At 44.3% G+C, this 57,671-nt stretch carries 54 protein-coding genes and 3 pseudogenes (2 of these 57 only partly in view); 44 read left to right on the forward strand and 13 right to left on the reverse strand.

The window, feature by feature from the left end; all coding sequences use genetic code 11:
* The 3 genes from gltB to hemE form a co-directional block, all read left to right on the forward strand.
* Positions 1-3,208, forward strand: the 3' portion of a protein-coding gene (gltB, locus tag QUE24_RS07715; protein WP_286306014.1) for a glutamate synthase large subunit. It extends 1,277 nt beyond the left edge of the window; 3,208 of the gene's 4,485 nt are visible here — the last part of the coding sequence; its start codon lies off the left edge, out of view; the stop codon is at positions 3,206-3,208.
* A 23-nt stretch (positions 3,209-3,231) separates the two neighbouring features.
* Entirely contained in the window at positions 3,232-4,635 is a 1,404-nt protein-coding gene (locus tag QUE24_RS07720) for an FAD-dependent oxidoreductase (protein ID WP_286306015.1), read from the forward strand.
* A gap of 120 nt (positions 4,636-4,755) precedes the next feature.
* Positions 4,756-5,820 (forward strand): uroporphyrinogen decarboxylase, encoded by a 1,065-nt coding sequence (gene hemE, locus QUE24_RS07725; protein ID WP_286306087.1) that lies wholly within the window; start codon positions 4,756-4,758, stop codon positions 5,818-5,820.
* A 79-nt stretch (positions 5,821-5,899) separates the two neighbouring features.
* Here the strand turns inward: hemE and QUE24_RS07730 are convergent, their stop codons facing one another.
* From QUE24_RS07730 to QUE24_RS07740, 3 genes are all read right to left on the reverse strand, one after another.
* The gene (locus tag QUE24_RS07730; protein ID WP_286306016.1) at positions 5,900-7,138 is read right to left on the reverse strand and encodes an ammonium transporter; all 1,239 of its coding nucleotides are present in this window, start codon (positions 7,136-7,138) and stop codon (positions 5,900-5,902) included.
* A gap of 18 nt (positions 7,139-7,156) precedes the next feature.
* Positions 7,157-7,495, reverse strand: coding sequence for a P-II family nitrogen regulator (locus QUE24_RS07735; RefSeq protein ID WP_007144177.1), 339 nt, complete (start codon positions 7,493-7,495; stop codon positions 7,157-7,159).
* Between the two features lie 62 nt (positions 7,496-7,557).
* Positions 7,558-8,289, reverse strand: coding sequence for a TorF family putative porin (locus QUE24_RS07740; protein WP_286306017.1), 732 nt, complete (start codon positions 8,287-8,289; stop codon positions 7,558-7,560).
* A 294-nt stretch (positions 8,290-8,583) separates the two neighbouring features.
* Here QUE24_RS07740 and lgt point away from each other — a divergent pair, with 294 nt between their 5' ends.
* Entirely contained in the window at positions 8,584-9,369 is a 786-nt protein-coding gene (gene lgt / locus QUE24_RS07745; protein ID WP_286306018.1) for a prolipoprotein diacylglyceryl transferase, read from the forward strand.
* Here the strand turns inward: lgt and QUE24_RS07750 are convergent.
* Complete coding sequence (locus tag QUE24_RS07750) at positions 9,353-9,706, reverse strand: diacylglycerol kinase (protein WP_286306019.1); 354 nt, start codon at positions 9,704-9,706, stop codon at positions 9,353-9,355. The genes lgt and QUE24_RS07750 overlap by 17 nt on opposite strands.
* A 102-nt stretch (positions 9,707-9,808) precedes the next feature.
* Here QUE24_RS07750 and mnmG point away from each other — a divergent pair, with 102 nt between their 5' ends.
* The 16 genes and pseudogenes from mnmG to QUE24_RS07830 all read left to right on the forward strand — a co-directional run bounded on the left by mnmG (position 9,809) and on the right by QUE24_RS07830 (position 25,488).
* Entirely contained in the window at positions 9,809-11,692 is a 1,884-nt protein-coding gene (gene mnmG, locus QUE24_RS07755; RefSeq protein WP_286306020.1) for a tRNA uridine-5-carboxymethylaminomethyl(34) synthesis enzyme MnmG, read from the forward strand.
* Complete coding sequence (rsmG, locus tag QUE24_RS07760) at positions 11,692-12,321, forward strand: 16S rRNA (guanine(527)-N(7))-methyltransferase RsmG (protein WP_286306021.1); 630 nt, start codon at positions 11,692-11,694, stop codon at positions 12,319-12,321. Before mnmG ends, rsmG begins: the two co-directional genes overlap by 1 nt.
* A gap of 8 nt (positions 12,322-12,329) precedes the next feature.
* Positions 12,330-13,105 (forward strand): annotated as a pseudogene (locus tag QUE24_RS07765) (ParA family protein).
* Positions 13,106-13,121: 16 nt separating this feature from the next.
* Positions 13,122-13,982 carry a ParB/RepB/Spo0J family partition protein gene (locus tag QUE24_RS07770; protein WP_286306022.1) on the forward strand — a complete coding sequence of 287 codons (861 nt, stop codon included), beginning with the start codon at positions 13,122-13,124 and terminating at the stop codon, positions 13,980-13,982.
* A 309-nt stretch (positions 13,983-14,291) separates the two neighbouring features.
* Positions 14,292-16,046: a methyl-accepting chemotaxis protein gene (locus QUE24_RS07775; protein ID WP_286306023.1), complete on the forward strand. Its 1,755-nt coding sequence runs from the start codon at positions 14,292-14,294 to the stop codon at positions 16,044-16,046.
* Positions 16,047-16,364: 318 nt separating this feature from the next.
* Positions 16,365-16,739, forward strand: a complete 375-nt coding sequence (locus QUE24_RS07780; protein ID WP_286306024.1) for an ATP synthase subunit I — start codon at positions 16,365-16,367, stop codon at positions 16,737-16,739.
* Between the two features lie 7 nt (positions 16,740-16,746).
* The gene (gene atpB / locus QUE24_RS07785) at positions 16,747-17,649 is read left to right on the forward strand and encodes a F0F1 ATP synthase subunit A (RefSeq protein WP_286306025.1); all 903 of its coding nucleotides are present in this window, start codon (positions 16,747-16,749) and stop codon (positions 17,647-17,649) included.
* A 58-nt stretch (positions 17,650-17,707) separates the two neighbouring features.
* Positions 17,708-17,941, forward strand: coding sequence for a F0F1 ATP synthase subunit C (gene atpE / locus QUE24_RS07790; protein WP_007144166.1), 234 nt, complete (start codon positions 17,708-17,710; stop codon positions 17,939-17,941).
* Between the two features lie 41 nt (positions 17,942-17,982).
* Complete coding sequence (locus QUE24_RS07795) at positions 17,983-18,453, forward strand: F0F1 ATP synthase subunit B (RefSeq protein WP_286306026.1); 471 nt, start codon at positions 17,983-17,985, stop codon at positions 18,451-18,453.
* Between the two features lie 12 nt (positions 18,454-18,465).
* Positions 18,466-18,999, forward strand: coding sequence for a F0F1 ATP synthase subunit delta (locus QUE24_RS07800; RefSeq protein ID WP_286306027.1), 534 nt, complete (start codon positions 18,466-18,468; stop codon positions 18,997-18,999).
* A gap of 26 nt (positions 19,000-19,025) precedes the next feature.
* Positions 19,026-20,567 (forward strand): F0F1 ATP synthase subunit alpha, encoded by a 1,542-nt coding sequence (gene atpA / locus QUE24_RS07805; protein ID WP_286306028.1) that lies wholly within the window; start codon positions 19,026-19,028, stop codon positions 20,565-20,567.
* A gap of 14 nt (positions 20,568-20,581) precedes the next feature.
* The gene (gene atpG, locus QUE24_RS07810) at positions 20,582-21,448 is read left to right on the forward strand and encodes a F0F1 ATP synthase subunit gamma (protein WP_286306029.1); all 867 of its coding nucleotides are present in this window, start codon (positions 20,582-20,584) and stop codon (positions 21,446-21,448) included.
* A 30-nt stretch (positions 21,449-21,478) separates the two neighbouring features.
* Positions 21,479-22,855: a F0F1 ATP synthase subunit beta gene (atpD, locus tag QUE24_RS07815; RefSeq protein WP_286306030.1), complete on the forward strand. Its 1,377-nt coding sequence runs from the start codon at positions 21,479-21,481 to the stop codon at positions 22,853-22,855.
* Positions 22,856-22,872: 17 nt separating this feature from the next.
* On the forward strand, positions 22,873-23,301 hold the full coding sequence (locus QUE24_RS07820; RefSeq protein WP_286306031.1) for a F0F1 ATP synthase subunit epsilon: 429 nt from the start codon (positions 22,873-22,875) through the stop codon (positions 23,299-23,301).
* 99 nt (positions 23,302-23,400) lie between these two features.
* Positions 23,401-24,765: a bifunctional UDP-N-acetylglucosamine diphosphorylase/glucosamine-1-phosphate N-acetyltransferase GlmU gene (glmU, locus tag QUE24_RS07825; RefSeq protein ID WP_286306032.1), complete on the forward strand. Its 1,365-nt coding sequence runs from the start codon at positions 23,401-23,403 to the stop codon at positions 24,763-24,765.
* 18 nt (positions 24,766-24,783) lie between these two features.
* On the forward strand, positions 24,784-25,488 hold the full coding sequence (locus QUE24_RS07830; RefSeq protein ID WP_286306033.1) for an HNH endonuclease: 705 nt from the start codon (positions 24,784-24,786) through the stop codon (positions 25,486-25,488).
* Positions 25,489-26,020: 532 nt separating this feature from the next.
* On the opposite strand, the gene QUE24_RS07835 is transcribed toward QUE24_RS07830, so the two are convergent.
* The gene (locus tag QUE24_RS07835; RefSeq protein WP_286306034.1) at positions 26,021-26,347 is read right to left on the reverse strand and encodes a DUF1820 family protein; all 327 of its coding nucleotides are present in this window, start codon (positions 26,345-26,347) and stop codon (positions 26,021-26,023) included.
* 604 nt (positions 26,348-26,951) lie between these two features.
* Entirely contained in the window at positions 26,952-27,434 is a 483-nt protein-coding gene (bfr, locus tag QUE24_RS07840; protein ID WP_286306035.1) for a bacterioferritin, read from the reverse strand.
* 169 nt (positions 27,435-27,603) lie between these two features.
* On the opposite strand from bfr, the gene QUE24_RS07845 reads away from it, so the two are divergent.
* The 4 genes from QUE24_RS07845 (at position 27,604) to QUE24_RS07860 (ending at position 31,093) form a co-directional block, all read left to right on the forward strand.
* Positions 27,604-28,941 (forward strand): ferredoxin reductase family protein, encoded by a 1,338-nt coding sequence (locus QUE24_RS07845; RefSeq protein ID WP_286306036.1) that lies wholly within the window; start codon positions 27,604-27,606, stop codon positions 28,939-28,941.
* 78 nt (positions 28,942-29,019) lie between these two features.
* A complete protein-coding gene (gene corA / locus QUE24_RS07850) occupies positions 29,020-29,973 on the forward strand; it encodes a magnesium/cobalt transporter CorA (protein ID WP_286306037.1) in 954 nt (317 codons plus the stop codon).
* Between the two features lie 186 nt (positions 29,974-30,159).
* Entirely contained in the window at positions 30,160-30,537 is a 378-nt protein-coding gene (locus tag QUE24_RS07855) for a PAS domain-containing protein (RefSeq protein ID WP_286306038.1), read from the forward strand.
* A gap of 7 nt (positions 30,538-30,544) precedes the next feature.
* Positions 30,545-31,093 carry a GGDEF domain-containing protein gene (locus QUE24_RS07860; RefSeq protein WP_286306039.1) on the forward strand — a complete coding sequence of 183 codons (549 nt, stop codon included), beginning with the start codon at positions 30,545-30,547 and terminating at the stop codon, positions 31,091-31,093.
* Positions 31,094-31,192: 99 nt separating this feature from the next.
* On the opposite strand, the gene katG is transcribed toward QUE24_RS07860, so the two are convergent.
* Positions 31,193-33,409, reverse strand: a complete 2,217-nt coding sequence (gene katG, locus QUE24_RS07865) for a catalase/peroxidase HPI (RefSeq protein ID WP_286306040.1) — start codon at positions 33,407-33,409, stop codon at positions 31,193-31,195.
* A 94-nt stretch (positions 33,410-33,503) separates the two neighbouring features.
* Positions 33,504-34,409: a hydrogen peroxide-inducible genes activator gene (locus tag QUE24_RS07870; RefSeq protein ID WP_286306041.1), complete on the reverse strand. Its 906-nt coding sequence runs from the start codon at positions 34,407-34,409 to the stop codon at positions 33,504-33,506.
* Positions 34,410-34,488: 79 nt separating this feature from the next.
* Between QUE24_RS07870 and QUE24_RS07875 the strand changes: the two genes are divergently transcribed.
* The 9 genes from QUE24_RS07875 to QUE24_RS07915 all read left to right on the forward strand — a co-directional run bounded on the left by QUE24_RS07875 (position 34,489) and on the right by QUE24_RS07915 (position 40,658).
* On the forward strand, positions 34,489-35,523 hold the full coding sequence (locus QUE24_RS07875; RefSeq protein WP_286306042.1) for a hypothetical protein: 1,035 nt from the start codon (positions 34,489-34,491) through the stop codon (positions 35,521-35,523).
* Positions 35,524-35,539: 16 nt separating this feature from the next.
* Complete coding sequence (locus QUE24_RS07880) at positions 35,540-35,902, forward strand: glutaredoxin family protein (RefSeq protein WP_286306043.1); 363 nt, start codon at positions 35,540-35,542, stop codon at positions 35,900-35,902.
* 55 nt (positions 35,903-35,957) lie between these two features.
* The gene (locus QUE24_RS07885; RefSeq protein ID WP_286306044.1) at positions 35,958-36,602 is read left to right on the forward strand and encodes a hypothetical protein; all 645 of its coding nucleotides are present in this window, start codon (positions 35,958-35,960) and stop codon (positions 36,600-36,602) included.
* Positions 36,603-36,744: 142 nt separating this feature from the next.
* A complete protein-coding gene (locus QUE24_RS07890) occupies positions 36,745-37,077 on the forward strand; it encodes a Plug domain-containing protein (protein WP_286306045.1) in 333 nt (110 codons plus the stop codon).
* Positions 37,001-38,488 carry a TonB-dependent siderophore receptor gene (locus QUE24_RS07895; protein WP_350226606.1) on the forward strand — a complete coding sequence of 496 codons (1,488 nt, stop codon included), beginning with the start codon at positions 37,001-37,003 and terminating at the stop codon, positions 38,486-38,488. Before QUE24_RS07890 ends, QUE24_RS07895 begins: the two co-directional genes overlap by 77 nt.
* A 191-nt stretch (positions 38,489-38,679) precedes the next feature.
* Positions 38,680-38,832, forward strand: a complete 153-nt coding sequence (locus tag QUE24_RS15800; protein WP_350226607.1) for a hypothetical protein — start codon at positions 38,680-38,682, stop codon at positions 38,830-38,832.
* Between the two features lie 112 nt (positions 38,833-38,944).
* Entirely contained in the window at positions 38,945-39,283 is a 339-nt protein-coding gene (locus QUE24_RS07905; protein ID WP_286306046.1) for a zinc ribbon domain-containing protein YjdM, read from the forward strand.
* Between the two features lie 146 nt (positions 39,284-39,429).
* Entirely contained in the window at positions 39,430-39,855 is a 426-nt protein-coding gene (locus QUE24_RS07910; protein ID WP_286306047.1) for a hypothetical protein, read from the forward strand.
* The gene (locus QUE24_RS07915) at positions 39,852-40,658 is read left to right on the forward strand and encodes a DODA-type extradiol aromatic ring-opening family dioxygenase (protein WP_286306048.1); all 807 of its coding nucleotides are present in this window, start codon (positions 39,852-39,854) and stop codon (positions 40,656-40,658) included. Before QUE24_RS07910 ends, QUE24_RS07915 begins: the two co-directional genes overlap by 4 nt.
* Before the next feature lie 29 nt (positions 40,659-40,687).
* Here the strand turns inward: QUE24_RS07915 and QUE24_RS07920 are convergent, their stop codons facing one another.
* Positions 40,688-41,857: an MFS transporter gene (locus QUE24_RS07920; RefSeq protein ID WP_286306049.1), complete on the reverse strand. Its 1,170-nt coding sequence runs from the start codon at positions 41,855-41,857 to the stop codon at positions 40,688-40,690.
* A 100-nt stretch (positions 41,858-41,957) separates the two neighbouring features.
* Between QUE24_RS07920 and QUE24_RS07925 the strand changes: the two genes are divergently transcribed.
* The gene (locus QUE24_RS07925) at positions 41,958-42,821 is read left to right on the forward strand and encodes a LysR family transcriptional regulator (protein ID WP_286306050.1); all 864 of its coding nucleotides are present in this window, start codon (positions 41,958-41,960) and stop codon (positions 42,819-42,821) included.
* A 344-nt stretch (positions 42,822-43,165) separates the two neighbouring features.
* Positions 43,166-44,026: a DUF808 domain-containing protein gene (locus tag QUE24_RS07930; RefSeq protein ID WP_286306089.1), complete on the forward strand. Its 861-nt coding sequence runs from the start codon at positions 43,166-43,168 to the stop codon at positions 44,024-44,026.
* Between the two features lie 38 nt (positions 44,027-44,064).
* On the opposite strand, the pseudogene gdhA reads toward QUE24_RS07930, so the two are convergent.
* Positions 44,065-45,389, reverse strand: a pseudogene (gene gdhA / locus QUE24_RS07935) (NADP-specific glutamate dehydrogenase).
* A gap of 198 nt (positions 45,390-45,587) precedes the next feature.
* On the opposite strand from gdhA, the gene QUE24_RS07940 reads away from it, so the two are divergent.
* Positions 45,588-46,175, forward strand: a complete 588-nt coding sequence (locus QUE24_RS07940) for a hypothetical protein (protein WP_286306051.1) — start codon at positions 45,588-45,590, stop codon at positions 46,173-46,175.
* 34 nt (positions 46,176-46,209) lie between these two features.
* On the opposite strand, the gene QUE24_RS07945 is transcribed toward QUE24_RS07940, so the two are convergent.
* Together QUE24_RS07945 and QUE24_RS07950 are read right to left on the reverse strand one after the other, a co-directional pair.
* A complete protein-coding gene (locus tag QUE24_RS07945) occupies positions 46,210-47,589 on the reverse strand; it encodes a DegQ family serine endoprotease (RefSeq protein ID WP_286306052.1) in 1,380 nt (459 codons plus the stop codon).
* 16 nt (positions 47,590-47,605) lie between these two features.
* Positions 47,606-48,495, reverse strand: a pseudogene (locus QUE24_RS07950) (DnaJ C-terminal domain-containing protein).
* Between the two features lie 161 nt (positions 48,496-48,656).
* On the opposite strand from QUE24_RS07950, the gene QUE24_RS07955 reads away from it, so the two are divergent.
* A complete protein-coding gene (locus tag QUE24_RS07955; protein WP_286306053.1) occupies positions 48,657-50,705 on the forward strand; it encodes a TonB-dependent receptor in 2,049 nt (682 codons plus the stop codon).
* A 69-nt stretch (positions 50,706-50,774) separates the two neighbouring features.
* On the opposite strand, the gene QUE24_RS07960 is transcribed toward QUE24_RS07955, so the two are convergent.
* On the reverse strand, positions 50,775-52,250 hold the full coding sequence (locus QUE24_RS07960; protein ID WP_286306054.1) for a RimK family ATP-grasp domain-containing protein: 1,476 nt from the start codon (positions 52,248-52,250) through the stop codon (positions 50,775-50,777).
* A 165-nt stretch (positions 52,251-52,415) separates the two neighbouring features.
* On the opposite strand from QUE24_RS07960, the gene QUE24_RS07965 reads away from it, so the two are divergent.
* From QUE24_RS07965 to QUE24_RS07995, 7 genes are all read left to right on the forward strand, one after another.
* Positions 52,416-53,489 (forward strand): DUF2817 domain-containing protein, encoded by a 1,074-nt coding sequence (locus QUE24_RS07965; RefSeq protein WP_286306055.1) that lies wholly within the window; start codon positions 52,416-52,418, stop codon positions 53,487-53,489.
* Complete coding sequence (locus QUE24_RS07970; protein ID WP_286306056.1) at positions 53,467-54,594, forward strand: GNAT family N-acetyltransferase/peptidase C39 family protein; 1,128 nt, start codon at positions 53,467-53,469, stop codon at positions 54,592-54,594. The genes QUE24_RS07965 and QUE24_RS07970 overlap by 23 nt, the downstream gene beginning before the upstream one ends.
* A 46-nt stretch (positions 54,595-54,640) precedes the next feature.
* Positions 54,641-55,102: a tellurite resistance TerB family protein gene (locus QUE24_RS07975; RefSeq protein WP_286306057.1), complete on the forward strand. Its 462-nt coding sequence runs from the start codon at positions 54,641-54,643 to the stop codon at positions 55,100-55,102.
* A gap of 140 nt (positions 55,103-55,242) precedes the next feature.
* Positions 55,243-55,467, forward strand: a complete 225-nt coding sequence (locus QUE24_RS07980; RefSeq protein WP_286306058.1) for a sigma factor — start codon at positions 55,243-55,245, stop codon at positions 55,465-55,467.
* Between the two features lie 47 nt (positions 55,468-55,514).
* The gene (locus QUE24_RS07985; protein WP_286306059.1) at positions 55,515-55,739 is read left to right on the forward strand and encodes a sigma factor-like helix-turn-helix DNA-binding protein; all 225 of its coding nucleotides are present in this window, start codon (positions 55,515-55,517) and stop codon (positions 55,737-55,739) included.
* On the forward strand, positions 55,736-56,674 hold the full coding sequence (locus tag QUE24_RS07990; RefSeq protein WP_286306060.1) for a FecR domain-containing protein: 939 nt from the start codon (positions 55,736-55,738) through the stop codon (positions 56,672-56,674). The genes QUE24_RS07985 and QUE24_RS07990 overlap by 4 nt, the downstream gene beginning before the upstream one ends.
* Positions 56,675-56,777: 103 nt before the next feature.
* Positions 56,778-57,671, forward strand: partial view of a TonB-dependent receptor gene (locus QUE24_RS07995; RefSeq protein WP_286306061.1) — the 5' portion only. Its footprint extends 825 nt past the window's final position; only the first 894 of its 1,719 coding nucleotides appear in the window; it begins with the start codon at positions 56,778-56,780; its stop codon lies beyond the right edge, outside the window.

Below are 57,671 nucleotides of genomic sequence, written 5' to 3' on the forward strand. Positions count from 1 at the left end.
CATCGATAACATGCTGAAAAAAGCACAACCTTATCGTCAGTGGTTAGAAAATAATCTGCAAAGATTGTCTGATGCGGCTGATGATGAAACTGGCCCTACACTTGAAGGTGAGGAATACCAGGTTTATGAGAAACTGTTCAACATCACCTTTGAAGAGCGCGATCAGGTCATCCGTGTTTTAGGTGAGGCTGGACAGGAAGCGATTGGTTCAATGGGTGACGATACGCCGTTTCCTGTTTTATCTAAACATGTCCGTTCTGTTTACGATTATTTCCGTCAACAATTTGCACAGGTCACCAACCCGCCAATTGACCCACTTCGCGAAAATATAGTGATGTCTTTGGAAACATGTTTCGGTGAAGAGCGCAACATGTTCGAAGAAGGTGAAGATCATGCTCAACGTGTTGTCGTTGATTCCCCTGTACTGTCAGAAAGTCAGTTCCGCCAATTATTGGCAATGGGTAAAGACAATGCTGAATATGAGTCAGTGACTATATCACTGAACTACGATCCAGCAGTCGGTCTTGAAGCTGCCATTGATGCGCTTTGCGATAAAGCTATCAAAGCAGTCGCTGATGGTACCGTTGTGGTTGTGTTGAGTGACCGTGATATAGCTAAAGATAAACTGCCTATTCATGCTTTATTGGCGACAGGTGCAGTGCATCAACGTCTTATTCAGGCTGGCCTGCGTTGTGATGCGAACGTTATCGTAGAAACTGCCACAGCGCGTGATCCACATCACTTTGGCACGTTACTAGGCTATGGCGCTACAGCTATTTATCCATACTTAGCTTATGCCTGTTTGAACGATATGATTCATACCAATGAAATTAAAGGGTTGGATCGTGCAGAGTTATGCCGTCGCTATCGTAAAGGTATCAACAAAGGGTTGTTCAAAATCACTTCAAAAATGGGTATTTCCACGATTGCGAGTTATCGCGGTGCCCAGCTATTTGAAGTTGTCGGCCTAAACGACAGCATCGTTGATAAATGCTTTACGGCAACCACAAGCCGTGTCAGTGGTTCAACATTTGAAGATCTTCAGTCTGATGATGAGACATTAGCAAAACTGGCTTGGAATCAACGTAAAAAACGTGCACAAGGTGGTTTGTTGAAGTTTATCCATGGTGGTGAGTATCACGCCTATAACCCTGACATTATCGCTACCTTGCAAAAAGCAGTTCAAGGTGGCAGCTACGATGATTACAAAGCCTATGCTGAGCTGGTGAATGAACGTTCACCTATGGTGTTACGTGACCTGATGAAGGTCAAATTATCGGATCAACCTCTTGAACTGAACCAAGTTGAAGATGTGAGCAACATCCTTAAACGCTTTGACAGTGCAGGTATGTCATTAGGCGCTTTATCGCCTGAGGCACATGAAGCACTCGCGGTGGCTATGAACAGATTAGGCGGCCGTTCTAACTCAGGTGAAGGTGGCGAAGATCCTGATCGCTTTGGTAATGAACGTGTTTCAAAAATCAAGCAGATCGCCTCTGGCCGTTTTGGTGTCACACCACATTATCTTGTTAATGCAGAAGTGTTGCAGATCAAAGTTGCTCAAGGTGCGAAACCAGGTGAAGGTGGTCAGTTGCCAGGTGGTAAAGTCAATCAGATGATTGCAACTTTGCGCCACTCTGTGCCAGGTGTGACATTGATTTCACCACCGCCACATCATGATATTTATTCAATCGAAGATCTTGCCCAGCTGATTTTTGACTTGAAACAGGTGAATCCTGATGCGCTGGTATCTGTGAAGCTAGTATCACAAGCTGGCGTGGGTACGGTCGCTGCTGGTGTGGCGAAAGCTTACGCCGATCTGATTACCATTTCTGGTTATGATGGTGGTACCGGTGCAAGTCCGCTTACCTCTGTGAAATACGCAGGTGGTCCATGGGAGCTAGGTCTGAGTGAGGCTCATCAAACGCTTCGTGCCAATGACTTACGCGATAAAGTACGCCTACAAACAGATGGTGGCTTAAAAACTGGTCTGGATGTTATCAAGGCAGCGATTCTTGGTGCAGAAAGTTTTGGCTTTGGTACTGGCCCAATGGTCGCGCTGGGTTGTAAATACTTACGTATTTGTCACCTCAATAACTGTGCAACCGGTGTTGCAACTCAAAATGAGAAGCTGCGTACGCAACATTTCATTGGTTTGCCACAGATGGTGATGAACTACTTCCAGTTTGTTGCTCGTGAAACACAAGAGTGGTTAGCTAAGTTAGGTGTGGTCAGTCTGCAGGATTTGATCGGTCGCACTGACTTATTGGAGTTATTACCGGGTGAAACGACAAAACAACAAAGTTTGAATTTGGCGCCGTTATTGTCTTCCGCTGGTGTGTCTGCTGATAAACCACAATTCTGTTTAGAGCCAAAAAATGAACCTTATGATAAAGGTGAATTGGCTGAGCAAATGGTGGTTGATATCAAAGAAACCATTGTTAACAAAACCGGCGGTGAATTCAGCTACGAAGTACGGAATATCAACCGGTCTATTGGTGCACGATTATCCGGTGAAATTGCCAAGCTGTACGGTAACTATGGCATGGCTGATAAACCGATTCGTCTCAAACTAAAAGGTTCTGCTGGTCAAAGCTTTGGCGTGTTCAATGCTGGTGGCCTTGAAATGTACCTTGAAGGTGATGCCAACGACTACGTTGGTAAAGGTATGGCTGACGGTAAGTTTGTTATCTATCCTTCACCTGAGAGTGAGTTTGAAACGCAAGAAGCCAGTATCATGGGTAATACGTGCCTATATGGTGCAACAGGCGGATCGCTTTATGCATCAGGTCGTGCTGGTGAACGCTTTGCCGTTCGTAACTCCGGAGCTACAGCTATCGTAGAAGGCGTAGGTGACCATGGTTGTGAATATATGACGGGCGGGGTTGTCGCTGTACTTGGTGAAACAGGGTTGAACTTCGGTGCCGGTATGACTGGCGGTCTGGCATTTGTATTAGATAGTGATAATACGTTTGCTGAGCGTTATAACAAAGAACTCGTCGAACTCGTCAGAATTGATAGCCCTGAAATGTCAGAATTATCACTCTATCTCAAAGGTATGATTGAAGATCATGTTCGTGAAACCGGTAGTGTGTGGGGACATCAGTTGCTCGATGCGTTTGAACAACGCATTAAAGAGTTCTGGTTAGTAAAACCAAAAGCAGCAGCAATTGATGGCTTGTTAAAACTTGCTACTAAAGCGGCATAAGTCCAGAGACTAAGATAATAATTATGGCAAAAAATACATTTCAGTTTTTAGATGTGGGGCGTTTCGACCCAAAGAAGCTTGATGCTGACGTTCGGATCAAACAGTTTGGTGAAATTTATGGTGATTTTGATGCCGATTCTTCAGCAGAGCAAGCAGACCGCTGTTTAGAGTGTGGTAACCCATACTGTGAATGGAAATGTCCCGTTCACAACTATATTCCGAATTGGCTGAAACTAGTCAGTGAGGGCAATTTAGAAGAAGCTGCCGAGCTATCCCATGCCACTAATACTCTGCCAGAAATTTGTGGCAGGGTTTGTCCGCAAGACCGGTTATGTGAAGGTGCGTGTACGTTAAATGATGGTTTTGGTGCAGTGACTATCGGTTCTGTTGAGAAATACATCACAGACACAGCGCTTGAGCAAGGCTGGCGCCCAGATTTGTCCAATGTCGTCGAGACTGGCAAACGTGTCGCTATCATTGGGGCGGGTCCAGCAGGTTTAGGTGCTGCCGATGTCCTTGTGCGTAACGGTGTAAAGCCTGTTGTATTTGACCGTTATCCAGAAATAGGTGGTTTGCTGACATTTGGCATACCTGAATTTAAACTGGAAAAACAGGTTGTTAAGCGTCGTCGTGAAGTACTTGAAGGCATGGGTGTTGAATTCCGCTTGAATACCGAAGTGGGTAAAGACGTTGATTTCCAGACATTAATTGATGACTATGATGCCGTATTCCTTGGTATGGGTACATATACCTATATGAAGGGTGGTTTCCCTGGTGAAGACTTACCCGGTGTATATGAAGCCTTACCTTTCTTAGTAGCCAATAATAAACACTTACTCGATATTCCTACCGATGACTATGTCTCAATGGAAGGCAAACGCGTTGTGGTCTTGGGTGGTGGTGATACCGCAATGGATTGTAACCGTACTTCTATCCGTCAAAACGCAGAGAGTGTCACTTGTGCATATCGTCGAGATGAAGAGAACATGCCTGGTTCACGACGCGAAGTAAATAATGCGCGTGAAGAGGGTGTTCAGTTTTTATGGAACCGTCAGCCAGTAGAAATCGTGGGTAATGGTAAAGTCGAAGGCGTTAAAGTGGTGACTACCGCTTTAGGTGAAGCGGATGAACGTGGCCGTCGCCGTCCAGAGCCGGTGCCAGGAAGTGAAGAAATCATTCCTGCTGATGCGGTTGTCATTGCGTTTGGTTTCCGTCCAAGTCCAGCGCCATGGTTTGAGAAATTCAATATCTCAATCGATGATGGTGGTCGCGTATTAGCTCCTTCAGAAGCAGCGATTAAGTACCAAACAACTAACCCTAAGATTTTTGCCGGTGGTGATATGGTTCGTGGCTCTGACCTGGTTGTGACTGCAGTATGGGAAGGACGTCAGGCGGCAGAAGGTATTCTGGATTTCTTAGACGTTTAATTACTGATCTACATCATTAAACAATAAGGCTTTTTCATACAGAGATATCGCATCCTGTATGATGAAGCCTTTTTTATATCTATTACTTTCAAAGTAGGTCCAGTTATTCAGGAGTCAATGGTGAGTAGTCTACAAAATGATCGTTATCTCAGAGCATTACTAAAACAGCCCGTCGATAAAACGCCGGTATGGGTAATGCGGCAGGCAGGTCGATATTTACCTGAATATCGTAAAGTCAGAGAAAAAGCCGGTAATTTTATGACGCTTTGCTCAACCCCTGAATTGGCTTGTGAAGTGACACTGCAACCGCTTAGACGCTATAATCTTGATGCCGCGATCATCTTTTCAGATATTTTGACAATTCCTGACGCAATGGGGCTTGGACTACATTTTGTGACAGGTGAAGGTCCTAAGTTTTCTAAAACAATTCAGACTGCTCAGGATATAGCTAATCTTTCAGTTCCTGATATGGAAGATTCCCTGGGGTATGTGATGGATGCAATTCGTCTCACCAGAAAAGAAATCGATGGCAAAGTACCACTCATCGGTTTTAGTGGCAGCCCGTGGACATTGGCTTGTTATATGGTAGAAGGTGGTAGTAGTAAAGATTTCGCCAAGATTAAGGGAATGATGTTTGATGCACCTAATCAAATGCATGCTCTGTTAAACGTGTTAGCTGATTCTGTGATTGCCTATCTTAATGCCCAAATTAATGCCGGTGCACAGGCGATTATGTTGTTTGATACCTGGGGTGGGGCTCTCAGTCCTGAAAATTATAAAACCTTCTCTCTCGCCTATATGGAAAAAATTTTGAATGGTTTAACTAAAGAGTCTGAAGGCCGAGAAGTGCCGGTTACACTATTTACCAAAGGTGGCGGACAGTGGCTCGAGTGGATGGCTGAAACTGGTGTCAATGGCCTTGGTCTAGATTGGACAACAGATATTCGTTCAGCAAGACAACGCGTTGGTGAGAAAGTCACACTGCAAGGCAATATGGATCCATGTGTTTTATATGCATCACCTGATCGAGTTGAACAGGAGGTTAGCACGATCCTTGAGGCTTATGGAAAAGGGACAGGCCATGTATTTAACCTCGGCCATGGTATTCATCCATCAGTTGACCCAGAGAATATGGCAAGACTTGTTGAGTCAGTTCACCGGTTAAGCGAAAAATATCATCAGTAAACTTTGCTGATTGTTAAGCATAAAAAAGGGCAAGTAATCAATACTTGCCCTTTTTTTGTGAGATTATCTAACGACTGATTTATTTACCAGTGTTAGTAAACTCTGGGTATGCTTCCATACCACATTCAACGTAGTCAACACCTTCGTACTCTTCTTCTTCAGAGACACGAATACCCATGACTGCTTTGAGGATACCCCAGACAATTAAGCTGACAACGAATACCCAAACAAAGATAGTTGCTGCACCGATTAACTGACCAGAGAAAGAAGCATCGCTGTTTGTTAAAGGCACTGCTAACAGACCCCACAGACCAGCTGTACCGTGAACAGAGATTGCACCAACTGGGTCATCGATTTTCACTTTGTCTAAGAAGATGATTGAGAAGACAACGATGATACCGCCGATTGCACCGATGATAGTAGCCATCAGTGGTGATGGTGTATCAGGGCCAGCTGTAATAGCAACCAAACCTGCTAATGCACCGTTCAAAATCATTGTCAGGTCAGCTTTGCCAAACATCAGTTTAGCTACAATAAGTGCTGCGATAACACCACCTGCAGCAGCAGCATTAGTGTTGAGGTAAACATTTGCAACGGCGTTTGCACTTTCAACTGAAGCAGTTGCTAGAACAGAACCACCATTGAAACCAAACCACCCCATCCACAGGATGAATGTACCCAGAGTAGCTAATGGTAAGTTAGCACCAGGAATTGGGTTAATTTGACCATTTGGACCGTACTTACCTTTACGAGCACCAAGTAACAGAACACCTGCTAAAGCAGCGGCAGCACCAGCCATGTGTACGATACCTGAACCAGCGAAGTCTAAGAAACCAAGATCGCCAAGGTTGTACATGCCGAATACATCATTACCGCCCCAAGTCCAGCTACCTTCCATTGGGTAAATGAAAGCAGTCATGACTACAGCGAAAGCAGCAAAAGTCCATAACTTCATACGCTCCGCTACTGCACCAGACACGATTGACATAGTGGCTGCAACGAAGACTGCTTGGAAGAAGAAGTCAGATGATGGTGAGTATGTTGCTGGATCCTCTGCGCCAGTGACACCGTCAGCAGCAAGACCATCCAAGAAAATACCGCCGCCATACATGAGATCATAACCTACAATCAGATACATGGTGCATGCGATAGCATAAGTTAAAATATTTTTAGTCAGTATTTCTGTGGTGTTTTTCGACCGAACCAGACCTGATTCAAGCATGGCAAAGCCGGCCGCCATCCACATAACCAAGGCGCCACTTACTAAAAAGTAAAAGGTATCCAGGGCATACTGGAGTTCGAAGATACTATTTTCCATATTCTCTACTCCTCAAGCTTATAATGCATCTGGGCCGGTTTCGCCTGTGCGAATACGGACCACTTGCTCTAATGGATAAACAAAGATTTTACCGTCACCGATTTTGCCAGTATTGGCACCTTTGATAATGGCTTCAATCACTTGTTCGACGATATCGTCATCAACGGCGATTTCCAGTTTCAATTTAGGTAAGAAATCAACGACATATTCAGCACCACGATATAACTCTGTGTGGCCTTTTTGACGTCCAAATCCTTTTACCTCTGAAACCGTCAATCCTTGTACGCCGATTTCTGAGAGAGATTCTCTGACATCATCAAGCTTGAAGGGCTTAATAATTGCTACAACTTGTTTCATAAGCGTATTTCCTTCTGTAGAAAATCTACCCCCTCAACATCGAGGGGGTAGCTGTGAGAAGTTTAGAATGATGAGCTAACACCAAATACGAGACGATCATCTGATGTACCGTTTTGTAGTTCAAAGTCTTCACCATCGCCATTAGTGCCAACATAAGCTACTGACCAATCAAGGCCGATAAATGACTTAGATAACCCAAGAGTGTAGTCTACATAGCTGTCTGACAGGCTTGTGCCATCATTACGATCAGAGTCTGTGTAACCAACAGCTGCATTGAATCCAATACCATATGGAAGTTCATAGTCAAATGACAAGTTATAATATGTTTCATCAATATCACTATCACCGCTCAGTTCACTTGTGTAACCGACCATTGCTGTGAAATAGCTGTAAGACAGAGCACCAAGGTATTCGGTGTAATCTAATTCATCATTGCTGTTTTGACCTGGGTACATGTAGCGTAAAACGGTAAAGTCATAGCCAATACCTGTATCACCAAACTCATTAGCAAAGCCAACATAAAGGTCAATCTCGATATTGCTGTCAGAGCTATCACTTAAGTTTGACGCCCATGTTCCAGCATATAGGCCAGATGCGTGTGCATAATCAAAGCTGCCTTGGATTGCTGGGTCTTCATCAGTGAATGAAATACCACGGAAGATATAATCACTGTAAAGGCCAACAGATGCACTTGTTGAGTGCTGACCGTCTTCACTTTCCCAAGCCATTGCTGATGAAGCAGCAAACATGGTTGATGCTGCTAATGTAAGAGCCGAAATTGTACGTAATTTCATTATGGTGTTACTCCTCGGTTTAAAATGTTTTTAGTCTTTCTTGAATACCTGCGTTGGTCTTTTGCAACACTTTGTATTCAGACTACAACAACAAGAGCAGAATGTGTGCCAACTTTACAAATGTTATAAAAAACAGAGGGATGAGGAGGTAGTGGAAACAGTCTAGGCTTAACATGTGATCAATTTGGTGCGACAAATTTGACGCTTTGTCCAAAATGGTGCAGTTATGTTTTATTCATCGCCATGGAGGCATTGAGTTGGTATGATTGCCATACCTTATATAAAGTGACATATATGAATTATCCTCAAATTGATCCCATTGCCCTAAGTATCGGTCCCCTCCACATACATTGGTACGGGCTGATGTATTTATTCGGTTTTTTGTTTGTCTGGTTGCTGGGACTTTATCGCGTCAATAAAACGGAGTGGACTCGGCAACAATTGGAAGATTTATTGTTTTACGGCGCGGTAGGCGTGATCATTGGTGGGCGCGTAGGGTATGCCATTTTTTATGATTTTCAGGCGAATCTGGAGAACCCATTAAACATATTCAAAATATGGCAAGGTGGAATGTCTTTCCACGGTGGTTTGTTGGGTGTACTAGCTGCCTTTGCGTGGTTTGGTAAGAAAACAGGTAAATCCTTTTTTGATATCAGTGATTTTATTGCGCCGATGGTACCTATCGGCTTGATGTTTGGTCGGATCGGTAACTTCATTAATGGTGAGCTATGGGGGAAAGTCACAGATGTGCCTTGGGCCATGGTGTTTCCTGGTGCGGGCCCACTACCAAGACATCCATCGCAACTTTATGAAGCTGCCTTAGAAGGTGTTTTGCTATTTATCATCTTATGGTGGTTCTCATCCAAACCAAGACCGAAAGCGGCGGTTTCTGGCTTGTTCTTATTGGGTTATGGTTTTTTCCGCTTCTTGGTAGAATTCGTGCGTATTCCTGATGCTCAATATGGTTATTTAGCTTTTGATTGGTTAACCATGGGACAAATTCTATGCTTACCTATGATCATTTTTGGCATCATCCTGATGATTGTGTCTTATAAGGTTGAAGCTAGAGTAAAACCGTAAGCCAAGTTGCAGTGGCGATGAGAATAGTCATTAACACAGCAAACGAACCATAATCTTTAGCGCGCCCAGATAACTTATGTTTGTCTGTACTTACCCGGTCAACAACGGTTTCAATCGCTGAGTTGAGTACTTCCACTATCATGACTAACACGATGCTGGAAATCATCAAAAGTCGTTCTACCGCTGTGACATCCAGGTAAAAACTGAACGCTGCTAATAAAACAAAGGCAAAAAATTCCTGACGGAAAGCTTCTTCATGTTTTAAAGCTGATCGAAGACCCTGCCATGAGTAGACCAGAGCGAAGAGTAAACGCTTAATGCCACGATTTTTTTCCATAAAGTTCTCAGCAGTTATTAATATAAATGTTTGAATTATAGGCAAACATTATTAACAGCATGTTAAAATTACCTCCTTTAATTTCTAGATTGTTGGTGTGATATGAGTTTCCAGGATCATTATGAGGTCATCGTTGTCGGTGGTGGCCATGCCGGAACCGAAGCGGCGTTAGCTTCTGCTCGTCAGGGTGTGAAAACACTATTACTGACGCAAAATATCGAGACACTAGGACAGATGAGCTGTAATCCAGCAATCGGTGGCATCGGAAAGGGGCACCTGGTAAAAGAAATTGATGCTCTAGGTGGCATTATGGCGAAAGCCGCTGATAGAGCCGGTATTCAGTTTCGCACATTAAACTCTAGTAAAGGGCCTGCGGTCAGAGCAACACGAGCTCAGGCAGATCGTATTCGATACAAAGCGGCGGTCCGTGCTTACCTGGAAAACCAACCCAACCTCTATATATTCCAGCAGCCAGTCGATGATCTGGTGGTAGAAAATGATCGCGTTACTGGTGTTATGACTCAGGCAGGACTGCGTTTCTCAGCTAAAGCGGTTGTGTTAACGGTGGGTACCTTCCTTGGCGGGTTAATACATATTGGTTTACAAAACCATCAGGGCGGTCGTGCTGGCGACCCAGCTTCCATCGCTCTATCCCAACGTTTGCGTGCCTTACCTTTTAGAGTTGACCGCCTTAAAACAGGCACACCACCACGCATAGATATCAATAGTATTAATTTCTCAGAGCTGACCGAGCAGCCTGGTGATACCCCCACGCCAGTATTTTCATTCTTGGGTAAAGCTGAGCATCATCCTCGTCAAATCTCGTGTTACATCACACACACTAATGAACGAACACATGATGTCATTAGAAATAATCTGGATCGTTCACCGATGTATAGCGGTGAAATCGAAGGTATTGGTCCACGTTACTGTCCCTCTATCGAAGATAAAGTGGTTCGTTTTGCCGATCGTCAATCACACCAGATTTTCCTAGAGCCAGAGGGATTGGAGTGCGGTGAAGTTTATCCAAATGGCATCTCGACAAGTCTTCCATTTGATGTGCAGTATGAAATAGTGCGCTCGATGAAAGGTTTGGAGAATGCTCATATCACAAGACCGGGCTATGCGATTGAGTATGACTTCTTTGATCCACGTGATTTGCACCCCTGGCTGGAAACAAAATACATGGCAGGTCTGTTCTTTGCCGGTCAGATTAATGGCACTACTGGTTATGAAGAAGCGGGTGCCCAAGGATTAATAGCTGGTCTGAATGCTGGGTTGCAGGCCCGAGGTGAAGAGCAGTGGTATCCTCGTCGTGATGAAGCCTATATGGGCGTATTGATTGACGACTTGATTACATCAGGCACACGTGAACCTTACCGAATGTTTACTAGTCGTGCTGAATATCGTCTCATGCTACGTGAGGATAATGCGGATATCCGCCTGACACCAATTGGTCGTCAATTAGGTCTGGTTGATGATGAACGCTGGGCCGTATTTAACGAAAAACAGGATGCTGTGGCCAGGGAAAATGCGCGTCTTGATAGCTATAAGTTTGTACCGGAAAAAGTGGATCAAGAAAAAGCTGAGCAGGTGTTGGGAGAAAAACTCAATAAAGTGGCGTCGGCCAAAGAATTACTTAGACGCCCGAAAGTGGATTATGCAGGCCTGTTAGATTTAATGGGAGAGTCAATGGATATTGCTGATGATGTCGCCGAGCAAGTGGTGATTCAGGCGAAATATTCGGGTTATATTGATCGTCAACAAAATGAGATTGATCGATTACAGCGTCATGAGAATACAGAATTACCTTTAGACATGGACTATAAAAATGTGCGTGGTCTATCTAATGAAGTGAGAGAGAAGTTAGAACACGCCAGACCTGGTAATTTGGGTCAGGCTGCACGAATCTCAGGTGTGACACCTGCAGCCGTTTCTTTATTATTGGTTCATTTAAAACGAAGCGGTTTGAGTGAAGCCAGTTAATGCTTGAAGCGAGCTTGTTACATCAATTAAAGCGTGGTTGTAAATTACTTAATCTGACTTTGTTAGATGAGCAATATGACAGGCTAGTGGCATATGTCATGCTGCTACATAAGTGGAATAAGGTCTACAACCTCACTTCTGTGCGCGACCCTGAACAAATGATGGCGAGACATATTATCGATAGTCTTTCTGTCTTACCCTATATTTCATCAACGTCATTACTTGATGTCGGAACCGGTGGGGGCTTGCCTGGGGTGCCTGTTGCTATATGCCAGCCGCAAACGCGAGTGACATTGCTCGACAGTAATTCAAAGAAAACGCGTTTCTTACAGCAAGTCAAAGCAGAACTGGCGTTAGATAATGTGACGGTTGTGCATGGACGCGTTGAACAGGTATCTTTACCTAAATTTGCTATCATCACGGCACGGGCATTTGCCAGTATTGATGACATCATTCAGTTAGCAGGTCAACATTGTGAGGACAAGGGCTACTTGGTGCTCATGAAAGGGACTTATCCTGAAGATGAATTAGCATTTGAATCGACAGACTTTCATTTGCACGATGTACTCTCGTTGACGGTTCCAGAGTGTGATGGTGAAAGACATTTAGTAAGACTTATCAAGGATTAAGACTGAGTATGGGCGATATCTTTGCAGTGACCAATCAGAAAGGTGGCGTTGGAAAAACGACCACCACCGTCAATCTGGCCGCGTCACTGGCAGATTATGGAAAAAAGTCCTACTCATCGATCTCGATCCGCAAGGTAATGCCACCACTGGTTGTGGGCTCGATAAAAATGAGATAGAAAACAGCAGCTATGAAGTCATCATGGCTGAAGCTCGTGCAGCAGACGCTATAATACGCCCTGAAGAAATTGGTTTTGATGTCATGCCAACCAATGCTGATTTGACGGCTGCTGAAGTAGAGTTGCTTGAGAGTAAGTTACGTGAACATCGTTTACGCATTGCTCTTGAGTCGACACGCGAGAAGTACGATTACATTCTCATTGACTGTCCACCTTCGCTGAGTATGCTAACCGTTAATGCACTGGTGGCATCGCAAGGGGTGTTGATCCCCATTCAGTGTGAATATTATGCACTGGAAGGTCTGTCGTCGTTATTACGAACAATTGAGAGAGTTAAGCAAAGGGCTAACCCAACTCTGGATGTGACGGGATTATTAAGAACGATGTTTGACGCCCGAAACAATCTGGCAAACGAAGTATCTCGACAATTGATTAGCCATTTTGAAGGCAAGGTTTTCCATTCAATTATTCCGAGAAATGTACGTTTGGCTGAAGCTCCGAGTCACGGGTTACCCGTACTGAATTATGATCGTGCTTCAAGAGGTTCGATAGCTTATATGGCGTTGGCAAGTGAGTTTATGCGACGACAGAAGCAAAGTGCTAAATGATAAAGGTTAATCAACAATGAGTAAAAAAAGAGGTTTAGGCCGCGGACTAGATGCCTTACTTGCAGATGTGCATCAGGAAGACACTACAAATCTAGATGACAGTTTGCAGCACTTTCCTCTTGATATGATTCAGCCTGGCAAATATCAACCGCGTGTGGATATGTCACAAGAGTCTCTGGAAGAGCTGGCTGATTCTATTCGGGCACAAGGCTTGGTTCAGCCTATTATTGTTCGGCCTGTAGCTGAAGGTAAGTATGAAATCGTGGCAGGTGAACGCCGTTGGCGTGCTTCCAGAATGGCTGGTCTGGTAGAAGTCCCTGTGCTGGTTCGTGATGTATCTGATCGTAGTGCCATTGCTATGGCATTGATAGAGAATATTCAGCGTGAAAATCTCAATCCGATGGAAGAAGCAAATGCATTATTCCGTCTACGTGAAGAATTTGAAATGACGCATCAGCAAACTGCAGAGGCTGTCGGTAAATCACGTGCCACCGTGACGAACTTATTACGTTTACGAAACCTTAATGAAGATGTAAAACGCATGCTCGAGAATGGTGACATTGAAATGGGTCATGCAAGAGCCTTATTAGGGTTAGAAGGTGATGTTCAATCTGATGCGGCTAGACAAATTGTAGAAAAAGTACTTTCTGTCAGAGAAACAGAGCAACTCATAAGACGGATACTCAAACCCAGTAACGACAAGAAAGCTGAGCCAGCAGTCAATCCAGCAGATATTCAGGAAATAGAACAACGCATCAGCAGCAAACTAGGTAAAGGTATCAGCATTAAGCATCGTGCCAATGGCAAGGGCAAGTTGGTATACGATTATGCCAATATTGATGAGCTTAAAAACCTGATCGAACAACTGGGTGCTTAAATCCTTCTTTAGCTGTTTTTGTTGCACAGAAAAAGTGAAAATGCGGACACAAATGGTGCGAAATTTCTGAATATCCCTGGTAAATGATCATCACCAACCATCGCCTGAAAAACACGTATATAATCAGAGTGGCACAACGGTAAATTGATAGGGATTGCCTAGTTTGATTATAAGTGTAAGTATGTACTCACTATAACTTTCTCGGGCTTAATGAAACTTGACTCGATAGTATCTTGTTGATCCAGCCTTATTTGTTGGACTGCCTATTGCATATCATCCAATTCTTGATAAGAATTTGGAATCCATGCGATGCGTATATTGAAGAAAGTGTTTGCAAGCTCTTCTCCAGTGCAGCCGTTGCCAGACGAGACTGACGCGATAGAAGAAGAAATTGATGCAGCAAGTTTTTCTGATGAAGAAAAACGCTTTTATCGTGCTCTTCAATTAGTCAGCTCTCAAACTTCTCAGTTATCACGCCAAATTTTCCGTGCACTTGAAGTGCAGGAGAATTTTCTCTCTGAGATAAACCAACGCACAACTAAGCTGGATGCTGAGTTGAATATGGCCAATGACTATTTGAACAGTTCAAACTCAACAGTCGGAGCCTTGCAATCTCAAATCAATATAGAAGTTGACCAAGTAAATACTTCCGTTAGTGAAGCTATGGAGCAAATCACTCGAACGCTGTCAGAAAAATCGATGAGTGTGACGGAAGTATTGGATGGCATATTGGAAATAGGAAAGGGCGTGAATTTACTCGCTCTGAATGCAGCCATCGAAGCTGCACGAGCTGGTGAACATGGAAGAGGATTTGCTGTTGTCGCTGATGAAGTTAGGCGACTAGCTTCTGTGACGATGGAGCAAGCACAGCAGGCGGCTGAACAACTTGATTTCAGCAAGGTCAATAATGAACTTCAAAATATCAATCAAACGAATAAACAACGATTAGATAATTTTGTGGATGTTATCCAGGCGGCAACAGGCCAGCTTACTCAACTATTTCAATCCATTAGTGAACAACTGACGTTGGTAATGAATAACACGGCAGTGATATTCGAAACCTTGGACTTAAGCTCCGGTTCAATGAAGCGTATCCAGAGTAAAAATCGTATTATCAATGACGTTGCCGAAGAAATGACAACGGGGCTGGATCATATAGATATTCAGCATGCAACGATTGATAAAGCGGTGACGGCTTTTGATAACACGCTAAAAAAACTATATATGGTGCCTGACCCAGCTCATGATCAGTTAGATGATATATTGCGTCGAGGTAAGTTACGAGTTGCCGTTGAGCCAAATTTTGTAGGTCTTTCTTTCCGTGAAAGGTTAGGTGAGCCACTTAAAGGCCTGGATGTGGATTATGCACACGCATTCGCCCAGTTTCTGGGAGTGGAGTGTGAGTTTATTGAAGCACCTTGGGATATGTGTACGGAGCTACTGACCTCAGGCAGGAACTTCGGTGAACCACCTGCTGATATTGTTATCAGTGCGTTGCCGCCCTCTGCAGAATATGACAATGTCGCTTATTCGGAAGCCTACACCTACCTGCACTGGGTGTTAGCGAGACGTAAAGACGATAAACGTATCAATAGTCTTAGTGACCTTGATGGAAAGGTCATGGGAATTATAAATGACCCCGCAGCAGTAGAGTTACTGGAAGAGAACGGCGTACGATGGAGCAGTAATGAAAACAAGCCTGGAGGGAGTTGTGTTCTTGAGAATTTGATTGCCTATTCAGATCAATCTCGTATTCATCACTGTCTGGCTGATGGTGTGGTAGACGCTTTTGGTGTTGATTTGCCAATTTATCATTGGGCTAGCAAAAACCCATCAAGTCCATGGTATAACAAGATCGAGATTCTACCTGGCAATATCGCGAAGCAACCTTATTATTACACGATGGCAGTGAATGCATGGGCATCAAGTTATCGTTTACTTGCTAAAGCGAATGAGTTCATTAACTGGTTCAAACAACAAAATGAACGTATGGCGATCGAAAAAAGTGGCAGGGTGAGCCCGTACAGGGAAAAGTCAGTTATCGTGACGAACCGGGTGAGCTGATGGGTGAACCTGAGTTGAAACAGCTCTACATGGCACATTGTGAGAAATTTAAATTAACCCCAAAAAGTTTGAACTTACAGGCCAATACGCGGCAAGAAGTTGCCTGATGCGATAGCACCAGAACAAATACAAGCTTAGCTATAGCGCGTTTACAGTCAGATGTGAGAGTATAAGCAAGTAAGTTAAAGGGGATTGCGTCGCTTATTTACGTGATACTAGGAGAACGATTAAGTGGATATTTGTCGTTGACCCAACTAAGTATACGTCTATATAATGCCCTGATTTGCTTAACGCAAAGACCAAATCCAAGTGGAAAAAATGGAGCAATTAATTAGATTGCAGCCACTCAAACGCGTTGTGTGGTGGCAAGTTGCAATGTGGGGGTTGATTGTAATTTTCGCCTCTTGGTCAAGTGGTTTTGAGAGCGCAATTGCGGCCGGTTTTGGCAGCGTCATTGCAATCATCAATACTCTCTTGATGATATGGCATATTCTGCGAGCAGTGGAGACTGCAAAAGCAGATGCCAATAGAAATTTAAGTAGAGCATACAGATGTGTAGCTGAACGCTGGCTGAATACGATTGTAATGTTTGCCACTGGCATCGTTTTGCTGGAGATGAATATTGTCGCGTTGATGCTTGGTTTTACAGCCACACAGATGATGTTGTTTATGGGACAGACTAACCGGGCTTGAAACCGACATGGCTAGTGAAACAATTACTACATCAGAATATATCAAGCATCACCTTCAGAATCTGACTTTTGGTCAGAAACAAATACAAACTGAGCCTGGGGTTTGGGCTCCAAGCGGCGACTGGGGCTTTGCAACCTCAGCTGAAGAAGCCGCCAAAATGGGATTTTGGGCTATCAACGTCGATACGATGTTTATGTCTCTCCTACTTGGCGCTCTAATGATGTGGTTTTTCCGCAGCGCAGCTAAAAAAGCGTCAGCTGGTATCCCTACCGGCATGCAAAACTTTGCTGAAATGATCATCGACTTCATCGATGACACTGTGAGAGGTTCTTTCTCCGGTGGTAAAAATAATCTTGTTGCACCTCTTGCTCTGACCATCTTTGTCTGGATTTTCCTGATGAACTTAATGGACTTGATACCGGTTGATATCATTCCAATGGCGGTAGCGCAAAGCGCAGCAGCAATGTTCGGTGCAGATCCGCATCATGTGTTCTTCAAAATCGTACCTTCAACTGATCCAAATGCCACACTTGGTATGGCGTTATTAGTCTTTGCCTTAATGCTTTTCTATAGCTTTAAGATTAAGGGTACAGGTGGTTTCCTCGGTGAATTAGCATTCCAACCTTTCGGTAAATGGGCATTGCCAATTAACTTGATTCTGGAAACTGTCACATTACTGTCGAAACCATTCTCATTGGGCTTACGACTCTTCGGCAATATGTACGCCGGTGAGATGGTATTCATCCTGATCGCGACTATGTATAGCGCTGGTCTTGTGATGGGATCTTTTGCTGGTCTGTTACAGATTGGCTGGGCGATTTTCCATATTCTGATTATCACGTTACAGGCATTTATCTTTATGGTGCTGACAACGGTATATCTGGATATGGCACATCAAGAACATCATTGATGTTTATTGGGTTTTTAACTTTTTGTTTTTAGTCTTTACTTTTTTGTAGGAGAAAAAAATGGATATGGGTTTAGTTTATATTGCTGGTGCTTTGATGATCGGCTTGGGCGCACTGGGTGCGGCGATTGGTGTTGGTTTATTAGGTGGTCGTTTCTTAGAAGCTGCTGCTCGTCAACCTGAATTAGTTCCTATGTTACGTACACAATTCTTCTTGGTTGCTGGTCTGGTTGACGCGGTACCAATGATTGCAGTTGGTTTGGCTATGTACGTTCTGTTCGCAGTGGCTGGTTAAGATTTATAAATCCCCATTAGCGATTAATTAGAGGTACAGGCATGAATATCAATGCAACCATCATAGGCCAGATGATCGCCTTTGCGATCTTCATCGCCTTCTGCATGAAGTATGTATGGCCACCTATCATGCAAGCGCTTGAAGAGCGTAAAAAGAAAATTGCTGACGGTCTGGCAGCTGCAGAGCGTGGTAGACATGAGCAGGAATTGGCTGAGAAACGTGCACAACAAGTGATCCACGAAGCAAAAGAGCAAGCGAATGAAATCGTTGCTCAAGCAACAAAACGTGGTAATCAAATTGTGGACGAATCAAAAGACAATGCCCGTGTTGAAGGCGAGCGAATCCTGTCAGCTGCGAAAGCAGAAATTGAGCAGGAAGCAAACCGTGCTCGTGACGAGTTGAAGTCACAAGTTGGCAGTATTGCGCTGGCTGGTGCCGGTAAAATTGTCGGCCGTGAAATTGATGAAAAGGCACACACCGATTTGCTTGACGAATTGGTTAGCCAAATCTAGAGGAATGTTAGGATGGCAGAAGCAATAACCATCGCTCGTCCTTATGCCAACGCGGTATTTTCTATCGCGCAGGAAAAAGGCGAGTTGAAGGCGTGGTCTGACCTGCTTGCGGTTTTAGCACAGTGTGTTTTAGAACCAGAAATGCAATCCATTATCACTAGCCCTGCAGTAAGTGACGAGCAGGCTGTTGATTTGTTGGCAGAGATTGCTGGCGATGCAATGACAGCCGATGCACGCAACTTTCTGTTGTTGTTGGCAGAAAATAACCGTCTGTTACTTTTGACAGACATTACCGTTCTCTTTGAAGCATTACGCGAAGAAGCTGAAAAATTAATGACCGCTGATGTAATTTCAGCACGTCCACTAACGGAAGAGCAATCAGCTAAAATTTCTGCTGCTCTGAAAGCCCGTTTAGGCCGTGACATTACATTAAACATGACCATTGATGAGAGCTTACTTGGCGGTGCAATTATTCGAGCAGGCGATATGGTAATTGACGGTTCTGCCGTGGGTAAACTGAACAGACTGGCCAACGCTATTACATAAGCGGCCCGTTTATAGAGGAAACAGAGATGCAACTGAATTCAGCAGAAATCAGTGACCTGATCAAAAAGCGTATCGAAAGCTTTGAAGGGGCCACTGAAGCGCGTACAGAAGGTACCGTAGTCGGTGTTACCGACGGTATCGTTCGTATTCATGGCTTAGCAGATGTGATGTCAGGGGAAATGCTTGAATTCCCAGGAAACACGTTTGGTATGGCCCTTAACCTTGAGCGTGACTCAGTAGGTGCCGTTATTTTGGGTGCTTACCAACACATTTCAGAAGGCGACAAAGTTAAATGTACTGGTCGTATTCTTGAAGTCCCAACAGGCGAAGCCCTATTAGGTCGTGTTGTTGATTCACTCGGTAAACCAATTGATGGTAAAGGCGACATCAACGCAGAAAGCTCTTCTCCAATTGAGAAAGTAGCGCCTGGCGTTATCGCTCGTCAATCGGTTGATCAACCTATCCAAACTGGTTTGAAATCAGTTGACTCTATGATCCCAGTCGGTCGTGGCCAGCGTGAGCTGATCATCGGTGACCGTCAAACGGGTAAAACAGCGATTGCTATCGACACCATCATCAACCAAAAAGGTACAGGCGTTAAATGTATCTATGTGGCTGTTGGTCAAAAAGCGTCTTCTATTGCTAACGTTGTTCGTAAATTAGAAGAGCATGGTGCATTAGATCACACCATCATCGTTGCGGCTTCTGCATCAGATTCTGCTGCACTGCAATTTATTGCTCCTTATGCAGGTTGCTCGATGGGTGAGTACTTCCGTGATAAGGGTGAAGATGCACTGATCATCTATGATGACTTAACTAAACAAGCATGGGCATACCGTCAGGTATCTCTGTTGTTACGTCGTCCACCTGGTCGTGAAGCGTATCCTGGTGACGTTTTCTACCTTCACTCACGTCTGTTAGAACGTGCTGCTCGTGTTAACGCAGACTACGTTGAAAAAGAAACTAACGGTGCTGTAACTGGTAAAACAGGTTCATTAACCGCATTACCAATCATCGAAACACAAGCGGGTGACGTTTCTGCATTCGTACCAACTAACGTAATTTCGATCACTGACGGTCAGATCTTCCTTGAAACTGACTTATTCAATTCAGGTATCCGTCCTGCGATTAACGCGGGTCTATCGGTATCTCGTGTTGGTGGTGCAGCTCAGACTAAAATCATTAAGAAACTGGGCGGTGGTATTCGTCTAGACTTGGCTCAGTATCGTGAATTGGCAGCGTTCGCTCAGTTTGCTTCTGACCTTGATGAAGCGACACGTGCACAGATTAACCGTGGTCAACGTGTTACTGAACTGATGAAACAGAAACAATATCAACCTCTGTCAGTGGCTGAAATGGCGGTCTCGCTGTTCGCAGCTAACGAAGGTTTCCTGGATGATGTTGAAGTCAATAAAGTGGGCGACTTTGAAGCCGCTTTATTAGCGAATATGCATTCAAACCAAGCTGACTTGATGGCAACTATTAACGAAACCGGTAACTTTAATGACGACATTGCAGCGCAAATGAAAACTGCAATTGAGAGCTTTAAAAAAACTGGTAGCTGGTAATCGGAGCATAAGTCATGGCTAGCGGTAAAGAGATACGGACTCAAATTGGCAGCATCAAAAATACGCAGAAAATTACTTCTGCTATGGAGATGGTTGCAGCGAGTAAAATGCGTAAGGCTCAAGATCGCATGGCAGCGACACGTCCTTATTCAGACAAGATTTACAACGTTATTCAGCATTTAGCTTTTGCACATCCAGAGTACAAACATCCGTACTTACAAGATCGTGAAGAAAGCAAACGTGTTGGCTACATTGTAGTCTCGTCTGATCGCGGACTTTGTGGCGGTCTGAATAACAACCTGTTTAAATCCGTTTTGAAAGATATCAAAACAAAATTGGATGCAGGTTTGGAAGTAGATGTCTGTGCTATCGGCCAGAAAGCGTCTACTTTCTTTAAACGACTGCCCGTCAACCTTGTCAGTCAGAAAGTGCAATTAGGTGATGCGCCACAAGCGCATGAACTGATTGGTACTGTTAAGGTTATGCTGGATGCTTACAACGAAGGTCAGATTGACAGCCTATATTTTGTTTATAACGAGTTCGTGAACACCATGACTCAAGACAACAAAATTGTACGGTTGTTACCGGCCAAGCCTGAGAAGCCGAGCGAAGAGCTTTCCCATCACTGGGATTACATTTACGAACCTGATGCAAAAGATGTACTTGACGACCTGCTCGTTCGTTACATCGAATCATTAGTTTACCAAGGTGTTGTCGAGAATATTGCCTGCGAGCAAGCATCTCGAATGATCGCAATGAAAAATGCGAGCGACAATGCAGGTGATCTTATTGATGACTTGCAATTGGTTTACAACAAAGCTCGACAAGCTGCGATTACGCAAGAGATCTCCGAGATTGTTGCAGGTGCCGCTGCGGTATAACTGATATAGAAGATATTAAGAGGAAGCGAGATGAGCTCTGGAAAGATTGTTCAAATTATCGGCGCGGTCGTCGACGTGGAATTCCCACGTGACAGCCTGCCTAAAGTATATGACGCCCTCATGGTTGATGAAGCTGGCTTAACGCTGGAAGTTCAACAACAATTAGGTGACGGTGTTGTTCGCGCAATTGCCATGGGTACAACTGATGGTCTGAAGCGTGACTTAGCAGTTTCTAACACAGGTAAAGCGATTAGCGTACCGGTTGGTAAACAAACATTAGGTCGTATCATGGACGTCTTAGGTAACCCTATTGACGAAAAAGGCGACATCGGTGAAGAAGCACGTTGGGGTATCCATCGTTCTGCACCGACTTTTGACGAATTAGCAGCAAGTAATGAATTACTTGAAACAGGTATCAAAGTTATCGACCTGGTTTGCCCATTCGCGAAAGGTGGTAAAGTTGGTCTGTTCGGTGGTGCTGGTGTAGGTAAAACCGTTAACATGATGGAACTGATTCGTAACATCGCGATCGAGCATAGCGGTTACTCAGTATTCGCCGGTGTTGGTGAACGTACTCGTGAAGGTAACGACTTCTATCATGAAATGACAGATTCAAACGTTATCGACAAAGTATCACTGGTATATGGTCAGATGAATGAGCCACCTGGTAACCGTCTACGTGTTGCGTTGACTGGTCTGACCATGGCCGAATACTTCCGTGATGAAGGTCGTGACGTACTGTTCTTCGTTGATAACATCTACCGTTACACATTGGCCGGTACTGAGGTATCAGCGCTGTTAGGTCGTATGCCTTCTGCAGTAGGTTACCAACCGACACTGGCTGAAGAAATGGGTGTTCTGCAAGAACGTATCACGTCAACTAAGACAGGTTCTATCACATCTATCCAAGCGGTATACGTACCTGCGGATGACTTGACTGACCCATCACCAGCTACCACCTTCGCTCACTTAGACGCGACAGTTGTATTATCACGTTCAATTGCTGAATTAGGTATCTACCCAGCGATTGACCCGTTAGATTCAACTTCACGTCAGCTTGATCCATTAGTGGTTGGTAACGAGCACTATGAAGTGGCACGTGGCGTTCAAGGTACATTGCAACGTTATAAAGAACTGAAAGACATCATCGCGATCTTGGGTATGGACGAACTGTCAGAAGAAGACAAACTGACTGTATCTCGTGCTCGTAAGATTCAGCGTTTCTTGTCACAACCGTTCTTCGTAGCAGAAGTCTTTACTGGTGCACCTGGTAAATACGTCTCTCTGAAAGACACGATTGCTGGCTTCCAAGGCATTCTGAATGGCGACTACGATTCACTACCAGAACAAGCGTTCTACATGGTAGGTAGCATCGAAGAAGCTGTCGAGAAAGCTAAGAAGTACTAATCCCCTGGGAGGTAAACATGGCTATGACTATCCATGTTGATATCGTAAGCGCAGAGAATCAGATCTTTTCAGGTCTGGCACAAGCTGTCTTTGCATCAGCTGTGTTGGGTGAAGTGGGTATCTACCCACGTCACACTCCTATGCTGACTCGCCTTAAACCAGGTGAAGTTCGTGTCTTGAAAGAGAACGGCGAAGAAGAGCAGTACTACGTTTCTGGCGGCATGCTGGAAGTTCAACCACACGTTGTTACTGTGTTGGCTGACTCGGCATTACGTGCGGCTGACGTTGATGAAGCGGCTGCATTACAAGCGAAAGCGGATGCAGAAAAAGCAATCAACGATGGCTCAGCGAAACGTGACTTTGCAGAAGCTCAGAAAGAACTGGCTGAAGCAATGGCGCAACTGCGTGCAATCGAGCGACTAAGATCGAACAGTAAAGGACGCTAGTCTTTCACTGCAAAAAATAAAAAAGGCTGTCCTCGTGACGGCCTTTTTTTATCTATTGTCTGCTAAACTTAACCCATTATTACCAATACGGAATACCCTATGAGCCTGAGCATTATCATCCTCGCTGCCGGTAAAGGCACTCGCATGAAATCAGCAAAACCTAAAGTCATGCACACACTTGCTAACAAACCTTTACTGCAACACGTGATTGATACCGCTAAACAACTTAATCCCAGTCAACTAGCCGTGGTGTGTGGCAGTGGTGCAGGTGAGGTCATGCCTTATCTTGAACAGCAAGGTATCGATACGGCCATGCAGTTAGAGCAAAAAGGGACTGGCCATGCTGTTGAACAGGCTAAAGCTTTTTATCAGGATAGTGACCAAGTATTAGTGCTATACGGTGATGTACCGCTAATTGAAAACGCAACCCTTGAGGCACTGATTCATGAAGGTGATGCCAGCACACTCAAAATACTGACCACGGTATTGGATGACCCAACAGGCTATGGCCGCATCGTGCGTGATGTGACTGGTCGTATGCTGATGATCACCGAAGAAAAAGACGCCAACGAAGAAACCCGTGAAATCAATGAAGTGAATACCGGCATTATGTGTATTCCAGCTAAATGGTTAAACACAGCCTTATCACAACTTGATAATAATAATGCCCAAGGCGAATATTACCTGACGGATCTGATTGCTAAAGCCGTTGAAGAAGGCATGGAGATAGACTCGATCACCTGTGAAGACGATCAGGAAGTCGCTGGGGTTAATAACCGCGTGCAATTGGCCGAGCTGGAAAGCTACTACCAGCAGAAAAAAGCGACTGAATTAATGATGGCTGGCGTCACTATGCGTGATCCTGCTCGTGTAGATATTCGTGGTGAGCTAACAGTTGGACAAGATATTACCGTCGATGTGAATGTGATTTTTGAGGGTAATAATACGCTGGCAAATGATGTCACCATCGGTGCCAACTGCATCATCATCAATAGCATTATTCATGAAGGTGCTGAAATCCTGCCAAATAGCATCATTGAAAATGCCGAAGTAGGTGCTAACTGTTCGGTAGGTCCTTATGCCCGCTTACGTCCAGGTAGTAATTTAGCTGCCAAAGCCAAAGTGGGTAACTTTGTAGAAGTGAAAAATGCGAATATCGGATTAGGTTCTAAAATCAATCATTTAAGCTATATTGGAGATACCGATATGGGGGCCGATGTGAATATTGGTGCCGGTACCATTACCTGTAACTATGATGGTGCTAATAAGCACCGTACTGTGATTGGTGATCGGGTGTTTGTTGGATCGGATACGCAGTTGGTTGCTCCGGTGAATATTGAGGATGGGGCGACGATTGGGGCTGGGTCTACGATTCGCAAAACCGCGCCGGCTGGTGAGTTAACGTTGACGGTGTCTAAGCAGAAGACGGTTAGTGGGTGGCAGAGGCCGGTGAAGAAAAAGTAAATGGCTTGAAGGGATTTTATGGCTGCTGAAAATGAGATTATTTCTTACTTTGAAATGTGTCGACGGGAAGGCTCTTCACTGCAAAGAGGAATGAACTTTAGGATTCATGGTGGTCACTCTGTATTTCTTATGTCTGTCCAGACTAACGCTCCTTATCAAGATGCGGTTTTGGATGATGGTGCCGTTTTGATTTACGAAGGCCATGACCATTCACGTACACCAGAAGTGCCAATGCCAAAACTAGTCGATCACCCAGAGTTTCTGCCAAGTGGTAATTTGACCGAGAATGGCAAATTTCACAGAGCTGCACAAGCTTTCAAGGCTGGCACTAAAGCGCCTGATTTAATTCGTGTCTATGAAAAATTGCGAAAAGGAATCTGGGGATATAATGGATTATTTCATCTCACAGATTCATGGAGAGAAGATGATGGTAATCGTGAGGTCTTTAAGTTTCGTCTCGAAGCTATAGAAGAACTCCAGGACAGTTCTGCTCCGGTAGACACAGAGTTTAAAGACTCCAAACATCGCAGAATAATTCCCACCCACGTTAAGCTAGAAGTATGGAAGCGAGATGGTGGTAAATGCACCATGTGTGGCTCAACTGATGAATTGCATTTTGATCACATTCTTCCATACTCCAAAGGTGGTACCTCACTGAAGGCTGAAAATATTCAGCTATTGTGTGCAAGTCACAACTTACAGAAGAGCGATAAGATCGAATAAGTCCAATATGGAATTATATTCTTACCTCATACGCTGCCGCTGAGGCGTTCATTTATTTTGTTTGCCCAAAATAAACGAACCAAACAAAAGGGCCCCCGATATTGCCTTATCTCTAAAAATTCACTGTATTTTATGGCGTGGACACCAACTCGCTACGCTCAAACACGTGTCAACTTAATCCATAAAATACAGCGAATTTTTAGCGGCAATAGACGGGACGAAAAGTGATCCCTATTTCCCCGTTTGTGCTGACGAGGAATGACATTTATTCAGGTATGAGGGAGGCTAGTGTCTGAGCGTAGCGAGTTTTAGCCGACCGCCTGAATCAATATTATGACGAGTGGAGCCGCAGGCCAGTACTGTGGGGTGCCCTAGGGTTGTTAGGGAAATGGGCACGCATTTCCCTGACTCGCCATTAAGGCGAAATAATGACTCGGGTAGGTTGGGGAGAGGCACTAAACTCAAGGTACAAGATTCAGGTTGTGTTTGTTGGGTTTCACAGGTTCAACCCAACCTACTTTTTGAAGCAATTCTATTTATTGGTTGGCGTATAAATCGGACTTGGAAAGTGGGTAACTTTGCCATCAAATTCGGTAATCTTGGCTAAACCTTTTTTGGTGACCGAATCAATTCTTAATACTGCATGCATTGGAATATAGGTGCGGGTCACATCAGCGAATTCGTCTTTGAGTTTTTCGTGGCTGGGGTCTAATACCACTGAGGTGTGAGTATCCCAGACAAAATCACCAATTTCGATAAAACCAAATAAGCCGCCCTGGCTGAGTTCGCGGGCGTAGAGTTCGTAACGTTGGCCAGTTTGGATGAATTCGATGCGGTATAAGAGTTCTTGTTTGCTCATGGTTTCTTCGTTTAGCTTTTTGGCTGCTATTTAATGGTGTTAGTGGAAACTGCTTGTTGCAGTTGGTTGAGGATTAAATGGGGGGAGGTGTCGTTTTCAAGCATTTGCTTGGGGCTAGGAGTGAAATCCTATAGATGATTTACTTTTTCACATCAGGCGCTGCCGCTGGGGCGTTCATTTTTTGCTTGGCCAAAAAACGAACCAAAAAAGGCCAGCCCAAGCTTGCCCTGCGGGTTCCCTGTGCTTCTCAATCAATTTGGAACACAATGAAAACTCGCTACGCTCAGACACTCATTGTGTTTTATCGCAAATTAATTTGCGATGCTCGGCAGCGCAAAGGGCGGTTAAACTCTTTCTGCAAAAGGTTATTTTCAAATCCCCCGTTTGTGCTGACGAGTAGCGGAGGTTTATCTGGATCATGATTGGTCAGTGTCTGACCGAAGGGAGTTTTGACCAATCACCAGATAAAGCGAGCAACGCAGTGGAGCCGCAGGCCAGCACGGTGGGGTGCCCTAGGGTTGTTAGGGAAATGGGCAAACATTTCCCTAACTCGCCAACAAGGCGAAATGGTCGAGCTTGGAGAGCGTATCCAGCTTAGCGAGAATTACTCCGCCTCCGCCAATGTCATGGCTTGCATGTAATTTTCCAGTCCCATTTTCTCAATCAGACCAAGTTGTTGTTCTAACCAGTGGGTGTGATCCAGCTCGGTATCTTCCAGCTGTTGTTTGAGCATTGTTCGAGTTTCGTAGTCTTTTTCAGCTTCACACAACGCAATGCCATCACGCAGATTTTTGACGACGGCGTATTCCAAGTCGAGGTCATTTTGTAGCATCTCTTTGACGGTGTGACCAACATGAAGTGGTTCGCGGTGTGTCAGGTCGGGCATGCCTTCCAGAAACAAAATGCGTTTGATCATTTGGTCGGCGTGTTCGGTTTCGTCCTGCATTTCGTGAGCGATGCGATTATAGAGGCGAGTCAGTCCCCAGTCTTCATACATACGTGAGTGAATGAAGTATTGATCCATAGCGGTCAGTTCGCCTGCGAGTAATGTATTGAGAAGTTCAATAACTTTTGGGCTGCCTTTCATATGCTGATCCTGTTTTGTATGTGCTAAAAACACGCTGTTTTTGATGTGCGTTTGTTGTCATTGTAATCAAACTAGTCAGACCATGCAGATCTGATTATGACGTTAACGTTGCCTTAACTTTTGTTGGGTTAAATTAGCCGTAAGAATTCCATCACTTCATTAGAGACTCATGAAAAAGATTAAATATGCCTTGCTCACGGTACTGTTATTGCCCACTGCATTGTGGTTGATGGCCGATAATTTATGGCCCGAACCGTTTACTTACTTTTCGTTTAGGGCTGTATTTGTTCAATACAGTGGTGTCATCGCCATAGCCGTAATGAGTATCGCGATGTTGTTGGCATTGAGACCAAAGATTGTTGAGCCTTTCTTTCATGGTCTGGACAAGATGTACCGTTTGCATAAATGGCTGGGTATCAGTGCGCTGGTGTTTGCGGTATCTCATTGGTGGTTTGCAAAAGGTACAAAATGGATGGTGGGCTGGGGCTGGCTAGTTAAGCCTGAGCGTGGCCCCAGAGGCGCGCAGCCAGAGTTAGGTTTCTGGGAAGGCTTATTTCGTTCACAGCGTGGCTTAGCTGAGACTATTGGTGAGTGGGCTTTTTATGTCGCTGCTTTGTTGATTGTGCTGGCTTTAATTAAACGTTTTCCTTATCGCTTATTTGCTAAGACGCATAATTTATTAGCGATTACTTATCTGCTATTTGTTTTTCATGCAGTGATATTAATGCGATTCGAATATTGGTCTCAGCCTATAGGTTGGTTGATGGCCGTATTACTCCTAGGTGGGACTGTCTCTGCAGTTTTGGTGTTGATGGGGCGAGTGGGTGCTAAGCGTAAAATAAGGGGCCATATTACTGAGCTGGAATATCATTCAGATATGCGAGTGATGGAAGTAACGGTAAAAATGGATAAAGGCTGGCCTGGGCATAATGCCGGACAGTTTGCTTTTGCGATGTCAGATAAAAAAGAGGGTCCTCATCCTTACACCATTGCTTCAGCTTGGAATCCGGACACTCGCTTGATTCGTTTTGTGATTAAAGAGCTGGGTGATCATACGGCACGATTAAAGCAACGTTTGTCAGTGAGTATGCCGGTCACGATGGAAGGTCCCTATGGTGAGTTTAACTTTAACGATGATCAACAGCGACAAATCTGGATCGGTGCGGGGATTGGCATAACACCTTTTATTGCACGTATGAAGCGGCTAGCAGATAAGCCTGACGGTAAAGTGATCGACTTCTTTCATCCTACTATGCAGATCAATGATGTGCTTAAACAAAAGCTATCTGCAGACGTAGCTGCTTCAAAGGTCAACTTACATTTAACCATTGATGAAAAAGATGGCCTACTGGATGCTGAGCGTATTCGTGCTACCGTGCCTGATTGGCGTATTGCCAGCATCTGGTTTTGTGGACCACCGGCATGGGGTGAGGCTATCCGTAAAGACTTTATCAAGCATGGTTTCCGACCAGAGCAGTTTCACCAGGAGTTATTCAAACTGCGATAGATAAGTCATCGGCATTCCGCATGCATTACGTTACAATGCTCCTCTCGCCCGCCTTAATACAAGCAATGAGGAGTATGCATGCTTCGTCTGTACAAAATCGCACAAGGTCTGATCAAAGAAATCCCTGTGGAAGGAGATATTTCAGCTTCCCAGCTACGAGAGGCTGATTGGATTGATGCGCTTGAACCGGACGATGATGAACGGGCTTTGCTTGGCACTTTGTTTAGTGATGAAGTGCCCGATGTGGATGATGTGGAAGAAATCGAGGCCTCAGCTCGTTGCTTTACCGACCAGGACGGTCTGCATGTGCATTCATTATTTCTGGGGTATTCAGAAGGGCGACATCACACGGTTTCTGTTGCCTTCATCCTGCAAGAAGATCGCTTGGTGGCGATTCGTGATGGTGAGTTGAGTGACTTCCGTTTGCTGCGTATGCGTGCCCGCCGTGGGCAAATCAGCTGCAAAACACCACGTGAGTTACTCATCACCTTGATGGAACAAAAGGTCGAAAACCATGCGGATAATCTGGAAGATATCCATCGTGAACTGGAACGAGTCAGCCATTTAGTTTTGGAAGATGAAGCGGCTGATTTGGAAGACTGCATCAGCCAACTGGCCAGACTGGAAGACAGTAACGGAAAGATTCGTCTGTGTTTGATGGATACGCAGCGTGATATTTCCTTTCTGCTCAGAAATCTACGTGAGGCGACTGAGTCACGTGAAACTTTATATGAGATCCTGCGAGATCTGGAAACGTTGATGTCTCACACCACCTTCCTGTTCGATAAAATCAACTTCCTGATGGACTCGACACAGGGCTTTATCAATATTCAACAAGCCCAGATCATTAAAACCTTCTCGATTGCCGCCGTCGTGTTTTTACCACCCACATTGGTGGCGAGTATTTACGGTATGAACTTCCACGTCATGCCAGAGCTGGATTGGGAATTCGGCTACCCTATGGCAATCGGTTTAATGGTAGCTGCCGGTATGGCGCCTTATTTCTACTTTAAACGCAAAGGTTGGTTGTAATTGAATCCAAGCTGAGCAGCCAATTATGACTATCTCTATAGCGTGTTGTTGGTTGAGATAATCTAGGTTAATTACTCAGCCCAGTTAATAGGTTATGGTCTAGCTGTTTAACGCATTCACCATTATCTTGTGACGTTCACTGCCACAATGATGATGTCTATCAGTTCCACATCCTAGGGCAGCGACTTGATTGATTCTTACGATTTTCTTAAGGAAATCCTTAACTCACTTACCGAACATATTGTCGTCATTAATAACCAGGGCGAGATTGTTTTTGTCAACCAAAGTTGGTGTACTTTCGCCAGCGATAATGAATCGACGATAGAAGACTGGTGTGGCATTAATTACATCAAGGAGTGTGAAAAAGCTGCCAGTATGGGGGATGAAATCGGTGAGGCTGTTGGAGTCGGTATTAAAGACGTTATCGCTGATAGACAACACTCCTTTTATTACGAATATCCCTGTCACAGTCCTGAAGAACAGCGTTGGTTTATGATGAGAGTCTTGCCGCTTGATGTGAAAGTGGGGGGCTCACTTCATAGTAAGTCACCAGAATATCACTGAACGTAAGGTGGCTGAGGAGCGTGTACGAGAGCTGTCCCGTATTGATGGATTAACGCAAATTGCCAATAGACGCCATTTTGATGTCTTTCTCAAACGAGAGTGGCGACGCTGTCATCGTCTGACATTGCCTTTTTCCATGGCTGTTTTGGATATTGATCACTTTAAACTTTTAAATGATACGTATGGACATCAGGTGGGGGATGAAGCCTTAGTTCAAGTCGCTCGCGTATTGAAGAATTTTGTAAAAAGACCCAGTGATTTGTGTGCTCGTTATGGTGGTGAAGAGTTTGCTTTGATTTGGGGTGGGTTGGTGGCTTTAGAAGCAGAAGCTATGGCGAACGAGCTACTTGAGCGAGTGGAAAAGCTTGCTATCCCCAATAAAAACGCACCGACAAAACCCATATTAACTTGCAGTATTGGTGTGGTGACTGTCTATCCTGAGTCCAATGATGAAATGTGGATTTTCGGTGAAGCAGATGACTTGCTGTATCAAGCGAAAGAGCAAGGCCGGAATCGTGTTATAGGAGTTGACGTTACTATGAATAAGGCTAAATGAACTTGTATGGCGAGCATTCGACCTAACTCTAAGTTTGTAGAGTATTAAATAAAGAGACCTGACAGGTAGCACTACCTGCCAGGTCATAAAGATTGCTCTCTAACGTTGTGCTAGGTCGAAACGATCTAGTGTCATTACCTTGACCCAGGCTGCAACAAAGTCATCCACGAATTTTTGTTCGTTGCCATTCGCCGCATAGACTTCGGCAATTGCTCTGAGCTCAGCGTTTGAGCCGAATGCTAGGTCAACAGGTGTTGCAGTCCATTTCTGCTGACCAGAGTCACGATCGACTCCTTTATAGAGACCTGCTTCATCAGCTTTGACCCACTTAGTCGACATGTCCAGTAAATTCACAAAAAAGTCATTGCTTAGCGTGCCGGCCTTGTCAGTAAAAACACCATGTGAAATACCGTTGGTGTTGGCATCAAGTGCACGCATGCCTCCCACTAAAACGGTCATTTCTGGTACAGACAAACTGAGATAGTTAGCCCGTTCAACCAGCATTTCAGTGGGTGAACGACTATTATCAGAGCTGAAATAGTTCCGGAAACCATCCGCTGTCGGTTCAAGTACGTTGAATGATGCGATATCAGTTTGTTCCTGAAGGGCATCCACGCGTCCTGGTTTGAACGGCACATCGATTTTATAACCTGCATTCTGTGCGGCTTTTTCTAGTCCTGCCGCTCCAGCGAGCACAATAACGTCAGCAAGTGACACTTTTCTTTCAGCTGAGTTGGTATTGAAATTCTGCTGAATGCCTTCCAGCACAGTCAGTACCTCCGCTAGCTCTTCCGGACTGTTGGCTGGCCAATCTTTTTGTGGCGCTAGCCGAACACGAGCACCGTTAGCGCCACCACGCATGTCCGTACCACGGAAGCTGGCAGCGGAAGCCCAAGCGGTTCTGATCAGCTTAGGAACACTGATACCTGAGTCGAGGACTTGTGCTTTGATTTGGTCTATATCCTTATCGTTAATCAAAGGATGATTAAGTTCAGGTAGTGGGTCTTGCCAAATCAGTTTTTCATGTGGGACGTCTGCACCTAGATAACGGGCATAAGGACCCATGTCTCTATGGGTCAACTTGAACCAAGCTTTAGCAAAAGCCAAATCAAACTCTTCGGGATTGGCCAAGAAGCGTTCGGAAATTTCACGATATTTGGGATCTTTCTTCAACGCGATATCCGTCGTGAACATAATAGGAGCATGACGTTTCCCAGAGATATGGGCATCAGGGACGAATTTCACTTCATCGGCGTTTTTAGGAATCCACTGAGTGGCACCGGCTGGGCTTTTTGTTGTCACCCAATCCATATTTAACAGGTTCTGCAGATAGTTAATGCTCCAGGCCGTCGGAGTAATCGTCCATGCGCCCTCCAAGCCGCTAGTGACAGTATCTGCGCCTTTACCTGTGCCACATTTGTTAATCCAACCCATGCCTTGCTGTTCAACCTCTGCTGTGGCGGGTTCTGCACCGACACATTCTTCCGGATTGTGTGCTCCGTGGGCTTTACCAAAAGTATGACCACCAGCAATCAAGGCAACGGTTTCTTCATCATTCATCGCCATACGACCGAAAGTGGTGCGGATATCATCAGCCGCTGAAATGGGATCGTGATTACCTCCTGGACCTTCTGGATTAACGTAAATCAGACCCATCTGTACGGCTGCAAGAGGTTTTTCTAGTTGTCTGTCACCATGATAACGTTTGGCATCGGATAGCCATTCTTTTTCCTCACCCCAATTAACCATTTCAGGCTCCCAGTCGTCTTCACGACCGCCAGCGAAACCAAATGTTTTGAAGCCCATAGATTCAAGCGCGACGTTGCCTGTCAGTACCATCAGATCCGCCCAAGAAATCTTGTTACCGTATTTCTGTTTGATAGGCCAGAGCAGACGGCGTGCCTTATCAAGGTTAACGTTGTCTGGCCAGCTGTTCAGTGGTTCAAACCGTTGTTGACCACCAGAAGCACCGCCTCGACCATCAAAGATTCGGTATACACCAGCACTGTGCCAAGCCATACGAATGAAGAATGGACCGTAATTACCATAATCAGCAGGCCACCAATCCTGTGAGGTTGTCAGCACTTTTCTAATGTCTGTTTTAACTGATTCTAGATCAAGAGAGTCAAAGGCCTTTGCATAGTTAAAATTTTCACCCATAGGGTTAGATTTTTCTGCATGTTGTCGGAGTGGCATCAAATTCAGTTGATCTGGCCACCAGAATGACGGTGTTTTAGGTTCACCAGCTGAAAATGCGCTGGTGCTGGATAGAGCAATCGCGATGGCGGTTGCTAAAGGTAGTGTTTTTTTCAGCATAATATTCTCCCTCCTGTTGTTTTTGTGGAGTGAGAATGAGTATCAATTGCTGATAATGATTAGTAAATTTGAATAATTCAAAGATAATGTTCAGTTATTTTGAATGATGTCTGTCAAGTACGGATTTAGACATGTCTATCAATTTTTCGATGCTGCTTAGACGAGTAAAATTGGGTCGCATGACAAAGGCTAATTGACGATGTGGACCGGGTTCATCTAGGTGCATAATGGCGAGATCCGGATAGTGTGATTTGAGTTGGTCAATCGCCATTTCTGGAACCAAAGTCGTGCCCATATTATTGGACACCAGTTGTAAAAGTGTATTGAGGCTGTTGGTGCGGAAACTTTGATTCACCGATTTAGATGAAACATGACAGGTATTGAGAATATGGTCTTTCAGACAGTGGCCATCCTCTAATAGCAAGAGCTGATTGAGGTTAAGCTTGTCACTAGTGATTTCTGTGAGTTGGGCATTAGATTCATTTTTGCGGTTAACCAAGAAAAAGTCTTCATCCCAAAAAGGCATCTCTAACAGACCTTCACAGGGAAACGGTAAGGCTAACAATGCGGTATCGAGCTCGCCTTGTTTTACTTTTTCTACCAGGATGTGTGATTGGTTCTCAAGAATATTAATTTGTGCCAGTGGGTAATGCTGCTTAATCAGCAATAGCAGCTTAGGTAAAATATAAGGTGTAATAGTAGGTATCACACCAATATTCAGCGGGTAGCTGAACAGGCTTTTTTGTGTTTGGGCAAAGTTCTGCAAATCTTCTGCTTGCAACATGATCGAGCGTGCTTGAAGTAACACTCTTTTGCCGATAGGGGTGATCAATACCTTTTTATTGTCACGCTCAAAAATTTGTAGTCCCAGTCGTTGTTCAAGTTCATGTAGTGCTGTACTCAATGCTGACGGACTGATATTGCATTGCTCCGCTGCCTTTTTAAAATGTAAGGTTTCCTCTACAGTGAGTGCATAGCGTAATTGTTTTAGAGATATCATCTTTATATTCAACATATTCAACAAAACTGGAAGGTAATGAATACGATAGCGATTTTTGGGTAACAAGCGAAGAGCTTAATTGTTAGACTTGCTACTCAATGAACAATCTGAGGTACGAATGTATACCGAGAATGATTTAGAGCAGGCCATAGAAAAAGGCATTTTTACCGCATCAGCTGTAGAGCAATTTCGGCAAGACAGGTTGCAAAGACGCAATACTCACTTCGCCGATGAAGAAGACTTCAAGCTAGTATCCAGTTTTAATGATATCTTTGTGTTGATGGCCTGTGCTTTGTTACTACTATCGACAGGGTGGGTGCTACAGGCCGCAAGTCCGGCATTAGCAGCGCTTGTAGTTGCTGGACTTTCATGGGGACTGGCCGAGTTTTTTGTGTTAAAACGAAAAATGGCTCTGCCCGGCATCTTCTTACTGGTGAGTTTTGTCGGCAGTATATTTGCTGCGGTGATGCTCACCATCGGTTGGCCATCTGAAAATGGCTTTATGCTGGCAGGTTCAGTAGCTGCTGTTGCGGCATGGTGTCATTGGAAGCGCTTTAAAGTGCCGATCACTGTGGCTGCTGGCACAGCCTCAGCCGTGGTTTTTATCGTGTCACTACTGGTCTCACTATTCCCTTCATTAAAAAGTTATTTAAGTTGGCTAATGTTTGGTGGCGGTCTGGTGGTGTTTATTGTCGCGATGCGTTGGGACGCCGCCGATCTAAAACGTGTAACAGGCAAGTCTGACGTGGCCTTCTGGTTACATTTAACTGCAGCGCCTTTGATTGTGCATCCGATCTTTTCCACGCTGGGTATTTTTGATGGTCAACACAGTAGTGCAAGCTTAGCTTTGATTATGGGCTTATATCTGCTGCTGACCTTGGTCTCATTAGTCATTGATCGTCGTGCCTTTATGGTCTCTGCCTTGGTCTATGTGCTGGTGGCCCTAACCAAGTTATTAGATACCTATGGACTGGCGGGTGACAGCTTTGCGTATGTCGGCGTATTTATTGGGTTTTCCTTACTGCTGCTGTCCGGTTTTTGGCACAAAGTACGTTATCAGCTTGTGAGACATTTACCGGCAAGCTGGCAGGCGAAAGTTCCGGTTATCCAATGAATAATCAGGCTGGAAAATGAAGAAGTTTCTGTTATTTGTAGCAGTGTTTGTGCTGGTGCAGCAGTGGCATACCGTGAAAGACTTCTTTTATCCACCGAAAGATTATGCTTATTTACCTGCCACCTACGTCACGATGTATTCCACGCAATGGTGTGGTTACTGTGCAAAAATGCGGGCATTTATGGAGCGAAGAAATATCGCTTATGATGATCTGGATATTGAAAAGTCAGCTCAGGCAAAACGTAATTTTGATGCTCTAGGCGGTGGTGGCGTACCTTTATTAGTCGTCAATAAACACGTGGTGCGTGGCTACAATCCGAATCTTGTACTTCACCATCTGGATGCTATCGAGGTGGCGTCGAGCCCTGTTCAGCACTAATGTTCTGGCATTGAGATTGCTACGTCATCATTGAACTTCAGGATGAGGACATAAGATGACGATTTCCAGCCAATCAGCACGTGACCTAACGGCAAATATTACCGCCCTGTCAGACAAATCGGTGGCTTTAATGCACCAACGCAGCATGTCTGATGAAGCTGTGACAACTTTTCAGAATATCTTACAAAAAGTACAAGAAATTCATGATCCCAAAGCCGCATTGAGGAGCTTGTCTGCTGAAGAGCTTGATGTGGTCAGACAAGCTCATAGCTTGGCTGAGTCCATTAATATTTCGGTGTTATCTGACGAAGGCGCAGCTAATCTATTGAATGCTCCAGGCCATACCAAGGATTTAAATAATGACGGCCTAACCACAATTGGTGAGGGTAATATGCTTACTTTCCCTCCGGACAATGCACCCGCTTCATTTAAAGCAGCTTGGGAAGAAGCCTCTGATGGGCTATCAACTATGGACATTCCAACTCACATGATCTTTGCCGTAGGGTTAGCAAATATTGGGCGTGAACCAGGTGACCTTAATTGGGTTAACCCTTATGCCAGCCCCGACTATGATTATGGTGCGGCGGTTTCAGAGATTATCGAAAGTGTGGAGTATCAATACAACCACAATATGATGTCTTTTGAGCAGTATCAGAAAAATATGAGTTTTTATAACACCTTAACTGAGGCGTTGGCTTAGGAATATGAAGGTTGGATGATTTAACAGCGTTTACTCGCCTTTTTTAACGTCGTCATTCCTGAGTTTTGTTTTGACATAAAACGCTAATTTCCGTAAATTATTACAAATAATAATCATTGTTATTTAGTTTACGGGGCATAAAATGAATCAAGCAAATAGTCAGGCTATTCGGCCAGGCTCATCTCTCCTATTGTTAAGCAGTCTGATTTTGGCAAGCTTGCCTGTTCATGCAGATGACAGCGTGGATCTTCCGCGAGTGGAAGTGACATCTAATCAATATAAAGAAAGTAATGGTTATATTGATCTGGAAAAGGAACCACAAGTGGGGAAAATGAGTGTCTCAGCAGAAAACACGCCTTTTTCTATTGCCACCATTTCAGATGACTTTATGGAAGATCTTGGGGCAAATTCCATACAAGATGCATTGGGCTATACCTCTGGTATTTATGTGGGGGAGTTTCGATACGCGTATTGATTCAGCAAAAGTTCGTGGCTTAGATCCTTCATCCTATGTTGATGGCTTACGGTATAACTATGGTTACTACAATACGGTGCGTATCCACCCTTATGCTCTTGAAAATATAGAAGTATTAAAAGGACCATCAGCAACACTGTATGGTCAAGGTGACTTGGGCGGTATTGTGAATATGAACTCAAAGATGCCTAAAGCTGAGCAGCAAGGCGAAGTTTGGGCTCAATATGGTTCGCATAATCGTAAACAATTGGGTGTTGATGTCACTGGCCCAGTGGATGAGGATGGTCAACTTCTGTATCGATTCGTAGGGATTACCCGCGATAGTGACACACAGGTTGATCACGTGAATGACGATAGCTTTTTGATTATGCCTTCTCTGACCTGGCGGATCAGTGACGATACAAATTTATCGGTGTTATTTACCAGACAGAAAACAGATAGTGTGGTGTCTACTCAGTTTTTACCTTCTGTCGGTACTTTATACGATGGCCCATTAGGTCATATCGATACTGATACCTTTGTTGGTGAGCCGGGATGGGACCGATACGATACCGAGATGACATCATTCACCACGATGTTTGACCATCGCTTTAATGATAGCTGGACATTTTCTGCGGTTGCTCGTTATTTAGAATCACAAAGCTGGACGCGCGAACATTGGGTTGATATTCCATCTATACCAGCCGCTGATGGCACGGTAAATCGTACTATTTACACCGTCGATAAAGAAGTACGAGCACTTAATTTTGATGCCAGATTGGAAGGTATGTTTGATGTAGGTATGACTAATCATACCTTCGTAGTTGGTGTTGATCGTCAAGAGGCTACCTACGAAGAAGATAACTACTTTTACGGTACTGGCTTAGGCGGCACCATTAATGTCTATAATCCTCAATACGGTAACTTACAAAGTGGTGTTATTTCATACTCAAACCCCGATGATAATCGTATTGAACAAACAGGGGTTTATGTCGCCGACTCAATGGAAATTGGTCCCGTAGTTATCTCTGCTGCATTACGTCATGATTGGGCAAAAAATATCTCTCTCGCCGAAACTGGTCCAGATACAGAAAGTAATGAGAAAGTGAATACTGGACGGATTGGATTAATGTACCGTTTTGATAATGGTATTTCACCATATGCCAGTTACACCGAAGCCTTTGTCATGAACTTGGGCACAGATGGGGCTGGTGGCACACTAGAGCCAACGACAGGTGTGCAACGTGAGTACGGTGTCAAATATTTATCTGATGATCGTAGTTTAGCTATCACAGCAGCTTACTTTGATATTACCCAACAAAATCGTGTAGAGCAGGGTTCAACACCGGGGGCGTTTCGCAAACGGGTGCTACAGTTGATGGTTGGGAAGTTCAGGCCAATAAACGCTGGGATAATTTCGAAACGCAGTTAGCCTACACGCAGCTCCACGCTGATGACGCGAACGGTAAACGTCTTGGCTCTGTAGCAGAACGGAATGCTTCGTGGTGGAATAAATTCTACATTGGCACTAATTGGCGTTTAGGTGCCGGTGTTCGCTATCTGGGTAGTAGAACTGGCTCAGGTGGCGCACCCTATATTCCATCAGAGATTTTGGTCGATGCGATGCTTGGATATTCTTACCAAAATTGGGACTTTACAGTTAATGCCCAGAATGTGACTGACGAAGTCTATACAGCATGGTGTCGAGGGGCTGGACAAGATTGTGGTTATGCACAGCGTCGTAATATTACAGGGAATGTTCGTTACCACTTCTAATCAGCATTTCTTAGAATTAAAAAGGCTCCGAAAGGGGCCTTTTTTATGCAGATAAAACAGGTTTTAACACGTATATCGGTTAGAATAACCCTTTTGTTTATCTGGAAATATTATGAGTGATCTGCCGAATTGCCCTGCCTGTGGTTCTGAATATACCTATCAGGATCAAGATATGTTTGTCTGTCCTGAGTGTGCGCATGAGTGGCAGGAAGGTGAGAATAGTACAGCAGCTGATGAAGATGTTATTCGTGATTCAAACGGTAATGTCTTGGAGGATGGTGACACGGTTACGGTGATTAAAGATCTGAAAGTAAAAGGATCTTCGGCTGTGGTGAAGGTAGGTACCAAAGTAAAAAATATCCGTTTGGTCGGTGGTGATCACGATATCGATTGTAAAATTGATGGTATTGGCGCCATGAAACTCAAATCTGAGTTTGTTAAAAAAGCCTGATACTTTTCATAGCCTGCCATGTATAGATCTCATTAGCTCGCTCTCATTTAAGGGCATATTATTGCTATGTCAGCAGAAGCGTTGCTGTTGAGATGGCAGGCATGTTTACCGTTTATATGTTCAGCATCGTGAGTTTGAAGTAGCAAATGAAAACACAAGTGAGCGGTTGGGCAGTAGTTCAAGAAGAGCCTTCAGGCTGTGGTATCGCTGCCTGTGCTAATTTAGCCCAGATATGCTATGCCGAAGCCAAACAGCTAGCCAATTCATTGGGTATCTTTGCCGAGGATAAAACGCTTTGGTCCGAGACTTGCCATGTCAGGCAGTTACTCTCTGCATTGCATATCTCAGTCAGTGATAAGCAAACGACTTTTGTGTCATGGGACAGATTGCCAGATAGAGCGCTTATCGCTCTAAAGTGGCATAGGGAGCAAGGAAAGCCATTTTGGCATTGGGCGGTGTTTATGCGTGATGGCGACAATGCTGTGGTCATTGATTCTGCCAGACGTTTGAAGTCACCTATCAGAACAGACTTTGGCAGAATGAAGCCAAAGTGGTTTATCGAGGTGAAATGATGGCAGATATCGTATTCATTTCGCATGGAGGTGGGCCTTTACCGCTATTAGGTGACCCTTCACATCAAGAGTTAGTTGACACACTGACTACCCTCTCAACACAGATAAAAAAACCAAAAGCGATTATTGTGATCAGTGCGCACTGGGAAGCAAATCATGTCCGCATCACACATCAAAAACAGCCTGGTTTGCTCTATGACTATTATGGCTTTCCTGAGGCTTCTTATGCGTTTAAATACCCTTGTGAAGGCGCACCTGAGTTAGCTGAACAGATAGTGGAAAAACTTAATGCCGCCAATATAACTGCGGAGCTTGAGGAAGAGCGGGGGCTGGATCATGGGGTGTTTGTGCCGCTAACCATTATGTATCCAGATGCAGATATTCCCTGTATTCAGCTTTCTTTAGTCAATGGATTAGATCCTGAGCTTCATCTAAAGATCGGAGAAGTACTGACTGACACTCTGGCTGAAGATGTGCTTATTATTGGTTCGGGTTTTTCATTTCATAATATGCGCGCTTTTTTTAGCAAAGACGATCCGACTCATGCACAAATGAATCAGTCTTTTGAAGACTGGCTGGTTGAGACCTGTTCAGGTACTAATATCAGCGAGCAAGATAGGATGACGCGTTTGCAACACTGGGATGAAGCGCCTTACGCACGCTATTGTCACCCCAGAGAAGAACACCTGTTACCCCTTCATGTTTGTTATGGTGCTGCTGGGCGAGCTTGTGATGCTGTGTATTCTCTATCTATATTAAATAAACAGGCCAGTATGTACCTATGGTCTACACCTGGATATTGAGCCTCAATTGTGAGTGAGTGTTTACACTTTTAATACTTTTTTGATCTGAACCCAAAAAAGCAGGCGATGATAGCAATACTACAGGCGCCTATAACAACTCCATGCCAAGCATAATGCTGGTAAAGCAAAACTGAGAACCAAGACCCAAATGCACCACCGATAAAATAACAGGTCATATAGGCTGAAGTGAGCCTATTCCTGATGTCAGGGTGTAATGAATAAATTTTATTTTGATTGCTGACATGTACTAGTTGTACCGCTAAATCTAACAGTAGTACCCCGACTAGAAGCGCAATAAGTGAACTTGGCGCCTCAAAGAGCAGTAGCCAGCTAAACAGTAATACTAATAAACCTAAACGAGTACCAAGATCGCCTTTTCCGGCATCGGCTAATTTACCAGCCCATGACGCAGCAAATACACCTGCCACACCAACAAGACCAAACAAGCCGATAGTAGCGTCGCTATATTCATAGGGAGGCTCGGCTAATAGGAAGGCGAGGGGCGTCCAAAACATACTAAACAAGGCAAATGACAACATCCCCAAAATAGATCGATAACGAAGTATTGGTTCTTTGATAAACAGGCCCATAACAGAGCTTAATATCTGCTTGTAGCTCATATCGTTATTGTTATGGTAAGTCGGTAAATAACGAGCCAAAGCCAATGTTGTAATGAACATAGCAACAGCAGCAAACCAATAAATGTATCGCCAGCTACCCAAGCTGGATAAACCGCCCGCCACAACACGAGCCAACAATATGCCCAGCAAAAGTCCGCCCATGATTGTGCCAATGACTTTGCCTCGTTGTTGTTCTGAGGCCAGTGTGGCGCCCAGTGGCAGTAATACTTGCGCGACAACAGAGCTAAGGCCTGTGATGGCTGTGCCGAGTAATAACCACGGCAAACTTCCAGCAAAGCCACTTATTAACAAACCAACGGTAGCGAATAGGCTCATGACAACAATAAGTTGACGGCGCTCGAGCCTGTCTGCCAATGGCACTAAAAACAACAATCCTATGCCGTAACTCAGTTGAGCTGTGGTGACGATATTGCCGGCTAGTGAGTGACTTAGCCTGAATTCATCCGCTATAGTATCGAGTAGTGGTTGGGCGTAGTAATTACTTGCTACGGCAATGCCGGTGGCGGTTGCCATCAATAAAACTAAGCCTTGCGTTAATACGGTTTGTTGTTTTGTCATAAGGCATTTCAGAGAGTGAATTAGCCATACTATGCGATGTAAGTATTAATGATTCAAATGCATTGTTATCATTGGAGCTATCTTTAAATGAGATAGATCAATGAATCTAAGACAAATTGAATATGTCGTAGCTGTAGCCGAAGAATCAAGTTTTACCCTGGCAGCTAGACGCTGCCACACCGTTCAGTCGGCATTAAGTCACCAGATTGCAAAGCTAGAAGAGGAGTTAGGCGTATCCCTTTTTGAACGTACTTCAAGAAAGGTCTCTCTAACGCTGGCGGGACAATCGTTTGTGGAGCAGGCTAAGCATACCTTAGATTCAGTGCAGAAAATTTACACTGACGTGACAGCAACAACGGGAATTGTTGCTGGCCGCCTTAATGTCGGCATGATTTCAGCAATGACTATAGTCAATATCGTAGATGTCTTTGCAGAGTTTCACCAAAATTATCCAGAGGTTGATATTGGTTTAAAAACAGCAGGTAGTGAAGTATTAATTACCGATGTGACAAACCATCGTCTCGATATAGCTTTGATTGGCTTATGGGTCGATGAATCCATATCTGGGGTGGAATATACTCAACTGGCTGAAGAGCCTCTGGTCGCCGTGCTTCCATGCAAACATCACTTGGCAAAGAATCAGCTGTTGTCATTACATCAACTTGCCTCTGAGCCGATGGTTAACTACCCAAAAGAAAGTAGTGCTCGAAGACAGACTGATGAAGCCTTTGCAAGTCAGGGACTGGTATCTAAAGTAAAGTTTGTGGTTGACCACATCAGTTTAATTGAGCAGTTAGTTGCGTCTGGCCTGGCTTATGCCATCGTTCCGAAGCCTTTGTCTGAACAATTCTCAGATGCTGTGGCTATACCTATAAAAGAAGCCCCAAAGCGTGCTTTGTATATGATTTGGTCATCAAGGCCTAGTCCAGCAGCAATAGCATTTATGTCATTTATCCAGACTTAACAAAATTACTGGAAAGTGAGGAGGTCATTTTGATCGCGAAATAACCCGAATAAACTCACTATTAAATTGTTAGCGAAGACTTTAGGTGATCTTTGGCTCCTTCTCTTAACCGCTCTGATTTCTGTACTAATGTATTTGCTCGAGCCATTCTTAGCTTTATTTATATAAACGAGATATAGACTTCAGCCACAATAAAATCCTGACGTTTTTGTCTTAGAAAAAGTCAGGTAGACAGCAGGAAAGTAAACAAATACGCTACCTGCAAATCATATAGGAATAAAAACTATGGCAAGTGTTGGTTTATTAGCTCTGGTCGATGATATTGCATCATTACTTGATGATGTATCAGTGATGACAAAGGTGGCGGCAAAAAAACGGCGGGCGTATTAGGTGACGATCTTGCACTTAATGCAAAACAAGTAACAGGTGTTGATCCTAAAAGAGAGTTACCTGTCGTATGGGCGGTAGCGAAAGGTTCATTTATTAATAAACTGATACTTGTTCCTTTGGCTTTGATCATCAGTGCTGTTTTTCCAATTGGTGTGACGATTTTATTGATGCTTGGTGGTTTATTTCTTTGTTACGAAGGCATGGAAAAGCTGGCTCATAAATGGTTACCGCATGAAGAAAGTGATGACGAGCATAAGAAAAAACTGGCCGCAGCAACGGCAGATGAAAATATTGATATCAAAGCTTATGAACGTAAAAAAATAAAAGGGGCGATCAGAACAGATTTTATTCTTTCCGCAGAGATTATTGTGATCGCACTTGGTGTGGCTCAGGGTGAAAGTCTACTGACGCAAGCCATCGTGGTGTCTTTAATAGCCATTGTGATGACCTCAGGCGTATATGGCCTGGTAGCGGGTATTGTGAAATTCGATGATGCCGGTTTGGCTTTAGTCAAAGCTGGACAGGGCGATAGCCGCTTTGATGGTTTCCAGCGTAAGCTGGGTCAGGTCATTTTATTTCTCGCGCCCAAGTTGATGAAGTTTCTATCGGTGGTGGGCATGATCGCCATGTTTTTAGTCGGTGGCGGTATTCTGGTGCATGGACTCCCTTTTTTACATCATCTATTAGAGGGTTTGAATGCATCAATGGGTGCAGTCATGACCGTTATGATGCCTGTGTTATTTAATGGTGGTGTTGGCCTGATTGCGGGTGTGATGGTGTTATCCATTGTGACTGGCATGAAGAAATTGTTTTAAAAAGATGGGCCAGCCCCAATTCAGGCTGGCCCGTTTTTCTATATCAGACCAAAGGCTAACATGGCATTCGCCACACGTCTGAAGCCGGCAATATTGGCACCCAGTACATAATTGTGTGGTTCACCAAACTCTTCAGCGGTTTGGCAACAAGCTTTATGAATGTGGTTCATGATTTCATGCAGACGATCTTCATTGTATTCATAACTACTGCTGTGAGTGGCATTGAGCTGCATTTCTAAGGCGGATGAAGCCACACCCCCGCATTGGCGGCTTTGCCTGGAGCAAAAGCGACATTATTCGTCTGAAAGACTTTAATCGCTTCTGGGGTACTGGGCATATTTGCACCTTCACAGACAGCAATACAACCGTTTTTGACTAAGGTTTGTGCGTCTTCTTCTTCCAATTCATTTTGGGTAGCGCAGGGGAATGCAATATCACACGGAATATCCCAGATATTGCCATTTTCAATGTATTTGGCGTCAGGATGAATATCGAGATAAGTGTAGATTCGCTGTCTTTCTACTTCCTTTATACGAATAATGGCATCAACATCAATACCTTGTTCATGCACGATGACACCACCAGAATCTGAACAGGCAATGACTTTTGCACCAGAAGCCCGCAGTTTTTCCATAGCATAAGTCGCCACATTGCCTGAGCCCGAAACCAAGGCGACTTTGTCCTTCAATTCCTCATCATGAACAGCTCTGAGCATATCTTCACAGAAAAAGACGGCACCATAGCCGGTGGCTTTTTTACGAATTAATGTGCCACCCCAGCTTGGACTTTTACCTGTGATTACGCCCGCTTCATAACGTTGCGTAATACGCTTGTATTGACCAAACAGATAACCAATTTCTCTACTACCAACACCAATATCACCAGCAGGTACGTCGGTAGACTCACCAATATGACGATAAAGGCTGGTCATAAAACTCTGACAAAAACGCATGACCTCACGATCAGATTTACCTCTGGGGTCAAAGTCTGCTCCGCCTTTGCCACTACCAATAGGCAGGCCTGTTAACGCATTTTTGAACGTTTGTTCAAAGGCGAGAAATTTGATTGTGCCAAGCGTGACACTGGGGTGAAAACGCAAGCCACCCTTGTATGGACCTAATGAACTATTAAAACCAACGCGAAAACCTCTGTTGATATGGAGTTCGCCATTATCATCTTCCCAAGGCACACGAAATATAACTTGTCGCTCTGGCTCACATAAGCGCTCGATAATTTTTTCTTGGTGATACTCAGGGTGACGTTCTAACACCGGTGTTAATGTTTCCAAAACCTCATACAGGGCTTGATGAAATTCTGGTTCGCCCGGGTTACGACTGATAATTTGCTGATAAATAGATTCCATTGTTCTCGGATTATATCCTGTTGTTGAGTAAATGAAGACAGACAAATAGTGAGTGCTTCTGCTACTGACACTCAATATACGGGTGAGTTTTCTGCTTTAGCAAATTACGCTGGCATGTAAATTTGTCCGTTTCGATTGACAACACATAATGAAAAGCATTTGATCATAGTTAATCACGACGCAAATGGACCTTTTATAATGAGAAAATCGTATGTTTTGATGTGGGTGTTGGGGTGGTGTTTACATTCACCTGTTGCGGCTGCCTATGACTGTTATCAACCTTCTCCTACAGCCGAGTCTTTGGAAGAGGAATACCGTAATAATGATAAAAGCCTTGTCATAGATAAAAATGAAGAAGCGCTCCAGTTTCTCAAACAACTGAAAGGACAATGGACAGGCACTGGCGAGGAAATTTCCTGTAAAGGTTCGGATAACAATCCACAAAAACTACATAAACAAATGCAAGTCGAAGCTGATGTTGAAGAAAGCAGTATTGTGTTGTTTAAAGCACGTTTAGAAAAAGTGTTTCCGGCAGAGCGTGTCAGTCGTTCGGAGACCTTAGGTCTGATTAATATCGAAAGTTTGTATGGACTGAGTGCAAACGGTCGACATATTGAGGCGAATCAACGTGAGTTTGCTTCGAATGGTCCTAATGCTGGTGTTCGTTATTTAGAGTATATGATTACCATTGATGCGCCTAATGATGATGAGCTCTATGTGGAATGGTCATTGTTTACTAACGGTGTCTACGTTTTTACTCAGAAGCTTAATCTCACCAGAAATTAAAAAAAGAGCCTGAATAGTCAGGCTCGTTTTTGACTTATTTAAGTAACAAGAACATCGCACGGCGGCCGCGAACAATATTAAATAATAATTCCTTCGCATTGCTTACCATTGGCTTGAACTGCTCTAGTTCAGTGACAGGCTGGCGGTTGACCGAGGTGATAATGTCATCAGGTCTTAGGCCTGCTTTCCAGGCGGGGCTGCCACGCTTGACTGAATACACCACCACGCCTTCAATCTGACCGTAATAGGGCGAGTCCTGCTCAATATCACCAAAGGTGGCACCAGAAAGCTTAGGATGCACTAACCCATCAGATGCTGTCTTACGCGTTTGTTTTACTGTTGCTTTAATGGTTTTGGCTTTGCCATTGCGAATAATATCGAGCTTCACAGTTTGACCAACAACCATCAAACCAATGGTATTTCTTAGGCTATCCGCATTCAGCAATGGCGTGTCATCGACTGCTGTGATCACATCACCGACTTTCAAGCCGGCATCCGCGGCAGCTGAATCAGGAATCACATGACTCACAACGGCGCCTTGTTGACGCTCAATATTAAAGGCTTGTGCTAATTCAGGCGTAATATCCTGCATTTGAACACCTAAGTAAGCACGCTGCACTTCACCATGTTCTAAGAGCTGATCGGTAATTTGTTTAACGAGGTTACTGGGAATAGCAAAGCCGATACCGATATTGCCAGATGAAGCACCACCTGGTGAAAAAATAGCGGTATTGATACCCACCAATTCGCCACGCAGGTTAACTAATGCACCACCTGAGTTACCAGGGTTAATGGAGGCATCTGTTTGGATAAAGTTCTCATAGCCTTCAATGCCGAGGCCACTTCTTCCCAAAGCACTAACAATACCTGAGGTGACTGTTTGTCCCAAACCGAATGGGTTACCGATGGCGACAACAAAATCACCAACGCGCAGTGAGTCGGAGTCTGCCAAAGGAAGAGCAGATAAGTTGTCATCTGGAATTTTAATGAGTGCCACATCGGTGGCAGGATCGCTACCAACAATCTCAGCCTGGAAAGTCCTGCCATCATTCAGTGAGACCGTCACTTCATCGGCGCCGCGTATGACGTGGTTATTAGTAATGACTAAGCCTTCTTTGGCATCAATAATGACGCCTGACCCCAGACTTTGACGTTGTCTGACCCTTGGCTGCTCGGGCACATTAAAAAAGTGCCTGAAAAAAGGGTCATTCATGAAAGGGTTATCTTGAACTCTGACTTCACTCTTTGTCGCAATGTTGACCACGGCAGGTTTGCTGCGATCTAGCATTGGCGCCAGTGTAGGCATTTCATCTTTATCAGAAAACCAGTTAAGTGGAAGAGCAGCTGATGCGACTTGAGCAATCAAAACAAAAGCGGCTAACCAGACAATGGATGATTTAAAGCTGAACTTCACAATGCCTCCTGATACTTTATTCCAATGACTCACGCGGGTTAAATGCCATTTCTTCTGCCATTTGTTGATAGAGTTTTCTCGCTTTATCAGAGTCTGCAGGCGGCACTATTATCTGCAAGACCACAAATTCATCGCCAGGTTCTTTGCCTGGTAATCCACGACCTTTTAGTCGCATTTTTTGACCACTGCGTGCACCTGCAGGAATGGTCAGATTAATTTTGCCAGCGAGTGTGGGCACAGTAACTTTTGCACCTAATGCCGCTTCCCATGGTGCAATAGGTAAGTCGAGATACACATCTTTTTCTTCCAGACGGAAGTAACGATGTGGTGCCACATTCACTTCGAGATATAAATCACCCGACTTACCGCCACCGCCAGATTTTCCCTGACCGGACAAACGAATTTTTTTACCAGAGGCAATACCGGCTGGTATTTTTACGTTAATGGTGCCGGACTGACTGGCGCCAGCAGGACGACGAATAGTCTTGGTGGCACCGTTGAATGCATCTTCCAGTGAGATGGTAATTTTGGCGTTAACATCTTCACCACGGGCGAAGAAATTATCACCCATGCCGCCGCCCATACCTCCCATGCCGCCAAACATGTTTTCAAAGAAGCTGCTAAAGTTACCGCCACCAAAACCAGCATGATCATCCCAGCCAGGTGGTGGGTTAAAGGATTGACCATGACGATAATTACTACCAAACTGGTCGTATTGAGCTCGTTTTTGTTCGTCACGTAAGACTTCGTAGGCTTCACCTACTTCCTTAAATTTGTCTTCGGCATTGGCTTCTTTACTGACGTCAGGGTGATATTTTCTGGCCAGTTTTCGATAGGCTTTTTTATCTCGTCCTGAGAAGCATCACGGGCGACGCCCAAAATTTTGTAATAGTCTTTGTATTCCATAAATGGATTCATTACCTGAAATTGATCTTGATCATGTAATTGGGGATTTCAATGTCTGTTTTCAATGGGTTTAGGGATTTTTCTGATGAATTAAAACAGCCTGTATGGGAAAATTTTCCCCAATCACGGATTAATGAATATTTAAAAGAGAGAATTGGATTATGTTTTCAAAAAAACAACTCACATTAATGGTGGCGGCCGCAGCGACCACAATGTGGCAACCCGCTTTTGCTGAAGAAACCAGTGTTAATGAAGTGTCACTGGGTGGTATGGTGGTAACAGGCACACGTTCAGAAACACCTTTACTTGAGCAAGCCGGTAATACAGGCAAAGTCTCAGAAGAAGAAGTTGACCTTATTCGACCTGATCATGTAACTGAAGTGCTCAATAGAATTAGCGGTGTCAATATTCAGCGTGGTAATGGTCAGGAGCATTTAACGTCGATTCGCTCGCCTGTGCTCACAGGTGGTGCTGGTGCAGGCTCATTCCTGTATCTCGAAGATGGTATTCCACTCCGAGCAGCGGGTTTTGCCAATGTAAACGGTCTGTTTGAAGTTAACTATGAGCAGGCAGGTGGTATTGAAGTCGTTCGTGGGCCCGGTAGCGCACTTTATGGTTCAAATGCTGTTCATGGCATGGTCAATGTTTTGAGTCGTGCACCATCCTTAGATCTCGAGCGTGAGATTGATATTTCAGTTGGTCCACATGACCTCTACCAAACAAAAGCTTCCATAAGCGATACAGTGGGCAACCATGGTTATCGTTTAAGCGTGAATGGTACGTCTGATGGTGGTTATGCCAGTGACTCTGGTTATGACCAGCAAAAAGTCAGTTTTCGCCATGACTACTACGGTGAAAAGGATAGCTTCAAAACCTTATTCAGCTATACCAATTTAAACCAAGAAACGGCAGGTTATGTTTATGGGTATGAAATCTATCGGGATGAGAGTGTTTCTCGCACAAACCCTGATCCTGAGGCCTATCGGGATGCGAAATCATACCGTTTATCTACCGAATGGATTCACGAACTAAGTGATTCAGCATCATTCACGCTGACGCCGTATGTACGTCATACCGAAATGGAATTCTTGATGCACTTTTTGCCCGGTCAGGCGACAGAAACCAATGAACATAGTAGCGTAGGTTTATTATCATCATTTACAAAACAGCTAGATGGTGGACATAAAATCATTGTTGGTACTGACTTTGAATACACCGAAGGTGAGCTGACAGAAATTCAGTACAACCCAACTCGATTTTCGTTTCTTCAAGGCACACATTACGACTATGATGTGGATGCCACCGTTATTGCACCGTATGTGCATAGTGAATGGCAGGTACTTGAAAAAACACGTGTGACCGCAGGTGTTCGTTATGAGTACACGAAGTATGATTACACCAACCATACAGATTCATTAACGTTTGGTTCTCGCTATCTAAGACCAGACAGCCGTGACGATACATTCCATAATGTCAGCCCTAAACTCGGGGTTGTTCAACAATTGACCGAAGATACGGCGACGTTTGTGAACTATTCACGTGGTTCTCGTGCACCTCAAACCACGGATTTGTACCGTGCCCAAGTCGGCCCTTCTCAGACTGGACGTGCTGACTCTGAAAAAATCGATAGCATTGAGGTTGGCTTAAGAAAAGTAGGGCAAGGTTTGCAGTATGAGATTGTTGCTTACCAAATGAGAAAACGTGATTACTTCTTCACTGATAGTGATAACGAAAATGTGCCAAATGGAAAAACTAAGCACACAGGTTTAGAGCTAGGCATGTTTTATCCTTTCAATAGCCAGTTTGATATCGCGGCTAATTTAACTTTTGCCAAACATGAATATGACTTTGATAAAGACAGTTCAGGTATTGAAAAGGGCGATTACCTAGTCACAGCACCGAGACAAATGGCTAATGTCCGTTTAGGTTGGAACCCAACAGCAAAAACTCGCACAGAGCTTGAGTGGGTTCATATGGGTGAGTATTACGTGAACGACGGCAATACTGCTAAGTATGATGGACATGATGTCTTCACGCTCAGAGCTTCTCATGAGTTGAATAACAATGTCACCCTATATGGACGCATTCATAACTTATTCGATACCGAATATGCAGAGCGCGCTGATTTTGGTGGCGGTGGTGACGGTGATTACCGTTATTTTGTTGGTGAGAAACGTTACGTTCATGTTGGTGCAAGTTACCGCTTTTAAATAAAGCGAGTTTGTCTCACAAAAAAGGCGCTGATTATCAGCGCCTTTTTTATTTGTGTGGAAAAAAGATTAATGACTCGCAGCCCGGCGTTCTTCCAGCCGTCTTAAAAACTCTCGCATAATGTCATCGTATAAAGCCATACCGAGATAATGATCTTCGACACCGCTATCAATGCTGGGGTTGTCATTAATTTCAATAATGACAATACGGTTACCGCTTTGTTTGATATCCAGGCCATATAGACCATTTCCAATCAATTTCGCCGCTTTTGTCGCAATTTTCAGCACTTTTTCTGGTACTTCGCTCATCGGGATGGCGGAAGACTTACCACTGGAAGTGCCTTTTTTGGTGTTGTGGTTATAGATTTGCCAATGGCCTTTACTCATAAAATATTGGCAGGCATAGATAGGTTTGTTGTTAAACATACCAATACGCCAGTCGTAGTCGGTATACATAAACTCTTGCAAGAGAATAATGGCCGACTGTTGGAAAAAGGCAGGCGCTTGCTCTCGAAGCTCGTCTGCATTGTTTACCTTAATCACACCTTTTGAAAAAGCCCCGTCCGGAATTTTCATCACCAATGGAAAGGTGGCTGTCTCACAAAGTTTGTCCAGACCAGCCGTATCATTGCGATATAGAAGGTGTGAATCGGGCATAGGCAAATTGTTGGCTGACAAGAGTTCTTTTAAATAAATTTTATTCGTGCAGCGAATAATGGATGTGGGGTCGTCAATCACTACTAAACCTTCACTTTCTGCACGACGGGCAAATTTGTAGGTGTGATTATGTGTAGCGGTAGTTTCACGAATAAATAAGGCGTCATATTCTGCTAGGCGAATGTAATCTTTGGGGGTAATCAGCTCCACATCAATACCAATGCGACGTCCACTACTGATGAATTTCTTCAATGCGGCCATATCACTCGGCGGCATGGTTTCTTTAGGATTATGCAAAATGGCCATGTCATATCGAAACTGGCGACGCTTAGCCGGCTTCCGCCATAAGCGATGGCTGAAGTTATCTAAAGCTTCTGCAAAAAAATCTTGCTCGGTTTCTGTGAGCTTATTAATCGCACCGGCTTTTATCTGGCTGATAATCCAGTGACCATTAAAGCTAAATTCCACCTCCAGTATCGGGCAGGGGAATTGCTCAAAGATTTGCCGAGCCAGTTTCTGTAATGAGCTGATAGGCGTTTGCCCAAAACAGATCTTCAGCACGAAGCTTTCACCTGAAGCCATGCTGAGCTGTTTATCAAGCTGAGTGGATAAATCCGACAAGTCGTAGGCATAAAGGCTTTTGCGAGATAAGTCATTAATAGTGCGAAGTCCGGGCAAAACACGGTGCCCTCTGGCTTCTGCCACCATCGAGCAATAATAGCCGCGACTGAGATAATCCAGACTTCGACATAAATTAAGAATTTGCGCAGGGGCATGAGTATTTTGCGATAAGGATTGTAGATAGGTATCAACATCGATCACTTGTTCGCTGGGAAAGTAAGGACTCCAGTCATCAATATTTTCAACTATTATCAAATGCTTAGTCATGTCTGGTCCTCGGTGATGGTAGTGTCAAAAGGCTTTCTAAAAGCGAATCATAAAGTGAATAGACAGGTGATGTAATAAAAAATTTTGCATCCCTTTTTATTTGCTGGTCAAAATGGCAAAACTCACATATCCTTCGCGAAAATTTTGCACAGGAGGCCCGTTAAAATGTATGCAGATGCCGTTTTAAGCGTATTTTCGCAGCGCTATTCCAGCGCAAGAGATAAATTTATCAATAATGTCGAAACCAGCTCGATTATTGAAAGATTAACGCATCATTCACACCCACTTAAAGGCCCGAAAAACGAAAAGTTATTTTGTGATATCGCCTGGGCGGGCAATCCAAAAGCAGAAAATATTATTGTATTAGTGTCCGGACTACACGGTGTGGAAGGTGGCGCTGGCTCAGCAATTCAAGCAGATTTTGTGACACGTTATCGTCGTCTGCCTCAGGATGTCTGTGTTGTCCTGGTTCATGCGATCAACCCATGGGGATTTGCCTGGGCCAGTCGTGGTGATGATCAAGGTGTGGATGTGAACCGTAACTTTGTTGATTTCAACAGTGAGTTACCGGCCTCAAAAGCAGCAAAAATCTGGCAAGAGCTGGAACAAGGTAAAACCGATATTGCCACCGTCGCTCAGGATAGAGAAAAGTTTGATTTATTATCAGAAGGTCAATATGAACAAGCCTCAGCTCCCTATTATGGTGGCAGCGAACCCACATGGTCACGCCAGCTTATTGAGCAGTTAGCCGCACAAATTAAACCAGCCAAACGTAAACAAGTGATCGTGATTGATATTCACAGTGGATTGGGCCCCTATGGTTTTGGTGAGCTTATCTGTGATCATCCTGTTAATAGTCAGGGTCACCAATATGCGGTTGAATTATTTGGCGCAACAGTCACTGAACCTTCACTGGGGACATCCAGCTCCGGAACAAAACTCGGTTTGCATGATTATTTCTGGCATCAGCAAGGCGATAATGTGTGCTTTTTAACTTTAGAGTTTGGTACGTTTGGTACTCAGCAGATGCTGCAAGTGTTATCGGATGATCAAAAACTACAACAGAAAGGCAAAATGGACTGGTCTGATGATGCCACGATGGATGTAAAACATGCTATGCAAGATTTCTTCTGCCCTGATCAAAAACAGTGGCAGGAATTAGTATTGTTCCGTGGCCGTCAGGTTATTGAAATGGCGTTAGATGGATTAACTGAACATGCCAATCATAACGCCCGCTGAGTTTGTGCTGCGTGAAGCAACACTTGATGACGTTAACGCGCTCAGTGAGTTAGAAGAGGCGTGCTTTGAAACGGATCGCATTTCAAGACGTAGCTTTAAATGGATGATCAAAAAAGGTCACAGCTTGTTGTTGGTGGCGACCACCAATGACACTCTGGTGGCTTATGTGTTGTTACTTTACTCACAAGGTACGTCACTTGGCCGGGTATATTCATTAGCGGTTGATGCCAATTATCGAAAAGCCGGTATCGCCGCTAAATTAATGCAGGAAGCCGAAACGCTGGCGCTGGAAGATGGGCGAAGTTTTCTGCGTCTGGAAGTGCGGCCTGATAACCTCGGCGCCATTAAGTTATACGAAAAACTCGGCTATCAACCGTTTGATATTGTCACTGACTTTTATGAAGATCATGCTGACGCTATTCGCATGATGAAAGTGCTGCATCATGTGCCTGAAGTCACACACCCAGAGGTTGCTCACTACTCTCAGTCAACCGACTTTACCTGTGGGCCTGCTTGCCTAATGATGGCAATGAAAAGCATGGATGGTGAGTTAGCACTCACTCGTCAACTTGAATTGCAGTTATGGCGCGAAGCCACAACAATTTTTATGACCTCCGGTCATGGTGGCTGCAGTCCACAAGGCTTGGCTTTAGCAGCCAATCAGCGAGGTTTGAAAACAACCCTTGTCTGTAACTCAGATGACATTCCCTTTATTAATGGTGTACGCAGTGAAGAAAAGAAGTCGGTTATTGAATGTGTGCACCAAGATTTTATCGAAAAAATAGCTGAATCTGATATTCAACAAATCAAAGCACCGGTTGATGCGGCGTTATTAAGCGAGTATCTATCTAAAGGGGCACTGGCGCTTGTCTTGATAAGCTCATATCGTCTGAACCAAAGTAAATCCCCCCACTGGATTTTAGTCGTGTCTGTCTCTGATACCTTTGTGTATTTTCATGATCCGGATGTGGACTGGGATGATAATAAAAGCGTGACAGATAGTGGTTATATTCCCGTTACACACAAAGAATTTAACCGTATGATTGGCTACGGCAAACCCCGTTATCAAGCTGCTGTCATTGTCAGCCCATCCAATAAGAAATGAACTTTACTTCACTGCTGGCAGTCGGTTTTGCTTGCAGGAGATAACTATGATCGAAAAACTAAAACAAATGTTTTCATCCACCTTGGGTGATAACACCGATGTCTATTTAGCGAATCAACAGCAGTCTAAAGTGCTGGCGGCGGTAGCATTAATGATTGAAATTATTGCGGTCGATGATGAAGAGCATGAGACAGAAAAGGCCATGCTTCGGCAGATCCTGGCAAGTCAATTTGATGTCGAAGATAGCGACGCTGAGAAATTGATTGCCGAAGCTGAAAGAGCACATGATGAAGCCACTGACTTTTACCGCTTTACTGCCGACATAAATCAGCAATATAACGAACAAGAGAAAATCGAACTCATCGAAATGCTTTGGCTAATAGCCTGGGCTGATCACGAGCTACAAGATATTGAAGAACACGTGATTCGTAAGCTCGCCAGTTTGTTATACGTTTCCCACAAAGACTTTATTGCTACTAAGCTCAAAGTTGTTGGCGAAGCCAGTTAAGGCTATAACAGCCCAATTATACTTCATGCTTTTTTAAAATAATCCTTATAAATCAAACAGCCCGTTATTTTTATTATTGCTAAATTACTTCCAAAACGATAATGCATCTCATTATCAATTGTCACGTAATTCTATTCATAATGGCTGTGCAATCGCTGGAATCGCTTTATACAGAACATCAAGACTGGCTTCAGGGCTGGATCCGTTCTCGTTTAAATCATGTTGAGCACGCGCAAGATTTAACGCAGGAAACCTTTATCAAGATATTGATGAAGGGGCGTGAGCATGAGTTGAGCTCACCTAGAGCATACTTAAGCAGTATTGCGCGTGGTTTGCTGGTGGATTTTTTCGTCGTCGCACAGTAGAGCAGGCTTATCTCGATGCGCTGGAAATAGAACCAGAGCAACATACGATGTCTGCAGAACAACACCATCTCATTATCGATACCTTGTTACAGATTGAACAAATGCTGGATGAGATGAGTGAGCGCGGACGACACATTTTTCTACTCGCTCAGCTTGATGGGCTGTCATTTGCTGAAATCAGTCGGCGCTTAAATGTTTCCGTGCCGACTGTTCGCAAGCATTTTATTCGAGCGATGACACAGTGTTTGTTATTGCTTGAGGACTCACCATGAAACTCACCGAAGATATCTTAACGCAGGCCGCCAGTTGGTTTGTGGATCTTCGAAGTGCACAACCTGGTGATGCCATTTATGAAGCACATCAGGCCTGGCTTGCGGCTGATAGTCGACATTATGATGCCTGGAAACGGGTGGAACGTTTACAAAAACAATTGAAAATTGTCCCCAATGAAGTCAGGCAGAGCACGCTGGAAAAGGCACGTCAGTCTCGTCGTCAATTAATCAAAACATTGGTTGTCGTTTTAAGCGTGGGTGGTGCTAGTGGCGTGGCCTATAAACAACGAACTTTTTCTACTTGGATGGCACAATATCGTACGGGGACGGGTGAACGTAAAACAATACAGCTGGCAGATGGTAGCCAAGTATCACTTAATACCGATACGGCTCTGGATGTGAATATCAGTGAGCATGCCAGAGAGTTAATACTCTATCGTGGTGAGATTCTTGTTGAAACAGGCAAACAGATGCCTGAGCAAGACTTTATTGTAAAAACGGCACAAGGAACAGTCAAAGCGCTCGGCACCCGCTTTCAGGTTCGATGTCATGATGATGTAACCTGGGTCGGCGTTAGCCAACATGCGGTGGAAGTTATGCCGGAAAAAGCCAGTAAAGCCGTCAAAGTTCAAGCCGGCCACTGCATGCGTTTTAACACATTGAAACACGGTTCGTTGAGTTTGATGCCCGTCAATATGGATGCCTGGACACAGGGGATGTTGATTGTCAGCAACTGGCGACTGGATCAATTTTTAAACGAACTCGGCCGTTATCACAAAGGAACATTACATTGTGATGCTGGCGTTGCATCACTTCGTATCTCTGGGGCGTTTAATATCAATGACACCCGTTCTGTATTAGAAAATCTCAGTAGCACTTTGCCAGTCAAAGTCCGCTATTTCACGCGTTTCTGGGCACAAGTTGAACCTGTCTGAATATTTTTTTGTTTAAGGGGGTTAACGATTCTGCTGTGTCGTTCGGCCTGTTAGATAGCAGCGTTATCGCAACGCTAATATCCATTAACTAACAGGACTAGTGATGAAACACACCACTTTCTTACCTTTAACGTTGTCGCCATTAAGCCGACAACTCATCATGGCAGGGATGTTAACGACCGCCATGGTGAGCACTGATCTCACAACCAACCTCAGCTATGCAGACAGTATGACTCAGCAACAAAGCTTTCATATTCAAGCAGGCTCACTCGAGTCGGCACTCAATCAATTTTCTGTGCAGAGTGGGATTACCGTCTCGTTTAGCCCCGATGTAGTGGCAGGCATCCAGACCTCAGCTTACCAAGGGACTAAAGCGCCATCCTCGTTATTGAGTGTACTATTAGCTAATACAGGCTTAGAGGCGACCTTACTCTCCAATGGCAGTTACTCTATCGTCAGAAAATCAGTCCCCGTTGCTGTCACACCCAAGCAGAAACAGAGTGTCGAGCTGGATGATATGTTGATTACTTCGACACGCTCTGACACCCAGCTAAAAGATTCGCCACAAGTGGTGACGGTGATTAATCGTGCTCAGATTGAGCAGCAGATGGAAATGAGCAGTGATAGCTCTCAAATTTTGAGTAATTTGTTACCTTCATTTTCACCCAGCCGTCAGAAGCTCACCAGTGGTGGTGAAACCTTCCGTGGTCGTTCGCCGTTATTTTTGATTGATGGTGTGCCTCAGAGTAACCCACTACGTGATGGTCAGCGTGATGGTCACACCATTGATATGTCCATGGTGGAACGCGTTGAAGTGATTCACGGTGCCAGTGCTATTCATGGGCTTGGCGCAACGGGTGGTATTATCAACTTTATTACCCGCCGCCCAAGTCAGGATTCACTCAAACAAAGTCTGAATGTGCAAATGACCACACCAACCGGCGAGTTTGGTGATGAAACGTCGGGTTACCGTACAGATTACAATCTGAGTGGTAGC

Origin of the sequence: Methylophaga marina (assembly GCF_030296755.1) — a bacterium.
GTDB classification, from domain to species: Bacteria; Pseudomonadota; Gammaproteobacteria; order Nitrosococcales; family Methylophagaceae; genus Methylophaga; species Methylophaga marina.

Bases quoted from the DNA above. Each gene is read 5' to 3' on its own strand.
- QUE24_RS07775 (WP_286306023.1), top strand. From the start codon at position 14,292: ATGCGTATATTGAAGAAAGTGTTTGCAAGCTCTTCTCCAGTGCAGCCG.
- atpE (WP_007144166.1), top strand. From the start codon at position 17,708: ATGGATATGGGTTTAGTTTATATTGCTGGTGCTTTGATGATCGGCTTG.
- QUE24_RS07970 (WP_286306056.1), top strand. From the start codon at position 53,467: ATGCCAATCATAACGCCCGCTGAGTTTGTGCTGCGTGAAGCAACACTT.
- QUE24_RS07975 (WP_286306057.1), top strand. From the start codon at position 54,641: ATGATCGAAAAACTAAAACAAATGTTTTCATCCACCTTGGGTGATAAC.
- QUE24_RS07915 (WP_286306048.1), top strand. From the start codon at position 39,852: ATGATGGCAGATATCGTATTCATTTCGCATGGAGGTGGGCCTTTACCG.
- mnmG (WP_286306020.1), top strand. From the start codon at position 9,809: ATGAGTTTCCAGGATCATTATGAGGTCATCGTTGTCGGTGGTGGCCAT.
- QUE24_RS15800 (WP_350226607.1), top strand. From the start codon at position 38,680: ATGCTTGGATATTCTTACCAAAATTGGGACTTTACAGTTAATGCCCAG.
- QUE24_RS07985 (WP_286306059.1), top strand. From the start codon at position 55,515: ATGTCTGCAGAACAACACCATCTCATTATCGATACCTTGTTACAGATT.
- QUE24_RS07820 (WP_286306031.1), top strand. From the start codon at position 22,873: ATGGCTATGACTATCCATGTTGATATCGTAAGCGCAGAGAATCAGATC.
- QUE24_RS07910 (WP_286306047.1), top strand. From the start codon at position 39,430: ATGAAAACACAAGTGAGCGGTTGGGCAGTAGTTCAAGAAGAGCCTTCA.
- QUE24_RS07770 (WP_286306022.1), top strand. From the start codon at position 13,122: ATGAGTAAAAAAAGAGGTTTAGGCCGCGGACTAGATGCCTTACTTGCA.
- QUE24_RS07750 (WP_286306019.1), bottom strand. From the start codon at position 9,706: ATGGAAAAAAATCGTGGCATTAAGCGTTTACTCTTCGCTCTGGTCTAC.
- QUE24_RS07960 (WP_286306054.1), bottom strand. From the start codon at position 52,250: ATGACTAAGCATTTGATAATAGTTGAAAATATTGATGACTGGAGTCCT.
- atpD (WP_286306030.1), top strand. From the start codon at position 21,479: ATGAGCTCTGGAAAGATTGTTCAAATTATCGGCGCGGTCGTCGACGTG.
- QUE24_RS07735 (WP_007144177.1), bottom strand. From the start codon at position 7,495: ATGAAACAAGTTGTAGCAATTATTAAGCCCTTCAAGCTTGATGATGTC.
- QUE24_RS07965 (WP_286306055.1), top strand. From the start codon at position 52,416: ATGTATGCAGATGCCGTTTTAAGCGTATTTTCGCAGCGCTATTCCAGC.
- QUE24_RS07830 (WP_286306033.1), top strand. From the start codon at position 24,784: ATGGCTGCTGAAAATGAGATTATTTCTTACTTTGAAATGTGTCGACGG.
- QUE24_RS07925 (WP_286306050.1), top strand. From the start codon at position 41,958: ATGAATCTAAGACAAATTGAATATGTCGTAGCTGTAGCCGAAGAATCA.
- QUE24_RS07835 (WP_286306034.1), bottom strand. From the start codon at position 26,347: ATGAGCAAACAAGAACTCTTATACCGCATCGAATTCATCCAAACTGGC.
- lgt (WP_286306018.1), top strand. From the start codon at position 8,584: ATGAATTATCCTCAAATTGATCCCATTGCCCTAAGTATCGGTCCCCTC.
- rsmG (WP_286306021.1), top strand. From the start codon at position 11,692: ATGCTTGAAGCGAGCTTGTTACATCAATTAAAGCGTGGTTGTAAATTA.
- QUE24_RS07980 (WP_286306058.1), top strand. From the start codon at position 55,243: ATGGCTGTGCAATCGCTGGAATCGCTTTATACAGAACATCAAGACTGG.
- QUE24_RS07940 (WP_286306051.1), top strand. From the start codon at position 45,588: ATGAGAAAATCGTATGTTTTGATGTGGGTGTTGGGGTGGTGTTTACAT.
- QUE24_RS07720 (WP_286306015.1), top strand. From the start codon at position 3,232: ATGGCAAAAAATACATTTCAGTTTTTAGATGTGGGGCGTTTCGACCCA.
- QUE24_RS07780 (WP_286306024.1), top strand. From the start codon at position 16,365: ATGGAGCAATTAATTAGATTGCAGCCACTCAAACGCGTTGTGTGGTGG.
- QUE24_RS07990 (WP_286306060.1), top strand. From the start codon at position 55,736: ATGAAACTCACCGAAGATATCTTAACGCAGGCCGCCAGTTGGTTTGTG.
- QUE24_RS07795 (WP_286306026.1), top strand. From the start codon at position 17,983: ATGAATATCAATGCAACCATCATAGGCCAGATGATCGCCTTTGCGATC.
- atpA (WP_286306028.1), top strand. From the start codon at position 19,026: ATGCAACTGAATTCAGCAGAAATCAGTGACCTGATCAAAAAGCGTATC.
- QUE24_RS07905 (WP_286306046.1), top strand. From the start codon at position 38,945: ATGAGTGATCTGCCGAATTGCCCTGCCTGTGGTTCTGAATATACCTAT.
- QUE24_RS07740 (WP_286306017.1), bottom strand. From the start codon at position 8,289: ATGAAATTACGTACAATTTCGGCTCTTACATTAGCAGCATCAACCATG.
- QUE24_RS07730 (WP_286306016.1), bottom strand. From the start codon at position 7,138: ATGGAAAATAGTATCTTCGAACTCCAGTATGCCCTGGATACCTTTTAC.
- glmU (WP_286306032.1), top strand. From the start codon at position 23,401: ATGAGCCTGAGCATTATCATCCTCGCTGCCGGTAAAGGCACTCGCATG.
- atpB (WP_286306025.1), top strand. From the start codon at position 16,747: ATGGCTAGTGAAACAATTACTACATCAGAATATATCAAGCATCACCTT.
- QUE24_RS07800 (WP_286306027.1), top strand. From the start codon at position 18,466: ATGGCAGAAGCAATAACCATCGCTCGTCCTTATGCCAACGCGGTATTT.
- corA (WP_286306037.1), top strand. From the start codon at position 29,020: ATGCTTCGTCTGTACAAAATCGCACAAGGTCTGATCAAAGAAATCCCT.
- QUE24_RS07885 (WP_286306044.1), top strand. From the start codon at position 35,958: ATGACGATTTCCAGCCAATCAGCACGTGACCTAACGGCAAATATTACC.
- atpG (WP_286306029.1), top strand. From the start codon at position 20,582: ATGGCTAGCGGTAAAGAGATACGGACTCAAATTGGCAGCATCAAAAAT.
- katG (WP_286306040.1), bottom strand. From the start codon at position 33,409: ATGCTGAAAAAAACACTACCTTTAGCAACCGCCATCGCGATTGCTCTA.
- QUE24_RS07870 (WP_286306041.1), bottom strand. From the start codon at position 34,409: ATGATATCTCTAAAACAATTACGCTATGCACTCACTGTAGAGGAAACC.
- QUE24_RS07890 (WP_286306045.1), top strand. From the start codon at position 36,745: ATGAATCAAGCAAATAGTCAGGCTATTCGGCCAGGCTCATCTCTCCTA.
- QUE24_RS07880 (WP_286306043.1), top strand. From the start codon at position 35,540: ATGAAGAAGTTTCTGTTATTTGTAGCAGTGTTTGTGCTGGTGCAGCAG.
- QUE24_RS07920 (WP_286306049.1), bottom strand. From the start codon at position 41,857: ATGACAAAACAACAAACCGTATTAACGCAAGGCTTAGTTTTATTGATG.
- QUE24_RS07845 (WP_286306036.1), top strand. From the start codon at position 27,604: ATGAAAAAGATTAAATATGCCTTGCTCACGGTACTGTTATTGCCCACT.
- QUE24_RS07955 (WP_286306053.1), top strand. From the start codon at position 48,657: ATGTTTTCAAAAAAACAACTCACATTAATGGTGGCGGCCGCAGCGACC.
- bfr (WP_286306035.1), bottom strand. From the start codon at position 27,434: ATGAAAGGCAGCCCAAAAGTTATTGAACTTCTCAATACATTACTCGCA.